This is a genomic window from Microvirga arabica (assembly GCF_016811235.1).
In the GTDB taxonomy this organism is placed as follows: domain Bacteria; phylum Pseudomonadota; class Alphaproteobacteria; order Rhizobiales; family Beijerinckiaceae; genus Microvirga; species Microvirga arabica.
The window spans coordinates 1-43,090 of sequence record NZ_JAFBID010000055.1; the positions used below are offsets into that span (position 1 = coordinate 1).

45 protein-coding genes, 6 pseudogenes and 2 riboswitches are annotated in these 43,090 nt (G+C 62.1%); of the genes and pseudogenes, 24 read left to right on the forward strand and 27 right to left on the reverse strand.

Going from position 1 to position 43,090, the window contains the following annotated elements; translation table 11 throughout:
- The 6 genes from JQC81_RS22160 to JQC81_RS22185 all read left to right on the forward strand — a co-directional run.
- Positions 1-591: tyrosine-type recombinase/integrase (locus tag JQC81_RS22160; protein WP_203273985.1), on the forward strand; the 591-nt coding region annotated here is incomplete at its 5' end.
- A gap of 52 nt (positions 592-643) precedes the next feature.
- Positions 644-991, forward strand: coding sequence for a hypothetical protein (locus tag JQC81_RS22165; protein ID WP_203273986.1), 348 nt, complete (start codon positions 644-646; stop codon positions 989-991).
- Positions 992-1,041: 50 nt separating this feature from the next.
- Positions 1,042-1,266 (forward strand): hypothetical protein, encoded by a 225-nt coding sequence (locus JQC81_RS22170; protein ID WP_203273987.1) that lies wholly within the window; start codon positions 1,042-1,044, stop codon positions 1,264-1,266.
- A 118-nt stretch (positions 1,267-1,384) separates the two neighbouring features.
- The gene (locus JQC81_RS22175; RefSeq protein WP_203273988.1) at positions 1,385-1,717 is read left to right on the forward strand and encodes a hypothetical protein; all 333 of its coding nucleotides are present in this window, start codon (positions 1,385-1,387) and stop codon (positions 1,715-1,717) included.
- 221 nt (positions 1,718-1,938) lie between these two features.
- Positions 1,939-2,247 carry a hypothetical protein gene (locus JQC81_RS22180; RefSeq protein ID WP_203273989.1) on the forward strand — a complete coding sequence of 103 codons (309 nt, stop codon included), beginning with the start codon at positions 1,939-1,941 and terminating at the stop codon, positions 2,245-2,247.
- Between the two features lie 238 nt (positions 2,248-2,485).
- Positions 2,486-2,635 (forward strand): DUF1127 domain-containing protein, encoded by a 150-nt coding sequence (locus tag JQC81_RS22185; RefSeq protein ID WP_203273990.1) that lies wholly within the window; start codon positions 2,486-2,488, stop codon positions 2,633-2,635.
- 279 nt (positions 2,636-2,914) lie between these two features.
- Here the strand turns inward: JQC81_RS22185 and JQC81_RS22190 are convergent, their stop codons facing one another.
- The gene (locus tag JQC81_RS22190) at positions 2,915-3,271 is read right to left on the reverse strand and encodes a 4a-hydroxytetrahydrobiopterin dehydratase (protein ID WP_203273991.1); all 357 of its coding nucleotides are present in this window, start codon (positions 3,269-3,271) and stop codon (positions 2,915-2,917) included.
- Positions 3,272-3,374: 103 nt separating this feature from the next.
- Between JQC81_RS22190 and JQC81_RS22195 the strand changes: the two are divergent.
- Positions 3,375-3,518: pseudogene (locus JQC81_RS22195) on the forward strand (tyrosine-type recombinase/integrase); the annotation flags it as partial.
- A gap of 43 nt (positions 3,519-3,561) precedes the next feature.
- Here the strand turns inward: JQC81_RS22195 and JQC81_RS22200 are convergent.
- Positions 3,562-4,419 carry a LysR family transcriptional regulator gene (locus tag JQC81_RS22200; RefSeq protein ID WP_203273992.1) on the reverse strand — a complete coding sequence of 286 codons (858 nt, stop codon included), beginning with the start codon at positions 4,417-4,419 and terminating at the stop codon, positions 3,562-3,564.
- A 253-nt stretch (positions 4,420-4,672) separates the two neighbouring features.
- Between JQC81_RS22200 and JQC81_RS22205 the strand changes: the two genes are divergently transcribed.
- From JQC81_RS22205 to JQC81_RS22220, 4 genes are all read left to right on the forward strand, one after another.
- Entirely contained in the window at positions 4,673-6,067 is a 1,395-nt protein-coding gene (locus JQC81_RS22205; protein WP_203273993.1) for an amidohydrolase family protein, read from the forward strand.
- A 108-nt stretch (positions 6,068-6,175) separates the two neighbouring features.
- Positions 6,176-6,796 carry an ankyrin repeat domain-containing protein gene (locus JQC81_RS22210; protein WP_203274024.1) on the forward strand — a complete coding sequence of 207 codons (621 nt, stop codon included), beginning with the start codon at positions 6,176-6,178 and terminating at the stop codon, positions 6,794-6,796.
- A 217-nt stretch (positions 6,797-7,013) separates the two neighbouring features.
- Complete coding sequence (locus tag JQC81_RS22215) at positions 7,014-7,394, forward strand: hypothetical protein (protein WP_203273994.1); 381 nt, start codon at positions 7,014-7,016, stop codon at positions 7,392-7,394.
- 1,499 nt (positions 7,395-8,893) lie between these two features.
- Positions 8,894-8,992: riboswitch (glycine riboswitch) on the forward strand.
- Positions 8,993-9,125: 133 nt separating this feature from the next.
- Positions 9,126-10,382, forward strand: a complete 1,257-nt coding sequence (locus JQC81_RS22220) for a D-amino acid dehydrogenase (protein ID WP_203273995.1) — start codon at positions 9,126-9,128, stop codon at positions 10,380-10,382.
- Between the two features lie 252 nt (positions 10,383-10,634).
- Here JQC81_RS22220 and JQC81_RS22225 read toward each other — a convergent pair.
- The 4 genes and pseudogenes from JQC81_RS22225 to JQC81_RS34635 all read right to left on the reverse strand — a co-directional run.
- Positions 10,635-11,318 (reverse strand): annotated as a pseudogene (locus tag JQC81_RS22225) (dehydrogenase family protein); the annotation flags it as partial.
- 185 nt (positions 11,319-11,503) lie between these two features.
- Positions 11,504-11,641: a hypothetical protein gene (locus JQC81_RS22230; protein WP_203273996.1), complete on the reverse strand. Its 138-nt coding sequence runs from the start codon at positions 11,639-11,641 to the stop codon at positions 11,504-11,506.
- A 26-nt stretch (positions 11,642-11,667) separates the two neighbouring features.
- A complete protein-coding gene (locus JQC81_RS33360; RefSeq protein ID WP_312887569.1) occupies positions 11,668-12,087 on the reverse strand; it encodes a LysR substrate-binding domain-containing protein in 420 nt (139 codons plus the stop codon).
- A gap of 8 nt (positions 12,088-12,095) precedes the next feature.
- Positions 12,096-12,200, reverse strand: a pseudogene (locus tag JQC81_RS34635) (IS481 family transposase); the annotation flags it as partial.
- 112 nt (positions 12,201-12,312) lie between these two features.
- Between JQC81_RS34635 and JQC81_RS22240 the strand changes: the two are divergent.
- Positions 12,313-12,660, forward strand: a pseudogene (locus tag JQC81_RS22240) (aldehyde dehydrogenase family protein); the annotation flags it as partial.
- Between the two features lie 118 nt (positions 12,661-12,778).
- On the opposite strand, the gene JQC81_RS22245 reads toward JQC81_RS22240, so the two are convergent.
- From JQC81_RS22245 to JQC81_RS22280, 8 genes are all read right to left on the reverse strand, one after another.
- On the reverse strand, positions 12,779-13,945 hold the full coding sequence (locus JQC81_RS22245) for an N-acetylneuraminate epimerase (protein WP_203273998.1): 1,167 nt from the start codon (positions 13,943-13,945) through the stop codon (positions 12,779-12,781).
- Positions 13,946-14,077: 132 nt separating this feature from the next.
- Positions 14,078-15,046, reverse strand: a complete 969-nt coding sequence (locus tag JQC81_RS22250) for an ABC transporter ATP-binding protein (RefSeq protein ID WP_203273999.1) — start codon at positions 15,044-15,046, stop codon at positions 14,078-14,080.
- A gap of 2 nt (positions 15,047-15,048) precedes the next feature.
- Entirely contained in the window at positions 15,049-16,059 is a 1,011-nt protein-coding gene (locus tag JQC81_RS22255) for an ABC transporter ATP-binding protein (RefSeq protein WP_203274026.1), read from the reverse strand.
- A gap of 4 nt (positions 16,060-16,063) precedes the next feature.
- A complete protein-coding gene (locus tag JQC81_RS22260; protein ID WP_203274000.1) occupies positions 16,064-16,981 on the reverse strand; it encodes a dihydrodipicolinate synthase family protein in 918 nt (305 codons plus the stop codon).
- Positions 16,982-17,001: 20 nt separating this feature from the next.
- Positions 17,002-17,883 (reverse strand): ABC transporter permease, encoded by an 882-nt coding sequence (locus JQC81_RS22265; protein WP_203274001.1) that lies wholly within the window; start codon positions 17,881-17,883, stop codon positions 17,002-17,004.
- Between the two features lie 2 nt (positions 17,884-17,885).
- Positions 17,886-18,845 carry an ABC transporter permease gene (locus tag JQC81_RS22270; RefSeq protein ID WP_203274002.1) on the reverse strand — a complete coding sequence of 320 codons (960 nt, stop codon included), beginning with the start codon at positions 18,843-18,845 and terminating at the stop codon, positions 17,886-17,888.
- A gap of 75 nt (positions 18,846-18,920) precedes the next feature.
- Entirely contained in the window at positions 18,921-20,504 is a 1,584-nt protein-coding gene (locus JQC81_RS22275) for an ABC transporter substrate-binding protein (protein ID WP_203274027.1), read from the reverse strand.
- A gap of 12 nt (positions 20,505-20,516) precedes the next feature.
- Positions 20,517-21,239, reverse strand: a complete 723-nt coding sequence (locus JQC81_RS22280) for a FadR/GntR family transcriptional regulator (RefSeq protein WP_203274003.1) — start codon at positions 21,237-21,239, stop codon at positions 20,517-20,519.
- A gap of 113 nt (positions 21,240-21,352) precedes the next feature.
- Here JQC81_RS22280 and JQC81_RS22285 point away from each other — a divergent pair, with 113 nt between their 5' ends.
- The 5 genes from JQC81_RS22285 (at position 21,353) to nagA (ending at position 27,191) form a co-directional block, all read left to right on the forward strand.
- Complete coding sequence (locus JQC81_RS22285; protein WP_203274004.1) at positions 21,353-22,324, forward strand: Gfo/Idh/MocA family protein; 972 nt, start codon at positions 21,353-21,355, stop codon at positions 22,322-22,324.
- The gene (locus JQC81_RS22290) at positions 22,321-23,322 is read left to right on the forward strand and encodes a Gfo/Idh/MocA family protein (protein WP_203274005.1); all 1,002 of its coding nucleotides are present in this window, start codon (positions 22,321-22,323) and stop codon (positions 23,320-23,322) included. The genes JQC81_RS22285 and JQC81_RS22290 overlap by 4 nt, the downstream gene beginning before the upstream one ends.
- Before the next feature lie 38 nt (positions 23,323-23,360).
- Positions 23,361-24,935 carry a putative N-acetylmannosamine-6-phosphate 2-epimerase gene (locus JQC81_RS22295; protein ID WP_203274006.1) on the forward strand — a complete coding sequence of 525 codons (1,575 nt, stop codon included), beginning with the start codon at positions 23,361-23,363 and terminating at the stop codon, positions 24,933-24,935.
- Between the two features lie 79 nt (positions 24,936-25,014).
- Complete coding sequence (locus tag JQC81_RS22300; RefSeq protein ID WP_203274007.1) at positions 25,015-26,058, forward strand: SIS domain-containing protein; 1,044 nt, start codon at positions 25,015-25,017, stop codon at positions 26,056-26,058.
- The gene (gene nagA / locus JQC81_RS22305; protein ID WP_203274008.1) at positions 26,058-27,191 is read left to right on the forward strand and encodes an N-acetylglucosamine-6-phosphate deacetylase; all 1,134 of its coding nucleotides are present in this window, start codon (positions 26,058-26,060) and stop codon (positions 27,189-27,191) included. Before JQC81_RS22300 ends, nagA begins: the two co-directional genes overlap by 1 nt.
- A 480-nt stretch (positions 27,192-27,671) precedes the next feature.
- On the opposite strand, the gene JQC81_RS33370 is transcribed toward nagA, so the two are convergent.
- The 6 genes from JQC81_RS33370 to JQC81_RS22335 form a co-directional block, all read right to left on the reverse strand.
- On the reverse strand, positions 27,672-28,037 hold the full coding sequence (locus tag JQC81_RS33370; protein WP_203274009.1) for a DUF421 domain-containing protein: 366 nt from the start codon (positions 28,035-28,037) through the stop codon (positions 27,672-27,674).
- Complete coding sequence (locus JQC81_RS22315; RefSeq protein ID WP_203274010.1) at positions 28,034-28,246, reverse strand: DUF421 domain-containing protein; 213 nt, start codon at positions 28,244-28,246, stop codon at positions 28,034-28,036. Before JQC81_RS22315 ends, JQC81_RS33370 begins: the two co-directional genes overlap by 4 nt.
- 90 nt (positions 28,247-28,336) lie before the next feature.
- A complete protein-coding gene (locus JQC81_RS22320; protein ID WP_203274011.1) occupies positions 28,337-29,131 on the reverse strand; it encodes a potassium channel family protein in 795 nt (264 codons plus the stop codon).
- A gap of 90 nt (positions 29,132-29,221) precedes the next feature.
- Positions 29,222-30,205, reverse strand: a complete 984-nt coding sequence (locus tag JQC81_RS22325) for a bile acid:sodium symporter family protein (protein WP_203274012.1) — start codon at positions 30,203-30,205, stop codon at positions 29,222-29,224.
- Between the two features lie 140 nt (positions 30,206-30,345).
- Positions 30,346-31,080 (reverse strand): YoaK family protein, encoded by a 735-nt coding sequence (locus tag JQC81_RS22330; protein ID WP_203274013.1) that lies wholly within the window; start codon positions 31,078-31,080, stop codon positions 30,346-30,348.
- A 57-nt stretch (positions 31,081-31,137) separates the two neighbouring features.
- Positions 31,138-31,290 (reverse strand): hypothetical protein, encoded by a 153-nt coding sequence (locus JQC81_RS22335; protein ID WP_203274014.1) that lies wholly within the window; start codon positions 31,288-31,290, stop codon positions 31,138-31,140.
- 107 nt (positions 31,291-31,397) lie between these two features.
- Here JQC81_RS22335 and JQC81_RS33375 point away from each other — a divergent pair, with 107 nt between their 5' ends.
- From JQC81_RS33375 to JQC81_RS22350, 4 genes and pseudogenes are all read left to right on the forward strand, one after another.
- Positions 31,398-31,559 carry a GntR family transcriptional regulator gene (locus tag JQC81_RS33375; RefSeq protein WP_246520592.1) on the forward strand — a complete coding sequence of 54 codons (162 nt, stop codon included), beginning with the start codon at positions 31,398-31,400 and terminating at the stop codon, positions 31,557-31,559.
- 96 nt (positions 31,560-31,655) lie between these two features.
- Positions 31,656-32,096: pseudogene (locus tag JQC81_RS33380) on the forward strand (FadR/GntR family transcriptional regulator).
- 181 nt (positions 32,097-32,277) lie between these two features.
- Positions 32,278-32,979 (forward strand): L,D-transpeptidase, encoded by a 702-nt coding sequence (locus tag JQC81_RS22345; RefSeq protein ID WP_246520593.1) that lies wholly within the window; start codon positions 32,278-32,280, stop codon positions 32,977-32,979.
- Positions 32,980-33,029: 50 nt separating this feature from the next.
- Positions 33,030-33,118, forward strand: a riboswitch (glycine riboswitch).
- A gap of 456 nt (positions 33,119-33,574) precedes the next feature.
- Positions 33,575-33,784 (forward strand): hypothetical protein, encoded by a 210-nt coding sequence (locus tag JQC81_RS22350; RefSeq protein ID WP_203274016.1) that lies wholly within the window; start codon positions 33,575-33,577, stop codon positions 33,782-33,784.
- A gap of 82 nt (positions 33,785-33,866) precedes the next feature.
- On the opposite strand, the gene JQC81_RS22355 is transcribed toward JQC81_RS22350, so the two are convergent.
- From JQC81_RS22355 to JQC81_RS22370, 4 genes are all read right to left on the reverse strand, one after another.
- Complete coding sequence (locus JQC81_RS22355; RefSeq protein WP_203274017.1) at positions 33,867-34,664, reverse strand: DUF1194 domain-containing protein; 798 nt, start codon at positions 34,662-34,664, stop codon at positions 33,867-33,869.
- A gap of 240 nt (positions 34,665-34,904) precedes the next feature.
- The gene (locus JQC81_RS22360) at positions 34,905-35,270 is read right to left on the reverse strand and encodes a VOC family protein (RefSeq protein ID WP_203274018.1); all 366 of its coding nucleotides are present in this window, start codon (positions 35,268-35,270) and stop codon (positions 34,905-34,907) included.
- Between the two features lie 74 nt (positions 35,271-35,344).
- On the reverse strand, positions 35,345-35,971 hold the full coding sequence (locus JQC81_RS22365; RefSeq protein WP_203274019.1) for a 3'-5' exonuclease: 627 nt from the start codon (positions 35,969-35,971) through the stop codon (positions 35,345-35,347).
- A 370-nt stretch (positions 35,972-36,341) separates the two neighbouring features.
- Positions 36,342-38,540: a heavy metal translocating P-type ATPase gene (locus JQC81_RS22370; protein ID WP_446685726.1), complete on the reverse strand. Its 2,199-nt coding sequence runs from the start codon at positions 38,538-38,540 to the stop codon at positions 36,342-36,344.
- 60 nt (positions 38,541-38,600) lie between these two features.
- On the opposite strand from JQC81_RS22370, the gene JQC81_RS34640 reads away from it, so the two are divergent.
- Complete coding sequence (locus tag JQC81_RS34640; protein ID WP_446685727.1) at positions 38,601-39,020, forward strand: hypothetical protein; 420 nt, start codon at positions 38,601-38,603, stop codon at positions 39,018-39,020.
- Here JQC81_RS34640 and JQC81_RS34645 read toward each other — a convergent pair.
- Together JQC81_RS34645 and JQC81_RS22375 are read right to left on the reverse strand one after the other, a co-directional pair.
- A pseudogene (locus tag JQC81_RS34645) lies at positions 39,000-39,179 on the reverse strand (cation transporter); the annotation flags it as partial. The gene JQC81_RS34640 and the pseudogene JQC81_RS34645 sit on opposite strands and share 21 nt — an antisense overlap.
- 329 nt (positions 39,180-39,508) lie before the next feature.
- Complete coding sequence (locus JQC81_RS22375; RefSeq protein WP_203274021.1) at positions 39,509-39,928, reverse strand: MerR family transcriptional regulator; 420 nt, start codon at positions 39,926-39,928, stop codon at positions 39,509-39,511.
- A gap of 483 nt (positions 39,929-40,411) precedes the next feature.
- Between JQC81_RS22375 and JQC81_RS22380 the strand changes: the two genes are divergently transcribed.
- Positions 40,412-41,386 (forward strand): cation diffusion facilitator family transporter, encoded by a 975-nt coding sequence (locus JQC81_RS22380; protein ID WP_203274022.1) that lies wholly within the window; start codon positions 40,412-40,414, stop codon positions 41,384-41,386.
- A gap of 481 nt (positions 41,387-41,867) precedes the next feature.
- Entirely contained in the window at positions 41,868-42,260 is a 393-nt protein-coding gene (locus tag JQC81_RS22385) for an ArsR/SmtB family transcription factor (RefSeq protein WP_246520594.1), read from the forward strand.
- A gap of 221 nt (positions 42,261-42,481) precedes the next feature.
- On the opposite strand, the gene JQC81_RS22390 is transcribed toward JQC81_RS22385, so the two are convergent.
- A complete protein-coding gene (locus tag JQC81_RS22390) occupies positions 42,482-42,826 on the reverse strand; it encodes a winged helix-turn-helix transcriptional regulator (protein ID WP_203274023.1) in 345 nt (114 codons plus the stop codon).
- Positions 42,827-43,090 lie beyond the last annotated feature (264 nt).

Sequence of the window (43,090 nt, forward strand, 5' to 3'; positions counted from 1 at the left end):
CATAGGCTTGCGGCCGATCCCTCAGTCGGGCTGTACCGTCAGGCCGGCTATGCCCGACGGGCTGCCCTGTTCGAGACGCTCTATGCCTCGGGCATGCGGATCAGCGAGGCTTTGTCTCTGCTCTCCGATGCGGCTCCTCCCGGTACCCGGATGCTGCTGGTCCGCGGCAAGGGCGACAAGCAGCGGCTCGTACCTCTCCATGACCGAGCCATTGAGGCCATCACCCACTGGCAGAAGCTGGCCCGCACCTATTCCGGCGGAGCCCCCTCCCCCTGGCTGTTTCATTCGGTGCGCAACGGCAGCAAGGCGCTAACGCGCCAAGCGGCTCTGCTCGAGATCAAGGAAGCCGCGGTGGCGGCAGGCCTTGCCAGCCCCGAGCGGGTCTCTCCTCACGTGCTACGCCATGCCTTTGCCACCCACATGCATTCCGGCGGCACCGACCTGCGCGTGCTGCAGGAGCTGCTCGGCCATGCCGGCATCGAGACCACCCAGATCTACACGCACCTCGACACCTCCCGCCTCCACCACATGGTCCGCGACCTCCACCCGCTCAATGACGGGCAGGAAACCGGTGTGCCAGTACAGTCCTGATGTCAGCGTGTGGTAGAATACCTCTCAGGGAAGCTGATCCGGGAGGTGCGCAATGATCCGAGCCTCGTGCCATACCGCCGATAATGCCCTCGCTCTCGAGTTCGACGCGACACCATGGTTTCGCGAGGCCGATGGACAGAGCATCCTGCATCTTGCCGAGCAGGGCTGGTCCAGCGTCTGGGTCGCCGATGCGCTTGAGGCGCGGCCCGGCTATGAGGGCCCTCATCGGCTCATCGGTTATGCGGCTACCCGGCTGAGGGACGAGTCGCTCGAGGATCCCACCTGGGCTGCGATCGAGTGTGTCGTCAGCCGGCCTGATGCTACACAGTGGCTTGAGGAGAACAGGCCGGAGATCGCGCTGATGCTTCACCGCCAGCAAACGGAGGCACAAGCCGGTTAGGCAATCTCTGGAATGCAGCCTCACTCTTAGCCCTAGCACGGGGACCATCGATGCATCTCTTCGGAGCCTTGGAGCTCGAAATCCGGCCTGGAACGCCGGACAACCCGGCAAGCGTGAAGATCGCCCTCCTCCGCTACACCCGGGGCGAGGACGGCCGCCTGTTTATTACACCCGAGTGCACGTCCTTCGAAGAGATCGAAGGGCAGATCAATTCCCTTCAGGACGAACTGGACGAGATCCGGGAGCGCGCTCAGCGCGCATTCCAGGTGACCTGAAACCAACACCTTGGGACCTTGTACCCCCTTGGAGCGGCGGAGTTACCCCTTCGGGCGAGAGCCTGAACCAGGCGGGCAAAGTACACTCATTGAAGGACCTCGTAGGGGAGGCTGCCGGATGAGGGTTGTACTTTCTGCTTGCACCAACAAAGCGTTCTCGTGCGGCCCCATGCCGTTGGCGCACCTGAAACCCAGGCCGCTGATGGCGGTGAATGATAACAACGCTGTGTTCAGTCCCCCGAAAAGCTGCCATCCCTTTCACAGCAAAAGGGCTGCGTATGGGCGAGCCGAGTTCATCATTGCGGTGCTTGCCGTTGTTGCTGGCATCATCACGCTGCCTCTGCTTCAGGGCCTTGCGGTTCCTGTCATGACGGCCAGTGAGGAGACGCCTAAGGTTCTGCGCGGCAGTCCAGTTTCACCTAATCTTCTTCAGACGCAGGGGAACGGGTGAGATGATCTTCATGGGCTGCTTGCAGGCTGCTGTGTATCAGTCAAGCTCATGAAAAAGCCCCGTCCGGCTTGGTTGGACGGGGCTCAAGTCTACGGAGGCCTGATGCAAGGAGAGCACAGGGGCTGTGGAACGCCTCCGCAACAGTGAAACTCTTAGGGACCGGGAATGTTGCGCTACAATGCCGGAACACGTTGGCGCTAAGGCATGATCTGGAGGGGCGCATGGGTGAGTGGAAGACGGTCTATGAAGACGAGGTCGAGGAGCGTTGGGTCACGCTGAAAGTCTATGAGAGTAAGGACGACGAGGAGGATGATGATGATGACGGCCTAGTTGTCCGCGTGACAGTAGCGCCCATTGACGACGAACCGGAGCAGAAGGGCGACGAGCCGAAGCCCATTGCCAAACCAGATGCAGAGGACAACTCTATCACCCTCGATCCTGATGCAGTTGAGGATCTCGAAGAGGAGTTGATCGAGATCGGCTTCAGTCCTGAGGCGGTCAGGTGGATCGTCAGCAAGGTCCCTGATTGAACCGCCCGGCAACCGTAAACGAGGCGTAAACGCTTGCCATCCGTTCCATGCTCATTGTGCATGGCAGAGGTGACCACTTTCAGGTTTGTCTTGGGGCGGGTGCGCTGTAGATGACCCCTCCTCCGCCACGGCCTCCCGGTGGCGGGTTTCCTCCCTAAAACTCGGCCACCCCTCAGGTGGCCTTTTTTCGCTGCCTGTGCGGCACCCGCGCGGGCTGGCTCATCATTGAGGTTGCGTCATGTTTTTATCAGTTGCTCTTTCTGGCCTGCGCCGCTGGCTGCGTGCTCGTGAGACAGCACGGCAATTGAGTGCCCTGTCGGACCGTGAGTTGTCCGACATCGGCATTGCCAGGCACGACGTCGCGCAGGTTGCACGCCAGGGCCACTGAAGCCTGAGGTGAGTGCCGCTGCGATCGATGAGATTGGTGAGGGACAAGGAGGGCAGTGCATCCGTGCCCGTCCTTGTCCCTCGGGCCAAGCGGCCACAGAGCTCATCTGAAGCAACTCGATGACAGCCTTATGGCGCCACTGTGCTTGATCTTTGGTGGCAACAATTCGTCGGATCTCGCCTTGACCTGCCTCTCGCGATCAACACAGCCTTCACAAGTCCAGTTGACGTTGGCTCGCGCCATGCCTTGAATTCCGGCCCGGCAACGCTCCAAATCATATTAGGGGCCAAGCGGGATGTTTTCGGCCATGTCATCCAGCTTCGCGGCCATGATGAAGTCGTTCTCGTGCAGGCCCTTGATCTTCTTGGTCTGGAGGGACACCGTCGCATAGCCCCAGCCGAAACTGATGTCCGGGTGATGCCCCTCGGCTTCTGCGAGTTCGGCCGCCTTGTGCACGAACGCGAAAGCCTGCGCGAAATTCTTGAACGGATAGGTCCGCTCAATCCGGCGCGCGTCATCGTGGATCGTCCACTCCGGCACCTGTTTATGGAGGACCGCAACTTCTTGCGCAGTCAGCGGCGGGATCCCGCCGCGGCACGGGGTGCAGGTCTTTTCAACGAGAGCAGTGATTGTCATGAACTCCTCCTCTTACTTGCATGGGAGCATAGCATCCCAGCCGTTGAGGGCCTTTGCTATTCCATCACCTTCAGGATCCTTGGATCAGAATCGCGCTTCCTGGGGCTCCGACCTGCGCGTGCTGCAGGAGCTGCTCGGCCATGCAGGCATCGAGACCACGCAGATCTACACCCACATCGGTACCTCTCGCCTGCACCAGATGGTCCACGCCCTCCATCCTCTGAATGCGCAAACTTGTTCAGCTTGAAAACGATGGTGACCCGCCTCCAGTTATGATTGACGAGGAGCACTCACGACTTGCCGGGACGGCCGCTACGTTCAGACAAGGCGGCGCCGATCTGTTGTACCAGTTCCGCAACGAGGCCGGTGCTCTCCCAGGCATAGATGGAAACCATGATCGGAGCTTCGTCGCCGAATCGGGTATAAGGCCTGACATGGCGCCCGAGTGTTGCGGCAATTGGGAGGAGGGTTATGCCGAGACCGCCCTCGACGGCGACGAGCACGTTGTTGAGGCTGCTGCCTGAAAAAGCGATGTACCAATGGCGGCGCTCACGCTCGATGCGGTCGAACATTGTCTCACGGTACAGGCCACCAGGAGGGAAGGTCACGAGGGGGACAGGGTCCGGCCAGGCACCAGGAGCATCCTTGCTCTCGAACCAGCCTGTGGCTTCGGGGAAGCTTGCCCGGCAATCGTTGCTGGGCGCCGTCTCCTTGACGACAACGATGTCGAATTCGCCGCCACGGTAGCGCCGGGTCAGGTCCCGGCTCAGCCCGGCGCTGACGTCCAGACGGATCTCCTGGTGGCGCCTGGCGAACTCGCCGAAAAGCCGCGCCATGGGACGGCTGAAGACATCTTCCGGAAGTCCGATATGAATGGGCGTTGTGCCGGCCGGATTGCCCAATGCCGCCGTCGCCTCGCTCTGGAGCGCCATGATCCGACGGGCATATCCAAGGAGGCGTTCGCCTGCGGCGGAGGGGCGAATGGGGCGTGCGTCCCGATCCACCAAGGTCTGCCCAACGGCTTCCTCAAGCCGGGCGAGCTGCTGACTCAAGGTCGACTGGGTCATGTGCAGGCGCTCAGCCGCCCGGGTAAAGCCTCCGGCTTCGATGATTGCAATAAAGGTCCGCAATAGGCGTGGGTCGAGCATCGGCGAATCGTTGGAGCACCGCAATTGCTATTCAATAAATCAATAATCTCAATCTGAACATTTAATTTACAGATGGAGCAAGCTGGCACTATCCTCCCGACATCGCAGTAAAGAATTCTTGGCGGCGTGAGCGGATCTCCTCGTGGGAGGTGCGACGATCGACAGCCTTATAACGGCCAAGCCGAACTCGGCAGCCGACGCAGGCCCAAGTGCCGCGCATTACACCTCGGCGATAAGCAGACAGGAGCGACCCGTGCAAAGTGCAAATCACCAAAGCCGCAGAGCCTTCCTTCGTCATTCCGGTGGGCTGGCAACCGCGTCCGCAATACTGGGCTTGAGCGGCACGCAGAGCGGGGCCGCCGAGGCTGCCACCAGCACGGATCAGTCCCGTCAGCACATCACCACTGTTACCGACAGCCACTACTATTTGAGTGACGTGCGCCTTGAGGAGGGCTTCGAGCACGAGGGTGAGGTGGTCGTCGGCACCCGAACCGGAATCCATACGCTGGAAATCCAGGATGGTCGCATCAAAGCGGTGCACGACGCGGGTGCCGCGTTGGAGGCAGCTCTGCCGCGCTACAAGGCGCAGGGTAAGCTGCTTCTGCCTGCGTTCCGGGACATGCACATCCACCTGGACAAGACCTTCTACGGCGGACCTTGGCAAGCGCCCCTCCCCCGTCAGGGCAAGACCATCATGGACATGATTGCGCGGGAGGAAGTGCTTCTTCCGAAGCTGCTGCCGACCTCGCGGGCGCGTGCGGAGAAGCTGATTGACCTCCTCCTCTCGCAAGGCAGCTCGATAGCACGCAGTCACTGCAACATCGATCCAGTGAGCGGATTGAAAAGCCTGGAACATCTGCAGCTTGCGCTGGCGAGTTATCGTGACAGCTTTGAATGCGAGATCGTCGCCTTCCCGCAGCACGGCCTGTTGCATTCCAAGGTGGATGGGCTGATGCGTGAAGCCATGAGCATGGGCGTGCAGTACGTCGGCGGTCTGGACCCCACCAATGTTGACGGTGCCATGGAAGCATCACTGGATGCGATGTTCCAGATCGCGCTCGACCACGACAAGGGCGTCGACATCCATATCCATGAAGCCAACCCTGCCGGCGTGGCGGCTCTCAACTACATGATTGCGACCGTCGAGAAGACCCCGGCGCTGCGCAACCGGCTGACGCTCAGCCACGCCTTCGCCCTTTCAACTCTGCGTCCCGAGGAGCTGAACGAGATGGCCGGGCGCATGGCTGCCCAGGGCGTGACCGTGGTGTCGACGGTGCCGATCGGTCAAAGGACGATGCCGCTGCCGCAGCTGCGTGCCAAGGGAGTCAAGATTATGACCGGTACGGACAGCGTGATCGATCACTGGTCACCGTTTGGCACCGGTGACATGCTGGAGAAGGCCAACCTGTGCGCCCAGCTCTACGGTGGAAGCGACGAGTTCCGTCTGTCACGTGCCCTTGCGATCGCCACGGGCGATGTGCTGCCGCTGAGCGATGATGGCAAAGTGGCTTGGCCGAAACCAGGTGACACGGCTGAGTTCGTTCTGGTTGATGCCAGCTGTTCGGCCGAGGCCGTCGCACGGCGCTCACCGCGGCGGGCAACGGTCCACAAGGGGCGTCTGGTCTACGGTGCTGTTGAGCGTGCTTGAGGTAATGACCTTCGGCCGAGACGCTCACAGCTCCTGCAAGGAGTTCCGATCATGCGAAGAAGTCTCGTCATCTCGATCCTTGTTGTACTCGGCATGATGGGCCATTCGATGATAGCCGTTGGACAATCGACGAGCGGGGAAGACTTATTGAACGCTGTCACAGACAAGGATGTCGATGCGGCGCAAATTCAAGCCCTTTTGTCGCGGGGCGCCGACATCGATGCAAGGGATGAAGCCGGACGCACGGCGTTGCTCATCGCAACCCACGGCAACAGGATCGAGGCTGCGAGGGCCTTGATTGAGGCCGGTGCCGATGTCAACGCAAAGGATCGGATCAACGACAGCCCCTATCTCTATGCCGGGGCGCGGGGTCATCTCGAGATCCTGACGATGACGCTCGCGCACGGCGCGGATCTCAGGAGCACCAATCGCTATGGCGGCACCGCCCTCATCCCGGCGTCGGAGCGTGGCCATGTCGACACTGTTCGGGTCCTGATCGAAGCGGGGGTCGATGTGGACCACGTCAACAATCTTGGTTGGACGGCTTTGCTGGAGGCCATCATCCTGAGTGACGGGGCGGAACGTCATCAGCGGATCGTCGGGCTTTTGGTGAAGGCAGGTGCCGACATCAACTTTGCGGATCGGGATGGCGTGAAGCCGCTGCAACACGCGCGCAGCCGCGGTTACAGGGAGATCGAAGCGACTCTTGTCGCGGCGGGAGCCATGTGAGCACCCTCACCAAAGGTCCATTAGGCATGTTGGTGGGACGTCTTTGATTGGTGATACCCGCTGACGTTATGGAGAACTCATCAGCCTTGCGGATTAGCGTTCTGTTAACCATGATCGGTCAACGATAGCCGAAGCCGAATGGTAGGTGGGAAGAGCGCGGAAGAACCGCCTCCCGCCTATTGTGGCTTTGGTTACGTCTGCCCCCAAGGAGCCCAGTGTGAACGCGATCCTCAAAGAGCGCATCGGAGAACGGGTTTCTGCGCTCAAGATCTCGTGGCGCAGGGCCTCCCTGGAAGCGGGTCTGGAGGCGGGATTCATCCAGGACATCATTACCGGTCGCTCCCAGCATCCAGGTGAGGATGCGGTGGCAAGCCTAGCTACCATTCTCAAGTGCAGCTCGGCGTATCTGACGGGCCAGAGCGACGATCTTGCCAGCGCTGCAGGGGCTCACGGCGCGGCTGCAGTTCCTTCGGACGCGGCCCAGCGGCCCGATGCTGTGATGGCGCTCAGAATTGTCGACGAACTGCTGGCCGCTGGTCACATCGAGGCAGCCCGCGTCGCTGTCAGGCGTGCTCTCAAGGCCATTGCTGTCGAATAAAGGTGCACGCGCCTTCCAATCGCACATAACACAGCTGCATCAGTTGACCCGTTGCGTCATCGTTGACAACGAGCAGCAAGGATGGACCGCGATGACCCTTGAACCCGAGTTGGTTCGAGCTGCCGATTAGCACCAACTCTCCATGGACTTCCCGCTGCAGCCGGGGCTGATGGAAGATGCGTATCGGGGGCTATGACGTTTCTGCTTCGCAGTATCGGGACATTCTGACTTTGCGCCTACATGCGAATTTCGTCGAACAAAGACTATGGAGCCAGAACCTGTGATCCTCCAAGCCTGTGGCAAGATTTCGAGAGCTGCGTTCGGACGAGCTAGAGCGCCTCGTAGAACCAAAAGCCGTAGCCCAATGCACGTGTCTGTTCGCATTTTGCGATGCAGCCTTAAGGGTTAAGTCACCATAGCGGTACTAACCTCCAATCTATTGATGCCAGCCTGGTGAACCCCGTCAGCCCAACCAATCTGAGCAACAGAATGAGTTCACAGTCAAAGGGCTGTGGGATAGGAATTTCGATGATCCGGCCTTTTGCATCCAAGCTTCCTCACCTGTGGCGCGCCAAGACGGTAGTTTTAGGTCTTGCTGCCGCTGCCGGATGGAGCTTGTTTGCAGTCTCAAGCTATTCCGCGGCCGAAACGGAACGTCATCTCCAGGAGCAAATCGTCGATCTCCAAGCAGGCCAAGTGCGGCTGCTGTCTGAACGGGATCAGCTTCAGAGCGCCACTACAGAGATCGCACAGCTGCGCAGGCAGCTCAGAATGGCTCAAGATGAGGCCGCCCGCCTAACCCAAGAAAGACTTTCAGCTCAGCCTAAGCTGTCGGCAGCTCAACCCCTACTCAACGCGAACTCACCCGTTGCTCGCCAACAGCCGAACGTCGCTGCTCAGACAAGCTCAACCCGCAGCACGCCCCCTGCTCCGCCACGGGCACCAGCGCGACCTGTAGGAGCCGCACTGACGAAGCCCAAACCGAGCATCCTGGTTGCGGAGACTGGCTCGGGTGACGGGAAGCGCTAGCCTAAGGTTGGCATCGTTGCCCCAGCGGAAGTTACGCATTCTGCACCGGAGATTCAGTCTCTTTTACCCTGCATGTAATCCGGAGGGCTGCCGGACGGCCTGCTAACCTCCATGGCTTGCACTCTGTAAATTGGCACCGAGTATGGACCCTTGAGCCGACTGCCGTTACGCACATGCCATTGCTAGCGAGTTCGTAGAATCGGCAGGGTCATCACCGGCGCCGATCATGACCCCACCAGAGTTCCATTTTGTGTTGCTAAACTCAGGCGTTGCACTCCCATTAAGAGGGGTCAAAGCTTCGGTGCTGAGTCATGCAGGCCTCTCAATATAGAGTGAATGTAGATGAGGAAGTCACTCTGAAGGCACTTATATTACAGCGGATTACCTAGTCGAGATTGGCAGTACGACTATCGGCTAAGAGGTTCGCAACGGTATACTTGGTTGACACCCTTCGACTGACGTATGTAATCACTTCCGCAGCGGGAGAGATCGTGCCGGCGCTTGATCCGGACGACGCCGACGGAGCAACCACCCCGGAAACTCTCAGGCAAACGGACCGCTGTGGTATTGGAACTCTGAAAAGCAGGACGGTTGTCCTGCGCCGATGGTGAAAGTCCCGCTCAATCCATGGGCTGGATGAAGCTCTCAGGCCAATGACAGAGGGGGTGCTTGAAGACCCGCAGGGCGCGGGCAGGAGCACCTATGACCATCGACAACCTTCAGGTCGCCGTGATCGGCGCTGGCATCACTGGCATCACCACCGCATACAACCTTGCAAAACGCGGATACGCAGTCACCGTTTTCGACCGCCATCCCTACGCGGCGATGGAGACCTCCTTTGCCAATGGCGGCCAGCTCTCGGCCTCGAATGCCGAGGTCTGGAATAGCTGGGGCACCGTGCTCAAAGGCATCAAGTGGATGATGACGCCTGGCGCTCCGCTCCTGGTCAATCCAACGCCATCCTGGCACAAGCTGTCGTGGATGGCCCAGTTCGTTGCAGCCATCCCGAAGTACGAAGAGAATACGCTTACGACCGTCCGGCTCGCCATGGAGGCGCGGCAGCACTTGAAGCGCATAGCTCAGGACGAGGGGATCGACTTCGACTGTGAGGAGCGCGGTATCCTGCATTTCTACCACAGCAAGGCTGAGTTCGAGGCTGCTGCACGGGTATCGGCGCTGCTCAAGAGGGGTGGGTTGGAGCGACGAGCGGTCACGCCAGAGGAAATGCGCGCGATCGAACCTGCTCTGCAGGGAGAGTTTTACGGCGGCTTCTATACGGAGTCTGATTTTACGGGTGACATCCACAAGTTCACCCACGGTCTCGCCCGAGCCTGCGATCGTTTGGGCGTGACGATGCGCCTTGCAACCGATGTCCTCGGGATCGCTCGTAATGCCAGTGACCGTTTGCGGGTGACCTCCAGGTCGGATGAGGCGCCAAGCGAGGGGCATGCAAGCAGCGACGAGTTCGACCGGGTCGTCATCTGTGGCGGTGTCGCCTCGCGCAGGATCGCGAGCCAACTCGGTGACAGGGTCAACGTCTATCCGGTCAAGGGATATTCAATCACCGTCAACCTGTCCGAGAACTCCGACCAACGCGCGGCACCGTGGACGAGCTTGCTCGACGACCGCGCCAAGATCGTGACGAGCCGGCTTGGCGCGGGACGCTTCCGGGTGGCGGGGACGGCTGAGTTCAATGGCACGAACAGGGATATTCGGGCAGAGCGCATTGATCCGCTCATCCGATGGTGCCGAAAACACTTTCCCGGCATGAGCACGCGCCAAGCTGTGCCGTGGGCGGGCTTGCGACCGATGATGCCCGATATGCTGCCACGGGTCATGCGAGGGCGCGATCCTCGGGTATTCTACAATACCGGGCATGGACATCTGGGGTGGACCCTGTCAGCCGCAACTGCCGATGCCGTCGCGGCGCTTGTTGCCGCAAAATCCAATCTGAATTGATTGGTGACGAGACATGAGCCCTCAGTGAAACGCGCACTCGTCTAATGTGCTGTCGCCCGTTGACGCCGTGTTGCACGGATAGCAACCAGGCAGCTGGAGCGGAATGACATACGACGCCTGTGCCCTCTTGATCCTGGATGGGCACAGTACCGCTCAAGTCCACTGCCGCTCTCGCCTGACATAATCCAGAACAGCCACAAGTGGTCTTGCCGCCTGTCTAAAGGCTCGACCTGTTCCCACGTTCTATCGCCCTCAGATCACTCCGAGGGCGCGCATGGCCTCGGCCACGCGCATGAAGCCTGCAATGTTGGCGCCCAGCACGTAGTCGCCGGGTGAGCCGTATTCCTCAGTGGTGTCGGCACAGCGATCGTAGATGTCGCGCATGATCGTGGCCAGCCGCTCCTCGGTCTGCTCAAACGTCCAGCTGTCACGCGAGGCGTTCTGCTGCATCTCCAGCGCCGATGTCGCCACACCGCCTGCATTCGCGGCCTTACCCGGGGCAAACAGCACGCCGGCCTCCTGGAAGAGGCGCACCGCCTCCCGCGTGGAGGGCATGTTTGCGCCTTCGCCTAACGCGATCACCCCGTTTTCGACCAGCGTCTTGGCATCCTTGCCGGTCAGCTCGTTCTGTGTCGCCGACGGCATGGCCACGTTGCAGGGCATGTCCCAGATCGAGCCGCCCTCGATGTAGTGCGAGCCTGTATCCTTGAGCCGGGCATACTCGGCAATCCGCTCGCGGCGAACCTCCTTGATCTCCTTGACCAGATCGAGGTCGATGCCGGTCTCATCCACCACGTAGCCGCTCGAATCCGAGCAGACCACGATCGTGCCGCCGGATGCGATGATCTTCTCCATCGTGTAGATCGCCACGTTGCCCGAGCCGGACACGACCGCGCGCTTGCCGTCGAAGCTGGTGCCCTTCGTCGCTAGCATCCGCTCGATAAGGGCATCGTCGGCATAGTCGGGGTGTTTGGCGATGACACGGCTCAGGCTCTCCAGCACCTCGTGCATCGCCTGGTGGAACTCGGCTTCGCCCGCGTTGCGGCGCATGACCTCAGCAAGGATGGGCTCAAGCTTTTCGTCGGTCCTGGTCACAATGGAACTCTCGGTAGGTGGGCAGGTCAATTATGAGTCTGACGTCTTGCCAAGGCTTCAGAAGGATCATCACCTTCGGTGAGGAACGGCGTTTCAAGGCGAGATCCCTCGCGAAAGGCATTACTCAAAACGGCGGCAGTTTGAAATTTCATGTCGTCAGCCATCCCTGTATGCAACGCATGGATGAAGCTCAGCTGATGAGGAGGGCAGGCTCCGCGGAGCTCGAAGCTTGGTTTGACTTGGGTTTACGACGGAGATGCCGCCGGAAGTCCGTGCTCTCCCAGGCCCGAAGACGGTGCCATGCTCGGCCCTTCGACGGTGGGTTCAATCCGATAGGTCGAGATCGCGATACCATGGAGGGACGGGACCAAGCCGTTGCACCAGGGAAATCGATGAAGGCCCGTACCTTGGCCGGAGGGCGGCGGTTGCTGGCGTAGACGGCGAACACCCCGGGCAGCTCCATCGGCGGCTGATCCAAAGTCAGCGCGACGAGCCGACCCGCACGGATGTCGTCGCCGAGCAGAAACGTCGGTTCGTAGACCAGGCCTTGGCCCGCCAGGGCTGCAGCGACCAAGGCGTCGCCGTTGCTGGCCTGGAAGTTGCCCCTGATTGGAACGGTGACTGAGCCAAGCGCTGGGCCAGCACGCCGGTGGGCTCTCTCGAGCGGGCGATCTCCTGGCGCACGGCTGGGGTGGTGCGGGCTTGCGGATGAAGGGAGAGCATCACGTCCTCCTACGGCGAGGAGCTCGCCGCCGCAGGCCGTCAAAGCGCCAAGTATACTCCTCAATTGCGCAACGTACCCGGTCCCAACAATGTTCCGCTACCGAACAGCTAGGTTCGTCCAGCCGTGTACGCAGACATCCGGAACAATATGAGCATCGCCCAGGATGAGATCTTCGGACCGGTTCTGTCCATCTTACCCTACAGAGATGAAGAGGATGCAATCCGGATCGCCAACGACACGGTCTATGGGCTGTCCAGCTATGTGACCTCGGGTAATCTCGAGCGGGCCCGCCAGGTGGCACGCCGCATTCGGGCCAACATGGTTCATCTGAATGGGTCTCGCGGCGATATCGCAGCACCATTCGGTGGCTATAAGCAATCCGGCAATGGGCGTGAGTGGGGCCCATTCGGCTTTGGGGAGTTTCTTGAAACCAAGGCTATGTTTGGTTACTTGGCGTGAATGACGGCATGGTCAAACTGGCTCGTGCCAAACATGCTGAAGCAAGCGCGTTCATATGACAGAATCAGGCAGTGAGCGCGGCGGCAGGACCGCAGGCTTGTCACCGCGGTAGAGTTCGCTACTCCTCGACAGAAACCGACCGCCCATCCCATTTTAAGAGGAAGACATCTCTTCTTGCGTTGCCGGCATTATCTTCACCCCCGACGATGAGGATGCCTTTAGGCATGCTAAAGGAGGCTCCATAGGCGAGACCTGCAGGAAGCTCGCCCACCTGCATCCAATTGCCATCTTTCAAAGAGTAGACATGCGTACGCCAAGCCTTGCTCAGGCCCTCATGTGCGAACCAGTGGCCGGCCTCTGCACGGGCGCGAGCACCTTTGAAGTTTGCACCGCCAGCGACCAGCACGGTGTCTCCGACCGAGCCGGCATAGGCGCCTGCCACTCCTTCCTGGAGAACGTCACCGGCAGGTTTCGGCAAGTCCGCAAGCTGCCGCCACTCAACTCTACCGCCCACAAAGGTAATGGATTTAACATTAGGGGTGCGTAGTCCCGGCTTGATCTCACCGCTTATGATAAAAAATGTGTTCTGATCAATCGATACCACGGCTGCATCGCAGTTCGGCAGGAAAGGGCTTTCACCCAGTTCTCTCCAGTGCTTTGCTGCGGGATCAAAGGCCAGAATTTTACCGTTCCAGCGGTAGTCCTTTGGCTCCATGGACATGTACGAAGTGACTAGCTTCGCGAAGTCTGCCGGAAACTTTTCCTTGTCGATGGCACTCACATCGGACAGGTATTTGTCGAAGAGCTCCTTGTTGTATCCGCCAACAACTGCGATCCGGCCATCGGGAAGACTGATGGCCTTGGCACCTGAAAGGCCAACTGGCGTGGTTGTGTCTAGGCTCTGCCAGCTATCACTGGCAGGGTCGTAGCTGTAGATCGTGTTGAAGATGATGGGCGACTTGGCATCCAATGCCGGCTTGCCGTTACCGCTGAAGACGAAAATCTGCCCGTTTGACGTCGCAACGGCCGCGCCGTTCGTCGCCGGTCCCGGGAACGGGGATCGCGTGACCCAACCCTTTTCCCGCTCCTTGAGATCAAGCGAGTAGAAGGCGGTTCCCGCCGAACCTAAGCCAACATAGATCGTGTCGCCGACGCGAGCGGACACTCCATTCTTCACTCCAACCGGCAGGTCTGGCCAAGCGGGTTCAGCCGCGGCAATGTTTAAGGACAGTCCGATCGCGGCGACGCTTCCAACAAACGCCTTTGTCATTTGCTTGATAGTCATGGGCACTCCTCCTGATCCTTGATGGGTTTGTCTAGTTCACCCGCTGGCGCCGCGTGCCTGCTCAGGAAATGCTGCTGCAAAGTCCTGCAAGATTGGCGTCCTTGTTCATGTTTTCTTCGGGGGACAACCTCCCTATCCGCTCACGTCGTGCCGGATACACGCTTTGAAGTGTCCGGGCGAGACCTCTTCGAGCGGAGGCACCACCCTCGCGCACTGCTCAGCCGCATGCGGACAGCGCGTCCGGAAAACACATCCTGAAGGTGGGTTTGCTGGGCTTGGAATATCACCCTTCAGGATCTGCCGGGTGCGGGACTTGGCAGGATCCGGAGACGGGATCGCAGAGAGCAACGCGCGCGTATAAGGGTGCCGTGGATCGGCATAGAGCGCTTCGCTCGAAGCGATCTCCATGATACGCCCGAGATAGAGCACGATAACGGTGTCGCAGATGTACTCGACGACCGCCAGGTCGTGCGAGATGAAGAGCATCGTCAGTCCAAGGCGGATCTGCAGGTCGCGCAGCAGGTTAACGATCTGGGCCTGGATCGAGACGTCGAGCGCCGAGACAGGCTCGTCAGCCACGATCAACTGCGGCTCGAGCGCCAAGGCTCGCGCGATCCCAATGCGCTGGCGCTGCCCGCCCGAGAACTCATGCGCATAACGGTCGAAGGCATCAGCCGGTAGGTCGACGGCGGCCAGTGCCGCCTTGGCCCGCTGGGTTCGCTCCTGGCGCGTCCCCGCACGCTGGATCTCAAGCCCCTCCGTTAGGATCTGACCGATTGTCATGCGTGGCGAGAGGCTCGCGAAGGGATCCTGAAAGATGTACTGCATGCTCTTGCGTTGCCGGCGCATCTCGGCGGCAGAGAGCTTCGTGAGGTCGGTGCCGTTGAAGCGCACCTCGCCGGATGTTGGCTCGATCAGGCGCAGCACAGACCGCCCGATCGTGGTCTTACCGCTGCCTGACTCGCCTACGAGGCCGACGACTTTGCCGCGTGGCACATTGAAGGAGACATCCTCAAGCGCGCGCACGACCGACCCGCGCGAAAACCCTGCCGGCTTGAAATGCTTGGTCAACCCTCTGACCGAGAGCAGCGGTTCCTCCATCCCTAGATCTCCTGCCATCTGATGCAGCGGCTCTTCTGACCATTGCCGGTTTCATACAAGGACGGAACGTCCGCCCGGCATGCGTCGATCGCAAAGGGGCAACGGGGAGCAAACGAGCAGCCTTGCGGGAGCTGAACGAGGCTCGGCACGGAGCCTGCGATCGTCGGAAGCGGGATCCCCTTCCGCTTCAGTTCAGTCGCCTCTCCCAGCTTTGGAACCGAGCGCATCAGCCCGATCGTATAAGGGTGGCGCGGACGGGCGAATACGTCCGCGACGGTGCCAGTCTCGACGACCCGGCCGGCATACATCACAGCCACCCGGTTGGCGATCTCCGCCACAACGCCTAGGTTATGCGTGACGAACAGGACGGCCATGCCCCGCTCCGCCTGCAGCTTCTGCAGGAGGTCGAGGATCTGGGCTTGGATCGTCACGTCGAGCGCGGTGGTCGGCTCATCGGCAATCAGAAGGACCGGATCACAGGCAAGCGCCATCGCGATTGTGGCACGCTGGCGCATGCCGCCTGAGAGTTCGTGCGGATATTGCTTGGCGCGCCGCTCGGGATCGGGGATGCCGACATCAGCCAAGAGTTTGATCGCGGCAGCCGCCGCATCCTTGTGGCTACGACCGAGATGGATGCGCATGGGCTCGGCGATCTGCTCGCCGATGGTATAGACCGGGTTGAGACTCGTCATGGGCTCCTGGAAGACCATGGCGATGTCATTGCCTCTGATCTGCCGCATACCCTCGGTATCGAGCTTGGTCAGGTCCTGCGCCTGCCCCGCTTTGCCCCGGAACAGGATGCTGCCCTCAGCCACCTGCCCCACTCCTCTGGGTAGAAGGCCCATGACTGAGAGGCTGGTGACGGACTTGCCCGATCCAGACTCGCCGACCAGGGCCAGGGTTTCGCCTGGCGCGATCGTCAGGTTCAGATCCTGCACGGCCGCAACTTCGCGCCCGCCGATGCGGAACACCATTTTGAGGCCTGAGATATCCAAGATCGGGGTGGCGTGCATGACTTCAGCTCGCGAGTCCAGCGGCACGGACGATCTCTTCGACTTTCGCAGCCTCCTCGGCGTTGAGTGACCGCTGAGGCCGGGCCATCGTGTTGGAGGCAATGACACCAAGAGTGCGCATGGCTGTCTTGAAGGCGCCAACACCCGCCGAGCCCGCGCTGGTGCGGGGAAGCGAAACCCAGACCATTTCAAAGAGCCGGCATAGGCGCTCCTGTTCCTTGCGGGCGGCCTCCCATTCTCCCGCTTGAGCATGGTCCCATAGCCGCACGTACCCGTGCGGGTCCACGTTGGCGAGACCCGGGACGACACCGTGCGCGCCTATCTGGAGGGCGTTGTCGACCACGATCTCGGAGCCTGTCATGAGGAAGACGTCAGGCTTGTCCATGAGATCGAGCAGGCAGAAGCGGAAATTTCCATCGTCGCCGCTCGAGTCCTTGAGCCCAGCGATAGTGCCCTCGCGAGCCAGTGCCACCGTTGTCTTGCGCTCCAGCTTGGTGTGAACGCAGACCGGAATATCATAGGCAATCACGGGGATCTCAAGCGCCTCGCGCACATAGCGGAAATGGTCCACAACCTCCGGCTGGCTCGTACGAGTATAGAAAGGAGCCGTGACAACAACGGCATCGACTCCGATCGACTGCGCCGTTCTGGCGTGACCAATGACCCGGTCGGTCGTCGGATCAATGACGCCGGCCAAAACCGGCAGGCGTCCGTTCACCACTTTCACGGTGTGTTCGAGGATCTGACGCCGGGTTGCCTCGTCGTGGAAGATCACCTCACTCGTCGAGCCGAGCACAAAGAGGCCATGCACGCCACCCGCGATGAGATGTTCGAGAACCTTGGTATAGGACGGATAATCGACCTCAAAGTTCTCGGTCAGGGGAGTGACAACTGGGGGAACGACGCCGCGGAAATTGGTCATAGTGAACCTTTGTTGCTTGGTTATTGAAGATCGGAGCGGGGATCGAAGGCGTCGCGCAGGCCGTCGCCAACGAAATTGATCGCCAGCACCGTGATGACGAGCGCCACGCCGGGAAACATCCACTGCCAGACATACTGCTCAAGGACGCTGGTCGAGCGCGCTGCGTTCAGCATGTTGCCCCAACTGGCCTCCGGGGGAGCAATCCCGAGTCCAAGGAAGGACAGGCCGGCCTCGAGCAGGATGGCATTGGCGATCTGCAGCGTTGCGTAGACCACGAGGATGTCGATGCAGTTCGGGAGGCCGTGGCGGAACAGCAGGTGCCCCAACCCGGCTCCCATGCCACGAGCGGCGACCACGAAGTCACGCTCACGCAACTCAAGAAGGCGGGCGCGGACCATGCGTGACAGCACGGGCCAGGACAGCAGCGAGATCACGGCGATCGTAGGCACAATACCCGTGCCGACAATTGAGGCGAGCACAAGCAGCAGGATGACCGGTGGAAGCGTCATGGCGAGATCTACGAGACGCATGATGGCGCCATCTGCCAAGCGGCCGCTGAAGGCCGACAAGGCACCCACAAGGAAGCCGATCACCAGGGAAACTCCGACTGATGTGACAGCAACGAGGAGTGAGATACGGCCACCCTGCATCAGACGCGCGAAGACGTCGCGCCCGACACCATCGGTTCCGAACCAGTGGCTGGCGCTGGGGCCCTTGTTGAGGGCCCGCAGATCAATCTGGTTGGGCGTATACATCCACCAGAGCGGATAGGTCAGGATCGCAATGAGAATGGCAGCGAGAACGACAAGTCCCGCCAACGCGAGTCGGTTGGTGATAAACCGACCGAGGGCCCGGGCTGTCGGCCCTTTGCTGGATACAGGGATAGCAGCTGCAGCGCTCATTATCAGGCCACCTGGATGCGAGGATCGATTGCAGCGTAAGCAATGTCGGTCAGGAGATTGACCACAATGACGCAGGCTCCGATGATGAGTGTGGCTCCCATGATCACCGGGTAGTCACGCGTGTCGACGGCATTGATCAGCAGCAGGCCCATGCCCGGCCAGTTGAACACACTCTCGATGAAGATTGCGCCGCCTACGGCAATGCCGATGGTCGACCCGATGAGGGTAACGACCGGCAGGAGCGCATTGCGCACCGCGTGCTTCATGATAACCCAGAACTCCTTTACACCCTTCGCCCGGGCGGTACGGACGTAATCTTGGTTCAATACCTCAAGGAGCGACGCGCGCATGTAACGCATGATCAGCGCTGCGTGGCCGATGGACAGAAGGCACGCGGGTAGAATGAGGTGAGACAGGAGGTCACCAACTGAGAACGGGGCTCCGGGTGTTAGCATCCCACCAGACGGTGCCCAGCGCAGGACCACCGAGAACAGGTAAAGGCCGAGGATTGCCGTGAGGAAGGCCGGGCTCGAGATGCCAAAGAAGGCGATGACGGAAAAACCGATGTCAGTTGGGGAATTGCGCCTGACGGCGCTGAGAATCCCCGCCGCGATGCCGATGAGAATTGCGATGACGAGTCCGGCTGCCATCAGCAGGATGGTTGGCCCGATACGTTCGAGCACGAGGGGCAGAACCCTCACACCGTTACGCTGGATCGAGTATCCGAGGTCGCCGGTCGCGGCAGCCCGCAGCCACGCGAGATACTGCATGGGCAGAGGCTGGTCGAGCCCAAGACGCGCGCGTAGTGCATCCATCTCCGCCTGGGACATGGCAACGTTGGGGTTGATGTAAGCGTCGATCGGGTCGCCCGGTGCCAAGCGCAGGAGGACGAAGACGAGCATGCTCAGGGCAACGAGCATCAGCAGACCGGTAGCGAGGCGCCTCAGGATGTACGGCAGCATGAGTATGCCTTGTGGTTTTGGGAAGGCAGCCCCATTGGGACCGAGCCGCCTTCTCCGATGCTCCGATGGGTGCGCTTACCTCTCGATTGACCATTTCTCCGGGTGCGCGTTGTAAGGTCCACCGGCCGGAGCGGGCACCCAGACGAAGTCCTTCAGCTTGGTCGAGGCGACGCCGTAGCGGTTGGCGACCCACATGGTAGCCCAGGGGAGATTGGCGTTCATCGCCTTGCAAACGTCCTGGTAGCGCGTGTTGAGTTGTTGCGGATTGGTCTCCGCAAGCGCGGCATCGAGCGCCTTGGTCAGTTCTGGCATCTCGATGCGCAGGAAGTTCGCTCCGGCGGGAGGCTTTTGTGCGGCGTTCAGGCCGATGTTGAGACCCGACGGATCCGGCCCGTTCTGAAGCCCGGCGTAAACGAGCGGGAACTGGCTGAAGTCAGGATTGCCGGCGTAGATGATGCCGTTGTAGGTCGGCGTGTCGACGACGCGCGGCACTACGTTGATGCCGACCTGCGCGAGCATGGCCTGCACGGCCGCCATGACGTTAGCAGCCTGGGGTGTGTTGTAATAGGTCAGCCAAGTGATCGGCTTGCTGCCATTGATCTTGTCCCAACCGGCTTCCGCCAAGAGGGCCTTGGCCTTGGCCGGGTCATAGGCGTACGGGTTTAGACCCTCAGGGACGAGTTGTTTAGCGACATAGCCGCAATTGGCGACGGTCGCAGCTCCGCCATAGAGGCTGTCGATGATGGCTTGGCGGTCGATAGCGTGCATCACGGCCTGGCGCACACGCACATCCTTCCAGAGCGGCACCTGCTGGTTGAAGCCCACGTAGTTGACGACGAAGGATTGCCCTTCGATGACCTTGAATCCTTTGTTGTCCTTGAACGCCGAGACGTCGTCGGGTTCGACGTAGGTGAACTGGATTTCACCTGCTCGCAGCGCTGCCACAGCAGCCGCTGTGTTCTTGAAGTAGCGGTTGATCACCCGGTCCACCTTCGGGCGCCCAAGGCGGTAGTCGTCATCGGCGACCAACTCGACGTACTGGTCGGTCACATATTGCTTGAACTTGAAGGGTCCGGTTCCGACGGGTTTCGTCGCCCACCATGTGCTGGTCGCCAGCTCCTTCGGCGTCGTGCCGGCAAGCGCATGCTCGGGCAGGATCATGAGCTTTGTCAGGCTCGCGAGAAGACCCGCATCAGGGCGCGAGAGTTTGATCACCGCCGTACGCTCATCAGGCGTCTCGACGGAGGCGATCGCGTTGAGGCGCGCGGCGAAGACCGTTCCGGTTTCGCCATTCTTGGCGAGATCAACCGTGAACTTCACGTCCTTGGAGGTGAAGGGCTTGCCGTCGTGCCAGGTTTCGTTGGCGAGCTTGAAGGTATATTCGGTTTTGTCGGCATTGACGGAATATTCGGTGGCGAGAGCCCCTTCGATCGCCGTTAAATCAGCATTGTAGTTGACCAATGGCTCGAAGTAGACGTTGAGCCAGGTGAAGCCGCCTGTTGCTGCAAGTGGATTGAAGTTACCTTGGAAACCGCCTGGCCCAACGTCAAAGCCACCGGTAATCGTCTTCTGCTCCTGGGCTGCCACTGAAGTCGTTAGGGCTGTTGCCCCAAGAAGCGCCGCGACGGAGATGGCTCGTGTCAAAGTTTTCATCTGCATCATTTCCTCCCGTTAAACGTTGGTGGGTCTTCTGTTATTTGCGATCACCTCGAGGATGCCCTCGTAGTGTTTATCGAGCCTCTCCCGGGCTCGTTCGACATCGCGCGCCGCCACCGCCTCGACGATTTCGTGATGATCGCGCCAGGTGGAGAGCGGGTCGGAATTGGCGAGGTTGGCGAAGTTGGAAGCCTTGTAAAAGGCCCGCCAGAAGATCTCGATCAGGCCGGTGAGCATCCGGTTGTTCTGGCACCGAAACAACAGTCTATGAAACTGCTCGTCCTCTTCGGCGAAACTCTCGTTGCGCTCGGCCCGCTGGCGCATGCGTTCTGTCACCTGGCGCAAAGCGGCGAGATCCTCCTCGCTGATCATCTCGACTGTTTTGTGGATGAGCCCGGTTTCGAGAACACGGCGTAAGTCACGAAGCTCCTCAACATCCCGCAGGGCATCACCGAGACCATAAGCGAGATTGTCCAGCAGCGGCTGGAACGAGAATTCCTTCACAAAGACGCCGATGCCGCGACGGGTTTCCAAGATACCCACAGACTCAAGGGCCTTGATGGCTTCCCGGACAGAGTTGCGGCTGACCCCCAGCTGCTGAGCAAGAATAGACTCGGGCGGCAGCGCATCGCCAGCCTTGAGCTGGTTATCCTCGATATAGCCGCGCAAGCTCTCCTGCACCGTTACGTGCAGGGAGGGGGGCTTGGTCAACGGCTTTATGCCTCTCAGGCCAGACATTCTTCACTCCTGCTGGCTAGCCGCGGACTAACACTGGCGGAATTCATTATCTGTCTTGCTACATATCAGCTTGTAGGATATCCAGCAAGTGGGCAAGAGAACAGGTGTGTTACATGAGGGTTTGTCTGCTGGGCGTGAGCCACTGGCACGCCGCGATGCATCTGGATGCGGTGAGGTCCTCAGGCGGCAAGGTCACGGACGTTTGGGACTCCGTAGCGGGAGCGGGCGCCAGTTTTGCCGACGCCCACGGCGTTGCGGTTTGTGATCGTGTTGAACAAGCGCTTGAGAGGAAGCCCGATTTGGCGGTCGTCATGGGTTCCCCCGGAAATGTTCCGGACCTCGCGCTGAAAATCGTGTCTGCCGGCATCCCAATAATCCTAGAGAAGCCGGCTGCCCCCACGACCAGCGCGTTGATGCATATCGTCGAGGCTGCCCGGAGCAGTGGGACCTTTGTCGGCGTGCCTCTCCCGAACCGTTTTGGGCCCATCTTCCGTACAATGGCAGAGCTTGAGGCGGAGGAGCGCCTGGGCAAGCTTGCCCATGGCCATTTCCGGATCGTCAACGGCCCTCCTCAACGCTACCGCGACGATGGGGTCGGTTGGATGCTCGATCCGGCAGTCAGCGGCGGCGGGGCGCTGCGCAACCTCGGCATTCATGGCATCGATGCGGCCCTTTCGCTTGCTCAGGGGACTTTGCGCGTCGTCTCAGCCTCGATTGGCAATCGCATCTTTGACGAACGAGTCGAGGACCACGCCCACGTAACCTTGCGCGACGAGTTCGGCACGCTCTTCACGGTTGAAGCAGGCTACACCTATGCCTCGATGGCTGCGGGCGGAGACTTCGAGTGGCGGATCGCCACCGGCAACGCTTACCTGATCGATCGGGGCGAGACGGCACAGTGCGCGACCCTGGACGATGGAAGCACCCGTATGCTCGCTCCCGAACATCCTAGCACGCGCTACCGCTTGTTCATGGCCGACACGTTCGACCGGCTCCGCTCGGGGAAGGATCCGGCGGTCAGCATTGAGGATTACCTGGCGGCGATGCAGGTCATCGATGCCGCATACGAGAAGGCGAAGGCATGATCGGAGTAGGGATTATCGGGGCCGGCCACTTCGGAGCGGTTCACGCTCGCGCGATGGCGGAAGTTGAGAGTATAAGGCTCGTTGCGTGCTGCCGGGAGGATGCAGATGCCGCGTCCGCCTTTGCAGCCGAACATGGTGGCAAGAGTTATACCGATTGGCGTGCACTGCTCGATGATCCAACGGTTGATGCCGTTCTAATCGCCACACCGCATCACCTGCATGAAGAGATTGCCATCAAGGCCGCACGGGCAGGCAAGCATATCCTGCTTGAGAAGCCTATGGCACCGAGCGTCGCTGCGTGCGATGCCGTGCTTGCAGCTGCGGAGACGAACCGTGTCAAGCTTATGATCGGTCATGTGATGCACTTCGCCCTGCCCTGCCTTAAGGCCAAGGAAATCATCGACTCGGGCGTTCTCGGTGCCCCGGTCGTGGGTTCGAGCTGGATGATCAAGCTCTGGATGGAGAGCAACCGACGCCCCTGGCACCTCAACTCCGACTCTGGGGGCGGAATGCTGATGACTGCCGGTATCCACGCACTCGATCGGTTGATTTGGCTCATGGGGCAGCCGGTGGTCGGGGTAACGGCGATGACCGGCACCTACTTCCACGAACAAGAGGCTGATGATGCGGCTCTGATCGGCTTGCGCTTTGCAAATGGCCGGATCGGCCAGGTGGCCAGCGTCGGCTACCGTGATGGCGCCGTGACCTTTGCCATGGATCTCGTCTGCGAAAAGGGAACGATCCGGATCGATTTCAATCATGGCATCTCTGTCGGGCAAGGCGGAATGTGGACGCCAGTTCCCGGATCCATCGAGCCGAACTGGATGGGCGCGGCTGTGGCGCGCGAGTGGAGGGCCTTCGCTGCCAGCATCATGAACGATAAGCCTTCTCCGGTCGGCGGTGTGTATGGAGGCCATGTCGTTGCCTGCATCGAAGCGGCTCACCGGGCCAGCGCCAGCCGGTGCGAGGTCCCGATCCCTGCCACCACCCTGGTGTAACCCTCCACCCAACAACGCCACACAGGTCTGGAACAGTCATGACTTTACAGTCTGCGACCACAGCACTCACCGAAAGCTTGAAGGGAGCTCTGGTCGTCTCATGCCAGCCTGTGCCCGAAGGGCCGTTCGATGATCCTGCATCGGTCGTGCGCTTCGCAATGGCGGCCCAGGCAGCCGGAGCCAGAGCCCTCAGGATTGAAGGCGTCGCCAACGTCGCCGCTGTCGCCGCCGCCTGTTCGCTGCCGATCATCGGACTTGTGAAACGCGACCTGCCGGACACACCGGTCCGGATCACACCTTGGCTCGAGGACGTCAACGCACTGTCTGAGGCCGGTGCGACGATCATTGCGTTCGACGCCACTGACCGGGTGAGGCCCGTGCCAGTGAGGGCTCTGGCTGAGGCGGTACACGCACAGGGCCGCATCGCGATGGCAGACATTGCGACAGTGGCCGAGGCAAGGAACGCAAGCGCACTCGGCGCAGACATTATCGGCACAACGATGGCAGGGTATACGGATGCGGGACCGCCTCCGCATGCGCCGGACATCAGCTTGGTGATCGAGGCCTCCAAGTTGGGCAAGCCGGTCTTCGCTGAGGGCCGCTACAACGAGCCCCGCCTCGCCGCTGCGGCCATACGCGCGGGAGCTGCGGCGGTGGTTGTCGGCTCTGCTATCACTCGCCCGGAGCACATCACGCAATGGTTCGTTGAGGCTATCTCAAGTGAGGCAGCCCCAGCGAGACCGATTCTCGCAATCGATATCGGCGGCAGCAAGACGGCTGTGGCGTTGGTCCTGGAAAACCGCGTCCTCGAGCGGCGCCAAGTTCCAACACAGCCCGCTGACGGGGCAGAGGTGTGGCTGCAAGCAGCTGTCGATGTCGCACGGGATTGGCACGGGCGGTACGGTGGTGTCGCGGCCGCCGTGACTGGTCTGATACGGGACGGCCTCTGGACGGCCGTCAATCCGGCGACCCTGCCCGTCCCGGCAGACTTCCCGCTCGTTTCGCGCTTGGCCGATCTCTTCGGCAGTTCTGTTCTGGCCCTGAATGATGCTCAAGCCGCAGCTTGGGGCGAGTATCGTTTTGGCGCAGGGCGAGGGCGTGATCTTCTCTTCCTGACAGTATCCAGCGGAATTGGCGGAGGGGCCGTCGTCGGCGGGCGGCTTTTAAGTGGATCGGGAGGTCTTGCCGGCCACGTCGGTCAGATCCCGGTGCGAGCTTCGGGGGACCGGTATCACCGCCTGGAAGACTTGGCGTCTGGCTTCGCCATTGCGGCCGCAGCCCGCGCCGCCGGCCATGATGCGGATGCCAGAGGGGTTTTCGCCGCATTGGCGGCGGGCGAGAGTTGGGCGGAAGGCATTGTCGCGGAGGCTGTGGATCATCTCGCCCTGGCTCTTCCGGGATTACAGGCCCTCTTAGATCCGGAGGTCATGGTGGTCGGCGGCGGCGTAGGCTTGGCGGCAGGTTTTCTGCCCCGTCTTGAGGCCGCTCTGTCCCGCTTCCCCTCTGCTCTTAGGCCTTCCTTGGCACCGGCGGTCCTGGGCGCCGATGCCGGCCTCTTAGGCGCAGCAGATCTTCTGAAGAGGCAGATGTCCATCGAAGATCTCGAAATGTAAATGGCTCCGGCCGCTGGTGCTACCGTACTCAATGCGTAGCCACCGTATATTTGCGACGGGTCAGTATGTGAGGAGTGATATGTCAGAGCGACTGAACGTAGAAACAAGGATGCTGCGCGAGGCGCAGGAAGCCCCGCAGGTGGTAGCATCCCTGCTCGACAGCAATGCGCCCCTCTGCCGGGAGCTGGGCGAGCGTCTGCGCGCCTCTCCTCCGCCCTTCGCAGTGACCTGCGCGCGCGGCAGCTCGGATAACGCCGCGACCTTCGTCAAATACCTGCTCGAGATCCACTCCGGTCTGGTGACCGCCTCCGTCGGCCCGTCGGTGACCTCGGTCTACGAGGCGCGCCCGCGCATGCGTGACGCCCTGTTCCTCGCCGTGTCGCAATCGGGCCGCAGCCCGGACATTCTCAATCTCGCCCAGGCCGGGCGCAGTGACGGCGCGCTGACGGTGGCGCTGGTGAACGACACCTTGTCGCCGCTCGCCTCGACCTGCGAGGTCGTGCTGCCGCTCCACGCAGGGCCCGAGAAGAGCGTGGCGGCCACGAAGTCCTTCATCGCCGCGCTGGCAGCAGGCCTGCAGCTCGTCGCCCACTGGTCGCAGGACCGGGACCTGCTGAACGCGCTTGATACTCTGCCGGACGTTCTCGCCAAAGCCTCCGCCGTCGACTGGTCACCCGCGCTGCCGCTCCTGTCGGACGCCGACAACCTCTTCGTCGTCGGACGCGGCGTGGGATTCGCCGTGGCGCAAGAAGCGGCGCTTAAGCTCAAGGAAACCTCGGGCGTGCACGCGGAGGCGATGAGCGCCGCCGAGCTGATGCATGGTCCCTGGACATTGGCCGGCGATCATTTCCCGATCCTGGTTCTCAGCCAGCAGGACGAGACGTTGAACGGTGTCAACGATCTCGTGACGAAGCTGAACGAACAGGGCGTTCCCGTGGTGGTCGCGGGTGCGGCAGAGGGCCCAGCCTCGGTCATGCTGCCGCCCATCGAGGATGTGCATCCTTATCTCGCACCGATTGCCCTCATTCAGAGCTTCTATCCTCTCGTGAACGCCGTTGCGCTGGCTCGCGGGCGCAATCCCGACAGCCCACCGCGGCTGCGCAAGGTGACGGAGACCGTCTGATGGCCGTTGCTCTGACCGGCGCCCGCATCTTCGACGGGTCGCATATGCTCGACGGCCGCGCCGTCGTGATCGAGAGCGGCCGCATCGCGGGCGTGCCGCATGTTCAGGACCTCGGCGCCGGGATCGAACGCCGCGCGGTGAGCGGCCTTCTGGCTCCCGGCTTCATCGACGTTCAGGTCAATGGCGGCGGTGGCGTTCTTTATAACGACGTGCGCACTGTTGAGGGCCTCAGAACCATCGCGCAGGCGCACCGAGCCTACGGCTCCACCGGCCTTCTGCCGACCTTCATCACGGATACTCGTGAAAAGATGGCGGAAGCGGTCGAGGCTATGCGGGACGCTCTGGCGGCTCGCATTCCCGGCGTTCTCGGCATCCATGTCGAGGGCCCCTTCATCAGCCCTGAGCGCAAGGGCGTGCACAATCCAGCCTTCATGCGCCCGATGGAGGAGGAGGATATCGCGATCCTGACCTCCTTGACGGAGGGCCGGACGCTGGTGACGCTCGCGCCCGAGCGCAACAGCATGGCGTCCATTGCGCGTCTCGCCTCGGCCGGCGTGCTGATCTGCGCCGGGCATACGGCGAGCGACTATGCCACCGTCATGGAGGCCGCGCGCCACGGCCTGCGCGGCTTCACGCATCTCTTCAACGCCATGCCGCCACTCGCCGGTCGTGATCCGGGCCCCGTGGGCGCGGCTCTCGACAGCCGGGACACGTGGTGCGGCCTCATCGTCGACGGGCACCACGTGAGCGACGCCGCCTTGCGCGTGGCAATTGCCGCCAAGGGCACGGAGCGGATGATGCTCGTCACCGACGCCATGTCGGTGACCGGTACGGATCTGACGAGCTTCGAGCTGCACGGACGCACGATCTATCGCAAGGACGGCAGGCTGACGACGGAGGATGGAACTCTCGCGGGCTCCGACCTCGACATGGCGAGCGCCGTGCGCAACAGCGTCGAGCGCCTGGGACTCGCGCTGCCGGACGTGCTGCGGATGGCGTCCCTGGCGCCGGCGAGCTTCCTGCGACTTGATCACGAACTCGGCCGCATCGCGCCGGGCTACCGTGCCGATCTCGTCCTTCTCGACGAAAGTCTCCAGGTGCGGCAGACTTGGATTGGGGGCGAGGTCCTATAAAGCCCAACTGGGCTCCCGGCGACGGCTGACCGTCCTGGGGCGCTTGCCTGAAGGGTTTGATGGCCACAATGCTCATCGTGGCCTCGACCTCCACCCGATGCTGGCCATCCTGGGGGCAGGTGCTGGTGTCCAAACTCCGGTAGGTAGAGCCAGACGCCGTTCTAGTCATAGACAACCTGCGCCCGCATCACGCCCCGCAAGTGCGGCAGCTACTCGACGAGGCCGGGACTGGGCTGATGCCGATGACCGTTCCTGACTGATGAGGATAAGCGAAGATTGTGTGGCGCAGTTCTCCTAGACCGTTTGAAGGAAGGACCGGATCACGCGCCCCGATCGAGACACGACGCGGCGTTTTGTCTGCGAACGTCTGAAGCTATGCCCTTGGCCGCCTTTAGATGCGCCCTCGTGTTCTGTCCTGAAGTGGTGATCCGCACGCAACGCAGCGCTGCGAGGCACCGCAGTCAAAAATCCGTTCCTTGCTCAGGCGCCGATCTCGATCCGGACTGTCTGAACGCCGTCCCGCACCGTCACCTCTGCCACCCGGGGCTCCGGCTTCGCCTTGACGACGCTGAGCTTGCCACTGCGTTCCAGACGCGCCTCCTCCACCTGCTCCAGGCGAGAGACGCCCTCGCCGCGCAGGTCCTCCCAGAGATCGTGCTCGGTCATGTGCGTGGTCCGCATCGCCTGGACATCAACGTCGCCCTTGCGGACCAGGATCCGGGGCTTGCCTTTGACCAGGGCGCCAAACCCGTGCCAGCGCATGGCGATGCCTGAGAACAGCCAGTGCATGCCGAGCAGCACCGCAGTCGCCAGGAGGGCAGGCAGAAACGGGGCGTTACCGGTCACGGCCCGGCTGACATGGATCCGATCATGATGCCGAGGATCACGTCGAAGGCGGTCGCCCGTCCCATGAAACGTTTCTTGGCCAGCCGCACCATGAGGACGGTGACCACATAGACGATGGCCGCGCGCAGCCCCATCTGCAGGACGTTAATGTCCCTGCTCTCCAGCTCCAGGCCAAGCGCTACCCGCACGAATTCCTCAACCTGATCCATTCCAACCACCTCCGGAAGCGCACAGTAAGCGGGGATAACCGAGTGCGTCGGGGACGGTTCGAGATCGGCCTTATCTTGGGTTGCCCGTCATCAGTGGCTTGCCTTGCCTGTGGCGAGGTCCGCCCGCAGGGCCGCGATCTCGGCCCGCAAGGTGGCCAGATCGGCACTGCTCGCAGTCTCCGTCTCCAGTGACGCCGCATCGCGCTCGACAAAGAACGAGGCAAAGCTCGCGGTGATGTATCCGAACACCGCAAAGCCATACAGCGACAGCAGGAAACAAAGGATGCGCCCCTCCAGGCTCCTGGGCCAGAACTCGCTTCCCATGGTGGTCAGAAGCATGCCGGTCCACCACAGCGCGTCCGCATAGCTGGCGAAGCCGCCCTGCACCTCAGAGGCAGGCTCAAAGGTCAGCATGCCGCCGGCCCCAAGCAGCGTGATCAGGGCGGTCAAGACGATGGCATACCCAAGCCCGCGCCGGCTGAGACTGGCCCGCAGGGCGTTCATGCCCCGATTGGCGGTACCGACAATGCGGACGAGCCGAAAGCCGCGTGCCGCCCGGGCGAACCTGAGGAAGCGAAGCCCGCGCAGCAGGCGGGCGGCCGGTACCACTAGGGCAATCACCGTGAGCCAGTTGCGGCGCAGAAACGTCCCTTTGTGAGGAGCAAGGACAAACCGGATGGCGAACTCCCCGATGAAGGCAACCCAGATTGCCGTGCCGAAGACCTCCAGCGAACGAGTGGTTCCCCATACCAGCTCCACGATGACGAGAAGCAGCCAGACGAAGCTGAGCACCATCATGGGCGTTTGCAGCCAATCCTCAAGGTCGTGGAGCACGCTCCACCGCTCCTCCACCTCGTCCGCGGCCGCGCGGGGCGTGTCGTTCATGGTCCGGGCACTCCTGTTCAGGGTCGGATGCCGGTGAGAACGGTGGCGTCCGTCGTGCGGGTCCGTGGGAACTGGCAGGACAGCCGGCGGCTACTTAGAGCCTGCAGCGGCCGGCATCGCACTATCTCGGGCATAACGCCGGGCGATGACCGCCCCCACCAGGATCTGGATCTGGTTGTAGAACATGATCGGCAGCACGATCATGCCGAATCCGGGAGCGGTGGCGAACAACACTTTCGCCAAGGGCAGGCCCGACGCTAGGCTCTTCTTGGAGCCGCAGAACACCGCCGCGATCTCGTCTCTCCGGGAGAAACCGAGGCGGCGGGCGATGAGAGCCGTAACGGACAGCACCACTGTCAGGAGCACCAGGCAGAGCACCGCCGTCAGCGCCACGGAGGCTGGCGGGAGCCGGGACCAGAGGCCGTCGACCACCGACTGAGAGAATGCCGCGTAGACGATCAGCAGAATGATCGCCTGATCAAATTGGCCAATCCGGCGCTCATGCCGGGCCATAACCCGGGCCAGCCATGGGCGGACAATCTGGCCGGCGGCGAAGGGGACCAGGAGCTGGAGAACCACGTCGCCCAAGGCCTTGGTGAGGTCGAAGCCGCCTTCGACCGAGGTCCGAGTCATCAGAGACAGCAGCACGGGCGTCAGCAGCAGGCCGAAGACGTTGGACGCCGCCGAGCTGCAGATGGCCGCCGGCACGTTGCCCTTGGCCATAGCGGTGAACGCGATGGAGGACGACACCGCCGACGGCAGTGCCGCCAGGTAGAGGAAGCCCAGCAGCAGGTCCGCCGGCATCCATGCCGATGGCAGCACGCCGAACGGCATCGCGGCCAATGGGAACACGGCGAACGTGATGGCGAAGATGAAAAGGTGCAGCCGCCATTGGATGAGGCCCTCGATCACCACATCCCGTGGCAGGGCCGCGCCATGGACGAAAAACAGCAGCGCGATCCCAAGGATTCCCAGCGTGTCCAGGATCTCGGCGCCCGCGCCTTGGGCCGGGATGACGCTGGCCACGGCGACGGCCGCCATGATCAGCAGGAGAAACGGGTCGATTTTGCGCATTGTCGGTTCCAGTTGAGGTGTCGGGGCCTGCTTGTGGCAACGCTCAGTAGTAGGGCCACACCGTAAGATGGTCTGACCCTGGATCGGCGGGGGATGGCGGTTTGCCCAATCGAGGCTGCCGGCTTGCGACAGCGGCACACTCACCGATCAGCCTGTCGTCGATGTCCATGCGCCAGCACTGTCAGCGCGCTTAGCATCGCCAGGCTGCTGACCAGAATGGCCGGAACAGTCAGGGCCATGGGGCCGAAGGCGTCGTGCAGGATAGCGCCGGCCGTGGCTCCTGCGGTCAAGGCACCCCACAGCAGGGCATGGCCTCCCAATCGCCGCACCTGCGCCCGGCCCATCAGGGTCTGGCCTAGCGCCTGCCCTAAACTTACCAGCGTGCCTGTGATGAAGGTCACGCCCAGCCGCACACCATCTATCGGCTGAAGGGCGGTGTTCTGCACGCCCATCGCAGCCACGACGGGGAGGATCGCGGCCGCGATGGTCCATCCGGATCTGGCCAGGACAACCGCCGCCGCGAGCAGGAGTGCCTCCAGCAACAGGACGGCTGGGAGGCGCCATGCTCCCGCGAGACCGTCCAGAACGGTCGCAAGCGTGACGCCGCTCAAGAACGAGGCGATCATCAACACGCCCTGGTGGACTGGGTCCCAATCGACGGCGCCTAACCCAACGCCGAGCGACACGCTCGCCCCGCTCATGAACGACGCGAACAGTCCTCCAACGCCGATGTACCCGATGGCGTCAACAAAGCCGGCTACGGCCGTCAGCAGCCCACCCATTGCAATCCGGGCCGCCGTGCCGACGGGGGGAAGCCGCACGTCCGGTGCCGTGCGGCGGCTGGATGTCACCGTCCGGATGCTGCGTGAAAGCATGGCAGCCTCCCCGAACCGTGTGCCGAACGTGGCGTTCGCGTCCAATTATCCTACCCCTCACAGAACCCGAAAGAAGCCGTCGATGACGATCCAGACGAACATCGGGTAGAGCGCGAGGCCCAAGGCGGTGCCGATGCGGCGGCCCCAGCTGACGGCCGGATCATGGGTGGGCTCATCGCCGAAAAACCGGTCGACTACCGTAGTTCTCATCAGACGTTCTCCTTCGCCTCTGCCCCGTTGCGGCTTTCGCGCCGGGGCCTGCCCTGCTACATAGACCGGATTTGAATTGGTCTAAAAATTGGCCTGGAAGTGGAGCGATGCCCGGAACACGCCTGACGATGGACGAGGCCACTCGGCGCCTGCGCACGCATCTGCGGCAGCGGGCTTACGGTCCGCAGGACAAGCTGGAGCCGGAGCGGGTTCTGGCACCCAGGATTGGCTGCAGCCGCGAGACCCTACGGGCGGCGCTCGACGTGTAGGAGAAGGAGGGCCTGATCTGGCGGCATGTAGGCCAGGGCACCTTCATTGGCCCTCGCCCGGCTCATGAGCCGATCCGCCCGTCCGTGCTGGCCGAGATGGCGTCGCCGGCCGACGTGCTCGACGCCCGGCTATTGATCGAGCCGCCCATTGCGGGCGCAGCGGCGCTGCAGGCCACCGCTGAGGACATCGCCCTCCTCCGTAGTTATGCGCTTCAGAGCAGCGAAGCGCCTGACTGGCAGGCCTACGAGCAGGCGGATGATGCCTTTCACAAGGGGATTGCCCGGATCTCCGGCAACCCCCTGCTGATCGCGTTCCTTTAAGTCCTGTCGTCGGTGCGTGGCCGCGCTCGTTGGCAGCGGCAGCACGACCTCGCCTTCCGGCGGGCTCGCAAGAAGGAATACGCGGCGCAGCAGGGGCGGATGCACTTGGCCATCGTCGATGCCATCGCAGCACGGAAGCCGGCGGCGGCCCGGCAAGCGATGTTCGACCACCTGAGCACCGTCCGGGCCATCATGGTGCAGGAGGGTAGCGACTGAGGGCCTCTCGCAAACAACGGAGTCCGCTCCTTTCGCTCGCCCGGCAGGTTCCAGGCGCGTGCTCATCGATGCGGGAATGTCACATGGCGAGCCTAAAGCCTTCCCTGCCTTGATGCGTCACACCTTGGTCATAAAGGGCCTGTCATGAATGTCAGTGTTGCTGACCTAAATGGAGAAGAAATTGTCATTACCTGTGACCCGGCGGCTGTTCCTCGCCGGGATGCCTCTCTCGCTGACGGCCTGCGTCTCGGCCGGCCGCTCGGCCCTTCCGCCGAAGCCCGCCATCGACCCCGGCGTCGCCGCCATGTACGCATCACTCTCGGATGAGCCGTTCCCGGTGCCGGCCGTCGATGTCACCCGGGTTCCCCCGCAATACATCCGGCAGGTCGTTGCCTTCCAGGGACCGGAACAGCCTGGAAGCATCGTGGTGGATCCCTCTCGGCGATTCCTCTACCTCGTCCAGGAGAGCGGGACGGCGCTGCGCTACGGCTGCGGCGTCGGCAAGGCCGGCTTCGACTACCAGGGCAGCGCCGTGATCGGGCGCAAGGCGCACTGGCCGCGCTGGACCCCCACGCCTAACATGATCAAGCTTGAGCCGGACCGATACGGTCCCTACGCCGGCGGCGTGGAAGGCGGTCTCAAGAACCCGCTCGGCGCGCGGGCACTGTACCTGTACCGCGACGGCCGTGACACGCTCTACCGCATCCATGGTACAAACGAGCCAGGCACCATCGGCGATTCGGTCTCCAGCGGGTGCATCCGCCTGTTCAACCAGGACATCGTCGACCTGCACCGCCGGGTGCCGGTGGGCACGAGCGTCACGGTGCTGGATGCCGATGCAGAGGACCGAACGGTGCCGGACGGGTCTTCCGTAGGAGTTTGAACGCACACCCGTACAACACAGTTCTGCCACAAACCAAGGTAGATTGACCTCAGCAATGAGCGGGAGAGAGCCAGCACGCTGGCCGCCGAAGGAGCAACTGCCCCGGAAACTCTCAGGCACCCAGGACCGCTTCGTTGCGCAACACTCTGAAAAGTGGAGCATCCTGCTCCCGCCCATGGTGAAAGTCGCGGCTGTCCTGCGCATCCCGACGAAACTCTCAGGCCAATGACAGAGGGGGCTCCTTCCGCAGCATCGCCTGCGGACCGTGACGGAGCCTGACGAATGCCCTTCCCCCGCATGCCCGCAAACCATGATGCGTCCCGTTCGCCACGTCGGCTGACGACGAGCCCGGGTCGCTGACGCGCGCCTCGCGCCATCCCCGAATGCCGGTCGACCGTCTCCGCGACAGGACTCGCGTTCTGGACGCATGCCCTGACGCTTCCCGCATCGCGTGTGCGTGAACCATCACGGCTGCCCGTCCGCACGGGCGGTCGCAGGCGGTCGTGCGGACGGGGGTTCCCCTTCGTCTTCCCTCCTCACCGAGCGGGTGCCTTCGTGCAAGCGCAAGGACTCGCCCCAACCACGTGTGCCCGCCATGCGCTTCGTTCTCCGCTTCTCCGGCTTTGCCATGACCCTGGCCTCGCTCGTCCTCGTCAGCGGCTCGCTGGCGCTCGGAATCCTGCTCTGGCATCTCTCGGCCGACCTGCCCGACCATGCGGAGCTCGCGCGCCACGAGCCCCCGGTGACAACGCGCCTGCATGCCGCTGACGGCAGGTTCTCGCCGACGATGACTGCGAACCAGTAGCTTCGGACGCGGATTGGGTGAATTCCGCATCCTCCCCTCTGGCACACTGGGCAGATCGACAAGGTCGGCGAGACATGTGGCCTCAAGGGTTCCCCTCGCCTTCCCATGCCTCCTCTTCCTGGCGGCGCCTCTCGCCCGAGAGGCAGTCAGCCTGCGCTCCAGCGTGAAGGACCAGCGGCGGTGGGCCGGGTCCGGCGATTTCGCGCAGGACCTTGGTCTTGATGACAGCCGGGAATTGGTCGGCCTGGCGGAGCGGGATCATGAACGCGCCAGCTCCTCCGATGACACAGTCCGCGTAGTATCGGTCCAGGTCGCCGAACTCCCAGGCGCTCACCATCCCTGGGATCTGGATGGGCAGCCCATTGATCGTGATGCCCTCGGCCACGGCATGATCGCGCACGGGCCTGATCGTAGGACCATCGTTGTTCGGGCCGTCACCCGAGATATCGATCACCCGTCGCGCCGGCCTGTCTGCAAGATCCGCGAACAGCGTCATGCTGAAGCCGATCACGCCGGAGATCGAGGTCATGCCGGCCTGCTGGCGCTTGAGCTCGGACGCAAAGTTCCGCGCCGCGTCCGGTCCATCGATCACCGTCCACGGCACGAGAACGGTCTGCTCATCGGCTCCTGACCATTCGACATAAGCGACGGCGATGCGGCCGTGGGCTCCCCTTGCGATGGCTTTGTGGACCGCCGGGGATCGGAACGCCTCGATGAAGCCCGAGCGCTGAAGCGACTGCTCGGCCGGCGCCATCGAGGACGACACGTCCACGGCGAGCACGAGGGCAAGGTCGAGTGCCGTCTCGGAGGCGGCGACGGCGCCACTCCAGAGGCAGGCCAAGAATAGACCCAGGCACGCACCGAGATGTCGCCGCGGCATGATGGCCTCCCTGTGGGATGCTCTTTGGAACTGTCATGCCATACACTTGGGGCCAATGAATGTCGGCCCCGGTTCAACTCACGAGATCACCTGCCCTTCGCGAATGTCCGGTGTTCTCCGCTTCAGCCGACATTCGAGGTACTTCCGCCACGTGCCATGAGACGACCTTCTTGAATTTCGAATCAATCTCGCGGAAGCCCATTTTGGAATGTACCTAGAAGCCGCCCAACCTTGGTGGGTTCAGCGGTTTGGCTGCATCAGCTCAATCCAATTGCCGAATGGGTCGCTCACATACCTTCGTTCAAATCCCTCCAGAGGCTGATCCTCTTTCAGCTCGTACCCAGCTCCTTCCAGCCGTCGTGACAAGGCGGCCAGGCTCCGGACGACGAACGCGGGATGAGCCTTCTTCGCCGGGGCAAAAGCCTCGTCCACTTCCAGGTGAACCTTCACGCTTTTGCTCTCGAACCAACTTCCTCCTCGGGCAGCCAGGTGCGGCGGCTTTGCGACCTCTGGGATGCCCAGTAGATGGTCATAGAAGGCTCGGACATCATCCTCGCGGCCAGCAGGCATGGCTAACTGGACGTGGTCCATTCCGACAATGTGCATCAGGTTCCTCCATTGAGTGGCTCGACCTTGTACCAAGCCTGAGGCGAATTTCCGATAAGCAGAGGTTATGGAGCTCAGCTTGGGTGCTCAGTTCGGTCAAAGACCTCTGGCTGCAACTTTCCGGTTCTCAACAGATGTTGCACCGCGTATGCCACCGAGAGGGCGTCGTCGAGCGCATCATGTCCCTGCAAGGGCGGGTGTTCGACGCCATAGTAGTCGGCCAGCTTGTTGCTAGGCGTCTTCCCAATGTCCTCTATCGGCATTCCCGCCGCGATCACCAGTTTGACAGCATTGTCGAACCGGTGAGCCGGGATGGCCCACGGAATGCCGGCGACGTAACAACTGATGGCGACCATGTTCAGCTCATCTTTGCCCCACAACCAGGATCTTGCGCTGTCTGAGAAGCGGTCAAAGCCCGTAAGGGCCTCCTGTAACGACACTCCCTTGGCCTGAATGTCTTCTTCGGTGATGCCGGTCAGCTTGGTGAAGAAGGGGTCGATTGAGTACCTCTTGCCGAACCGATCAACCGGTTGAACGTAGGCCCTGTAGGTCTCCATGAGAGGGAAGTCCCCCTGCAGCCCGAGCTTCACAGCACCGATTTGTGCGATGACGGGATCGGGGTCGTGAGCCGCACACCAAAACCTACTTTGTGAACCCTGGATGCAGAGAAACTCGCAGTCGAATACGATGGCCGTCTTCATGATTGAAGCATCCCTTCTTCGCGCCAGCACTCGTCCTGCGCCAAGCGCTACACAGGGATTAAAGCACCCTCGCGCGCGTGAGAAGATAGTCCACGAATTGCGCAGAAGGCCTGTGTGGACGGCGCCTGCGTTTATGGAACGGGAAATCTGCGTTGACGTGCGGCTACCGAGCAACCTTTAGGATCGCAGCTCCGGTTAACACGGCCTCTTCCGGCTCGCAGATCGAGAGGTCTTCAGGACGAGCGCCGAGGCTGCCATCCGGCCCTTGCTGGTGGGCCCGGCGGGCCTGAGCGTCTGAACCATGGTTTCGGACTTCTTCGTGATGGAGCCGCCGGCCTACCGTAGCCCGCGGCTCCAGATCCTGGACCGATCAATGGTTCTGAACGGCGACCAGCCGGGGTACCGAACGGTCCTCGTCGCCGTCACCGTCTGCCGTCGCCGCACCCTTGAAGCGCAGGAGCCGCAGCGCATTCAAGGTGACGATTGCGGTGGCGCCTGTATCCGCCAGCACGGCGATCCACAGCCCCGTGATGCCGAGCATGCTGGTGACGAGGAACAGGCCCTTCAGCGACAGCGCGAAGATCACGTTCTGATGGATGTTCGCCATCGTGGCGCGCGACAGCGCGACGAGGTGGGCGACATCGGTCACGCGGCTTTTCAGGAGCGCGGCGTCCGCCGTCTCAATCGCCACGTCCGTGCCGCCGCCCATGGCAATTCCAACATGGGCCGTCGCCAGCGCCGGGGCATCGTTGATGCCATCGCCGACCATCGCCACCTTGGTTGTCCGCTTCATCTCGTTGACGAAGTCGAGCTTGTCCTGCGGCAGCAGCTCGGCCTTCCACTCGATGCCAAGCCCATTGGCGATCGCCTGGGCGGTGCGGTGGTTGTCGCCGGTCAGCATGACGGAACGGACGCCCATGGCCTTGAGCTGCGCCACGCCTTCGCGGGCATCGTGCCGCGGCTCGTCCCGCAGGGCGACAAGGCCAAGGACCTCCCTCGACGTCTCATCGAAGAGAACTGCGACGGTGTTGCCGCTAGCCTCGAGCTTCTCGATGGCCTTGCGCTCCGAGGCCCCGAGCTTCGCCGCTTGGGCGGCATGGCTCGGTGAGCTCACTGCCAGACGGCGGCCACCGACAGTGGCATGCACAGCCTTGCCGGGCGTCGCCGAGGCATCAGTCGCGGACGGGATGGCAATCCCGGCGGCTTCGGCTCGGCCGAGGATAGCCTTGGCGAGCGGGTGGTTGGAGCCGGTCTCGACGGCGGCAGCCAGCCCGATCACCACGTTCTCGTCACCCTTCCCGAACGCGAGCACCTCGGTCACGCGCGGCTTGCCCTCGGTAAGCGTGCCGGTCTTGTCAAAGGCGATGGCACGCACCTTGCCGATAGTCTCGAGCGCGTTGCCGCCCTTGATCAGGAGACCGCGGCGCGTGCCGATGGCAAGGCCCGAGGCAATGGCCGCCGGGGTGGAGAGCACTAGGGCGCAGGGGCACGCGATCAGCAGCAGGGCGAGACCACGATAAAGCCAGGTATTCCAGTCGCCGCCCATCGCCAGCGGCGGAATTACGATGATTAGGGCCGCGATCAGCATCACCGCCGGAGTGTAGTAGCGGCTGAACTTCTCGATGAAGCGTGCGGTCGGCGCCTTGGAGGCCTGCGCCTGCTCGACGAGCTGGATGATGCGCGAGATGGTATTGTCGGCGGCCGTCTTCTCGACACGGACCTGAAGGACGCCGTCGACATTAATCGAACCGGCGAAGACACCCTCCCCGGTCGACTTCGGGCGCGGCACGGATTCGCCGGTGACGGGAGACTCGTCGAGACTGGACGCGCCCTGGACGATGTGCCCGTCGGCCGGCACGCGATCGCCCGGACGAACGAGCACGAGATCGTTCACCCTCAGCGAAGTGGCCGGGACGCTGCGTTGATTGCCATTGGGATCGAGCAGGGTCGCCGTCTTCGGAACAAGCGAGGCCAGCGCCTTAATCCCGGCGCGGGCACGACCCGCCGCGACACTCTCAAGGAGCTCGCCGACCGCGAACAGGAACACGACGGCGGCGGCTTCTTCCGCCTCACCGATTACAAGGGCGCCGATCGCCGCCACCGACATCAGTGTCTCGATTGAGAATGGCGATCCCGACATCGCGAGGGCGACGGCCTTGCGGGCAAACGGAATTACGCCTGCCACAACCGCGGCGGCGAAGATCCATTCTGCGTAGAGCGGGAAGAATTGCGCGATGGCGTAGGCCCCGCCCATCAGGACGCCAAGCCCGACGACATGGCTGCCTTTGCGAGTCTGCCACCAGCGCTGATTGCGGGCTGCGGGGGCCAGCGCGACGTCGATAGCGGCATCGGCTGACGACGAGATCTGGCGTGTGTCGGATACCCTGAAGCCGAGGCTCTTGATCGTCTTCTCGATCTCGCCGACCTGGGTGGCCGCGCCAGGGGCAAGCGTCAGTTCGATTGTCTCGGTGGTGAAGTTGACTCGAACGTCGGAGACATCCGGCATGCGAGCGAGCGCGGTTTCAATCTTTCCGACGCAGCTTGCACAGTCCATTCCCTCGACCCGCATGGAGAGGTTGGGAGGCGACACCGGAGCAGGGCGCGTGACGGAGGCATGTGAGGTATGGTCATGGCCGCTGCAGCTTCCGTGATCGTGAACATGATGATGGTGGTCGTGGCCGTGCGCGTGCTTGTCCTCGCAAACGTCACGATGATTATGGGCATGATCGTGTCCATGGCTGTGCTGGCGATCATGGCCCCCGCAGCAACCATGATCATCATGCGCCGCATGGCCGGCATGGTCGTGCCCATGATCATGCATATGGTCGTGAGCGGTGTCGGCGTGACCGTTGTCATGCTGATGGGTGTGATCGTGGCCCCCGCTGCACCCATGGTGGTGGTCGTGGCCATGATGAGAGGCGTTCGTGCGGGATGCGACTGCGGAGCCCACCGAGGCGGGCAACTCCTCGACACCGAAGCCGAGCGAACGGATTTTCTTGGCGACGTCCTTTGCAGAGGTCTTGCTAGCGGGATCACGGGAGAGGGATAAGCTCTCGCCGGCAAAATTGACGTTCACCTCGGACAGCCCCGACATGCGCCCGAGGGCAGTTTCGATCTTCCCGGCGCAACTCGCGCAATCCATGCCTTCCACGCGGAAGCTTAGCCGTTCAGCGCCGGTCGAGGCGGGCTCCGTCAATCTTGCAGTCATAGAGGTTTCCTTTCTCGCCGGAGCAGGTTCGCGTTTGTTGACCCGAACGGCTTAGGGGAACTTCAATATCACACTTGAACATATGTTCAAGTGTAAGTGATCAACTCTGATGCACTCCTTGCCGTATCTCCATGAGGGTGGTCCGCAGCATGGCAAGCGCGGCTGTCACCGCGCTGTGGGCCAGCCATTCGACAGCATACCCAAGTGTGGCTTAGGGCTGGGCCTGTAAGGAGTTAGAGTTTCTGTCGACACTCTGGGGACGGCGTATGAGTTGTTCTCTCTCGCTGTTCCGTTGCGACGATCGTCATGATGTTAGGGGCGGAGTCCGTCTACGCCTCGGCCTGTCGCCCCTTGGATCCAGGGGCCACCACGGACAGGAGCCGGGACTCGACTGACTGTCCATGGCGGTATTCGCCTTCGAGCCGCGTCAGCTCGGCCTCAAGTGCCCGCAATCGCGCGATCCGCTCGCGCACATCAGCCAGATGCTTCGCGGCGGCGTCCCCCAAGCCTTCACACGGCGATCGGGGCGCATCCGCCATTCGCAGCAGGTCCCGGATCGCGTGGATCGCGAACCCAAGGTCCCGCGCCTGGCGGATGAAGAGCAGGCGGCGAACGGTCGTCTCGTCATAACGCCTGTGGTTTCCCTTGTCCCTGACACCTTCAGGCAGAAGACCGATCTGCTCATAGTATCGGATCGTCGGAACCTTCACGCCGGTGGCGACCGACAGTCGACCAATACTGATGCCCATCTGCTCCCACTCCGATCCGCATTCCTGTCAGACAACGGCAGGAGCTTCAGCGCTCGGCCGCTCCGGCTCTCGCATCTCGATCCGATTTTCCTCGGGGTGGGGTTTCCAACGCTGGGAAGGTCAAGAGCCGCAGAGCGCCGTTCGCAAGGTCTCGCGATGGGACCTTTCAGGCTCGATCTTGCAGATCAAGCGCTTGTGATCATGTTGGTCTCCTTTCCGGCCGGCTCAGGGAGCGCACTGGCTGTCCCTCAAGCGAAACGGGCACGTGCTGCCTCGTGATCACGGCTGAAGCCGCCACCGACGGCGGACGGAATGAGTTCTTGCTGCTGGACCGACCCGGATCGTTCCCGAGGCCATCCTGGCGGTGCGCTCCAACCCCGCCAGGCGGGATCAGCAGGGGCTGAGCGGCTCCTTACCAGGCAGGTTGACATTGTGACAGTTGAACAACTATTTGAATGTTTAACTGTGCCGCAGGAGTGATCTATGCCGAACCCACCTGACACCGGCCACGACGATCATGCAGGTCATGACCATTCGCACGTTCCGGGGGTGACGAAGGACAACGAGCGCAAGATCCTCATCGCCTTCCTAACCATCTTCTCATTCATGATTGCCGAGGCCGTCGGCGGCTACGTCTCAGGCTCTCTCGCCCTGCTCGCGGATGCCGGTCACATGTTCACCGACGCGATCGCGCTGGGCTTGGCCTATGTCGCGTTCCGGCTCGGACGCCGCGTAGCCGATGAGAAGCGCACCTTCGGCTATGCGCGCTTCGAGGTGATCGCGGGCCTCGTCAACGCCCTGACGCTGTTCGCCATCGTGGGGTGGATCGTTTACGAGGCCGTTGAACGGTTCCGGGAGCCGCAGCCCGTCATGGCCGGTTCGATGTTCGCCGTCGCCTTGGTCGGCATGCTCGTGAATATCTTCGTTCTCTGGTATCTGACTCGCGGTGACTCCGAGCACGTCAACGTCAAGGGCGCGGTGCTGCACGTCATGGGCGACCTGCTCGGCTCCGTCGGCGCCATCCTCGCCGCCGTCGTGATCTGGTACACTGGCTGGACACCCATCGACCCGATCCTCTCGGTGTTCGTGTCCCTGCTGATCCTCCGCAGCGCCTGGGGCCTGCTCAAGAACACGCTGCATATCCTGCTAGAAGGCGCTCCCGCGAACGCGGACAGCACTACGGTTTCCGAGCACATCATGGAGGTGGTGCCGGGCGTGCAGAAGGTGAGCCACGTTCATGTCTGGTCGTTGACCTCAGGCCGCATCCTGGCGAGCCTCCATGTGCAGCCGATGGAGGACGTCGACCTGCGAAGCGTCATCAAGGGTGTCGAGCATGAACTGAAGACGAAGTTCAACATCGAGCATGCGACAATCGCCATCGACTGGGACGGTAATGCCTCTTGCAGCCTGGAGCAGCCTGGCAAGGTGGGCGCTTCCCATGCAGGTCACACGCATTGACCTCGTGCAGCCGGAAGTTCACTCGGGAGGCCTCGGAGGACAAGACTGAAGCCCTTTCGAGCCAGAAGTTGAACGTCCTGTCGTAGACCTTCCGTCTACCGGGTGATCCCAGCGGGCGCAGGGTCCTCCTTCACTGCGTGGATGGGCCGAAGTCCGTGACGGATGGTTCCGGGACGCTTGCCCTGCCCCAATCGCTCGTGAGCTACCATCTGCGGCTCCTTCGCGGCGCGTGCCTGATGCCCCGTGTCCGGCACCCTCGGTGGATGTTCTATGGGATCATTGACAGGCATGTCGGCGATGTCGTGCTTACCATGCTCTCCCACGCAGGGGAGAAGATAGAGCGCGATCGGAAACTCCATGCGGCCGGCGAGACGTTGTGGCGGCCTGCGATTGCCTGATACTGTGGCGCTGACTCATCAGGATGGACACCGTCTCAAGGAGGAAGCGCTTCCGTGAGGCGAACAGCGAGAGAAGACGATCTATGAGCATGCGTAGGCACAAGGAAGACAGCAGGGCACCGGATGAAACGGCAACACCCGCCACGTCGACCGATGGTGTCGCCTTGGGGGCATCGGAGCTGTCGCAGAACGAGGTTGCCATCCTGGCGGAGACCTTTCGCCTCCTAGGCGACCCGTCCCGGCTGAGGATCATGCTCTGCTGCTTGCAGGGTCCCATGTCCGTCGGCGACATCGCCGAGCGCCTGGAGCTTTCCCTGTCGCTGGTCAGCCATCACCTGCGCCTCCTGCGCGGGGCCCGCCTCGTCAAGGGCGTCCGGCAGGCCAAGCAGATCTTCTACGAAGTCGCGGACCAGCATGTCAGTGACGTCCTGACGGACATGGTCACGCATATCGGGGAAGACCATTCAGACGACTAAGGCTACGCGCCCAGCCTGTGATTTTGCACCGTCGCGGTCACCGAGGCCGGGGCGTGGATAAGGACGACGTCCTGGTTCCGTCAGGACCGCCAAGGCTCCGGGCGCGGACCCTGCGGACAGGGAAAGGGGCGGATGATCGTTGACTTTGCACCTCAAGCGACATCTCAACTTGGTTGCCACATACAAACGCCGTTCAGGAAAGAGGCTCCAAGCCTCAGAAGCTAATCGTTTCCAGTATCAAGTGTAGTGGCCCATTCTTTCGACCATGCTCCGAGCGGAACGAGCAGCTTGTATAGTTCCGTGCCCATGGGGGTGGCGTGGTAGCCTTCGTTCGCATGGTCGATCAAACCGGCTTGCCGCAACTCTTTCAGGCGGGTGTTCAGGACCGTCGGTGAAAGTAATCCACATCGGCCCTGAAGCTCTCGGAATGTACACGGGCCTTGCCCGCACAGGGTCCAAAGCACACCCATTGCCCATCTGCGGCCGAGCAGGTCGAACAGAGCCATGATCGGAGCGCCAGATTGGGAACCGCGGACGGGCTTGCCCGGCACTGGAATTGTTGTCATTTATCCTACCTGTCTGCTACAAAATATGTAGCAATTTAGCGGCAATGGGCCTATTAAGGCGCTACTCATTCTGTAGCGCAGACAAGGCCACGGCTCAACATGTCATTTCTTGCACTCGCAGCAGCGCTCGGAGCCTCTTTCAGCTGGGCCACTGGTGCCATGATCGCCCACACCCCAGCCAAGAAATTAAAGCGAATTGCGGATCAGTGTAGGGCATAGCCGGCGTGCCTGATCCAGCCTCGGGCATCCTGTGCGGTGATGGTG

Coding starts and splice junctions, on each gene's coding strand:
- JQC81_RS22220 (WP_203273995.1), top strand. CDS start 9,126: ATGACCATCGACAACCTTCAGGTCGCCGTGATCGGCGCTGGCATCACT.
- JQC81_RS22330 (WP_203274013.1), bottom strand. CDS start 31,080: ATGCTTTCACGCAGCATCCGGACGGTGACATCCAGCCGCCGCACGGCA.
- JQC81_RS22270 (WP_203274002.1), bottom strand. CDS start 18,845: ATGCTGCCGTACATCCTGAGGCGCCTCGCTACCGGTCTGCTGATGCTC.
- JQC81_RS22315 (WP_203274010.1), bottom strand. CDS start 28,246: ATGGATCAGGTTGAGGAATTCGTGCGGGTAGCGCTTGGCCTGGAGCTG.
- JQC81_RS22175 (WP_203273988.1), top strand. CDS start 1,385: ATGAGGGTTGTACTTTCTGCTTGCACCAACAAAGCGTTCTCGTGCGGC.
- JQC81_RS22260 (WP_203274000.1), bottom strand. CDS start 16,981: ATGACCAATTTCCGCGGCGTCGTTCCCCCAGTTGTCACTCCCCTGACC.
- JQC81_RS22280 (WP_203274003.1), bottom strand. CDS start 21,239: ATGTCTGGCCTGAGAGGCATAAAGCCGTTGACCAAGCCCCCCTCCCTG.
- JQC81_RS22185 (WP_203273990.1), top strand. CDS start 2,486: ATGTTTTTATCAGTTGCTCTTTCTGGCCTGCGCCGCTGGCTGCGTGCT.
- nagA (WP_203274008.1), top strand. CDS start 26,058: ATGGCCGTTGCTCTGACCGGCGCCCGCATCTTCGACGGGTCGCATATG.
- JQC81_RS22335 (WP_203274014.1), bottom strand. CDS start 31,290: ATGAGAACTACGGTAGTCGACCGGTTTTTCGGCGATGAGCCCACCCAT.
- JQC81_RS22210 (WP_203274024.1), top strand. CDS start 6,176: ATGATAGCCGTTGGACAATCGACGAGCGGGGAAGACTTATTGAACGCT.
- JQC81_RS22350 (WP_203274016.1), top strand. CDS start 33,575: ATGCGCTTCGTTCTCCGCTTCTCCGGCTTTGCCATGACCCTGGCCTCG.
- JQC81_RS22285 (WP_203274004.1), top strand. CDS start 21,353: ATGAGGGTTTGTCTGCTGGGCGTGAGCCACTGGCACGCCGCGATGCAT.
- JQC81_RS22300 (WP_203274007.1), top strand. CDS start 25,015: ATGTCAGAGCGACTGAACGTAGAAACAAGGATGCTGCGCGAGGCGCAG.
- JQC81_RS22355 (WP_203274017.1), bottom strand. CDS start 34,664: ATGCCGCGGCGACATCTCGGTGCGTGCCTGGGTCTATTCTTGGCCTGC.
- JQC81_RS22180 (WP_203273989.1), top strand. CDS start 1,939: ATGGGTGAGTGGAAGACGGTCTATGAAGACGAGGTCGAGGAGCGTTGG.
- JQC81_RS22255 (WP_203274026.1), bottom strand. CDS start 16,059: ATGCACGCCACCCCGATCTTGGATATCTCAGGCCTCAAAATGGTGTTC.
- JQC81_RS22320 (WP_203274011.1), bottom strand. CDS start 29,131: ATGAACGACACGCCCCGCGCGGCCGCGGACGAGGTGGAGGAGCGGTGG.
- JQC81_RS22360 (WP_203274018.1), bottom strand. CDS start 35,270: ATGCACATTGTCGGAATGGACCACGTCCAGTTAGCCATGCCTGCTGGC.
- JQC81_RS22275 (WP_203274027.1), bottom strand. CDS start 20,504: ATGCAGATGAAAACTTTGACACGAGCCATCTCCGTCGCGGCGCTTCTT.
- JQC81_RS22370 (WP_446685726.1), bottom strand. CDS start 38,540: ATGCGGGTCGAGGGAATGGACTGTGCAAGCTGCGTCGGAAAGATTGAA.
- JQC81_RS22375 (WP_203274021.1), bottom strand. CDS start 39,928: ATGGGCATCAGTATTGGTCGACTGTCGGTCGCCACCGGCGTGAAGGTT.
- JQC81_RS22230 (WP_203273996.1), bottom strand. CDS start 11,641: ATGGCTGACGACATGAAATTTCAAACTGCCGCCGTTTTGAGTAATGCC.
- JQC81_RS22290 (WP_203274005.1), top strand. CDS start 22,321: ATGATCGGAGTAGGGATTATCGGGGCCGGCCACTTCGGAGCGGTTCAC.
- JQC81_RS22325 (WP_203274012.1), bottom strand. CDS start 30,205: ATGCGCAAAATCGACCCGTTTCTCCTGCTGATCATGGCGGCCGTCGCC.
- JQC81_RS22380 (WP_203274022.1), top strand. CDS start 40,412: ATGCCGAACCCACCTGACACCGGCCACGACGATCATGCAGGTCATGAC.
- JQC81_RS22170 (WP_203273987.1), top strand. CDS start 1,042: ATGCATCTCTTCGGAGCCTTGGAGCTCGAAATCCGGCCTGGAACGCCG.
- JQC81_RS33375 (WP_246520592.1), top strand. CDS start 31,398: ATGCCCGGAACACGCCTGACGATGGACGAGGCCACTCGGCGCCTGCGC.
- JQC81_RS22390 (WP_203274023.1), bottom strand. CDS start 42,826: ATGACAACAATTCCAGTGCCGGGCAAGCCCGTCCGCGGTTCCCAATCT.
- JQC81_RS22265 (WP_203274001.1), bottom strand. CDS start 17,883: ATGAGCGCTGCAGCTGCTATCCCTGTATCCAGCAAAGGGCCGACAGCC.
- JQC81_RS22200 (WP_203273992.1), bottom strand. CDS start 4,419: ATGCTCGACCCACGCCTATTGCGGACCTTTATTGCAATCATCGAAGCC.
- JQC81_RS34640 (WP_446685727.1), top strand. CDS start 38,601: ATGGCCGCTGCAGCTTCCGTGATCGTGAACATGATGATGGTGGTCGTG.
- JQC81_RS22365 (WP_203274019.1), bottom strand. CDS start 35,971: ATGAAGACGGCCATCGTATTCGACTGCGAGTTTCTCTGCATCCAGGGT.
- JQC81_RS22385 (WP_246520594.1), top strand. CDS start 41,868: ATGAGCATGCGTAGGCACAAGGAAGACAGCAGGGCACCGGATGAAACG.
- JQC81_RS22295 (WP_203274006.1), top strand. CDS start 23,361: ATGACTTTACAGTCTGCGACCACAGCACTCACCGAAAGCTTGAAGGGA.
- JQC81_RS22245 (WP_203273998.1), bottom strand. CDS start 13,945: ATGACTATCAAGCAAATGACAAAGGCGTTTGTTGGAAGCGTCGCCGCG.
- JQC81_RS22250 (WP_203273999.1), bottom strand. CDS start 15,046: ATGGAGGAACCGCTGCTCTCGGTCAGAGGGTTGACCAAGCATTTCAAG.
- JQC81_RS22190 (WP_203273991.1), bottom strand. CDS start 3,271: ATGACAATCACTGCTCTCGTTGAAAAGACCTGCACCCCGTGCCGCGGC.
- JQC81_RS22165 (WP_203273986.1), top strand. CDS start 644: ATGATCCGAGCCTCGTGCCATACCGCCGATAATGCCCTCGCTCTCGAG.